The organism is Salinarimonas chemoclinalis, from assembly GCF_041514305.1.
Taxonomy (GTDB): Bacteria; Pseudomonadota; Alphaproteobacteria; order Rhizobiales; family Beijerinckiaceae; genus Salinarimonas; species Salinarimonas chemoclinalis.
Genome location: NZ_JBGMWH010000020.1, coordinates 1 through 54,877, shown reverse-complemented (window position 1 = coordinate 54,877; position 54,877 = coordinate 1). Strand labels below are relative to the sequence as shown.

General features: G+C 73.7%; 53 protein-coding genes and 1 CRISPR repeat array (1 of these 54 cut by a window edge). Of the genes, 32 read left to right on the top strand and 21 right to left on the bottom strand.

The window, feature by feature from the left end; all coding sequences use genetic code 11:
• Together AB9M23_RS20175 and lspA are read right to left on the bottom strand one after the other, a co-directional pair.
• Window positions 1-551: the 5' portion of a hypothetical protein gene (locus AB9M23_RS20175; protein WP_372426411.1), read on the bottom strand. Its footprint begins 124 nt before the window's first position; the window shows 551 of its 675 coding nt (coding positions 1-551); the start codon lies at window positions 549-551; the stop codon falls past the left edge of the window.
• Between the two features lie 66 nt (window positions 552-617).
• Window positions 618-1,184, bottom strand: a complete 567-nt coding sequence (lspA, locus tag AB9M23_RS20170) for a signal peptidase II (protein WP_372426410.1) — start codon at window positions 1,182-1,184, stop codon at window positions 618-620.
• A gap of 196 nt (window positions 1,185-1,380) precedes the next feature.
• Here lspA and AB9M23_RS20165 point away from each other — a divergent pair, with 196 nt between their 5' ends.
• Window positions 1,381-3,318: an OmpA family protein gene (locus AB9M23_RS20165; protein ID WP_372426409.1), complete on the top strand. Its 1,938-nt coding sequence runs from the start codon at window positions 1,381-1,383 to the stop codon at window positions 3,316-3,318.
• Window positions 3,319-3,481: 163 nt separating this feature from the next.
• Window positions 3,482-4,324 (top strand): isocitrate lyase/PEP mutase family protein, encoded by an 843-nt coding sequence (locus AB9M23_RS20160; protein WP_372426407.1) that lies wholly within the window; start codon window positions 3,482-3,484, stop codon window positions 4,322-4,324.
• Here AB9M23_RS20160 and ftsH read toward each other — a convergent pair.
• Window positions 4,308-6,173: an ATP-dependent zinc metalloprotease FtsH gene (ftsH, locus tag AB9M23_RS20155; RefSeq protein WP_372426406.1), complete on the bottom strand. Its 1,866-nt coding sequence runs from the start codon at window positions 6,171-6,173 to the stop codon at window positions 4,308-4,310. The genes AB9M23_RS20160 and ftsH overlap by 17 nt on opposite strands.
• Window positions 6,174-6,311: 138 nt before the next feature.
• On the bottom strand, window positions 6,312-6,584 hold the full coding sequence (locus AB9M23_RS20150; protein WP_372426405.1) for a hypothetical protein: 273 nt from the start codon (window positions 6,582-6,584) through the stop codon (window positions 6,312-6,314).
• Between the two features lie 263 nt (window positions 6,585-6,847).
• On the opposite strand from AB9M23_RS20150, the gene AB9M23_RS20145 reads away from it, so the two are divergent.
• Both AB9M23_RS20145 and AB9M23_RS20140 read left to right on the top strand, forming a co-directional pair.
• Window positions 6,848-7,909, top strand: coding sequence for a sugar phosphate isomerase/epimerase family protein (locus tag AB9M23_RS20145; protein ID WP_372426404.1), 1,062 nt, complete (start codon window positions 6,848-6,850; stop codon window positions 7,907-7,909).
• 1 nt (window position 7,910) lies between these two features.
• Window positions 7,911-9,107: a Gfo/Idh/MocA family protein gene (locus tag AB9M23_RS20140; protein ID WP_372426403.1), complete on the top strand. Its 1,197-nt coding sequence runs from the start codon at window positions 7,911-7,913 to the stop codon at window positions 9,105-9,107.
• 46 nt (window positions 9,108-9,153) lie between these two features.
• Here the strand turns inward: AB9M23_RS20140 and AB9M23_RS20135 are convergent, their stop codons facing one another.
• Window positions 9,154-9,921 (bottom strand): glycerophosphodiester phosphodiesterase family protein, encoded by a 768-nt coding sequence (locus AB9M23_RS20135; RefSeq protein WP_372426401.1) that lies wholly within the window; start codon window positions 9,919-9,921, stop codon window positions 9,154-9,156.
• Complete coding sequence (locus tag AB9M23_RS20130) at window positions 9,918-10,397, bottom strand: RidA family protein (protein ID WP_372426400.1); 480 nt, start codon at window positions 10,395-10,397, stop codon at window positions 9,918-9,920. Before AB9M23_RS20130 ends, AB9M23_RS20135 begins: the two co-directional genes overlap by 4 nt.
• 183 nt (window positions 10,398-10,580) lie before the next feature.
• Between AB9M23_RS20130 and AB9M23_RS20125 the strand changes: the two genes are divergently transcribed.
• Entirely contained in the window at window positions 10,581-11,474 is an 894-nt protein-coding gene (locus AB9M23_RS20125) for an EipB family protein (RefSeq protein WP_372426399.1), read from the top strand.
• Window positions 11,475-11,477: 3 nt separating this feature from the next.
• On the opposite strand, the gene AB9M23_RS20120 is transcribed toward AB9M23_RS20125, so the two are convergent.
• The 6 genes from AB9M23_RS20120 to AB9M23_RS20095 all read right to left on the bottom strand — a co-directional run bounded on the left by AB9M23_RS20120 (window position 11,478) and on the right by AB9M23_RS20095 (window position 19,871).
• Window positions 11,478-11,903, bottom strand: coding sequence for a VOC family protein (locus AB9M23_RS20120; protein WP_372426398.1), 426 nt, complete (start codon window positions 11,901-11,903; stop codon window positions 11,478-11,480).
• Window positions 11,900-13,057, bottom strand: coding sequence for an acyl-CoA dehydrogenase family protein (locus AB9M23_RS20115; RefSeq protein ID WP_372426396.1), 1,158 nt, complete (start codon window positions 13,055-13,057; stop codon window positions 11,900-11,902). The genes AB9M23_RS20120 and AB9M23_RS20115 overlap by 4 nt, the downstream gene beginning before the upstream one ends.
• An 84-nt stretch (window positions 13,058-13,141) precedes the next feature.
• Window positions 13,142-14,234: a CRISPR direct-repeat array (repeat unit 36 nt; unit sequence GCTGCGGTTTGCGGCCGTCTCTCGATCTGCTACCTT).
• Between the two features lie 51 nt (window positions 14,235-14,285).
• Window positions 14,286-14,642: a CRISPR-associated endonuclease Cas2 gene (gene cas2, locus AB9M23_RS20110; protein ID WP_372426395.1), complete on the bottom strand. Its 357-nt coding sequence runs from the start codon at window positions 14,640-14,642 to the stop codon at window positions 14,286-14,288.
• Window positions 14,639-15,616, bottom strand: a complete 978-nt coding sequence (cas1, locus tag AB9M23_RS20105) for a type II CRISPR-associated endonuclease Cas1 (protein ID WP_372426393.1) — start codon at window positions 15,614-15,616, stop codon at window positions 14,639-14,641. The genes cas2 and cas1 overlap by 4 nt, the downstream gene beginning before the upstream one ends.
• A gap of 10 nt (window positions 15,617-15,626) precedes the next feature.
• Window positions 15,627-18,716 carry a type II CRISPR RNA-guided endonuclease Cas9 gene (cas9, locus tag AB9M23_RS20100; protein ID WP_372426392.1) on the bottom strand — a complete coding sequence of 1,030 codons (3,090 nt, stop codon included), beginning with the start codon at window positions 18,714-18,716 and terminating at the stop codon, window positions 15,627-15,629.
• Between the two features lie 429 nt (window positions 18,717-19,145).
• Window positions 19,146-19,871 carry a DUF262 domain-containing protein gene (locus AB9M23_RS20095; RefSeq protein ID WP_372426391.1) on the bottom strand — a complete coding sequence of 242 codons (726 nt, stop codon included), beginning with the start codon at window positions 19,869-19,871 and terminating at the stop codon, window positions 19,146-19,148.
• A gap of 237 nt (window positions 19,872-20,108) precedes the next feature.
• Here AB9M23_RS20095 and AB9M23_RS20090 point away from each other — a divergent pair, with 237 nt between their 5' ends.
• From AB9M23_RS20090 to AB9M23_RS20065, 6 genes are all read left to right on the top strand, one after another.
• Window positions 20,109-21,059, top strand: a complete 951-nt coding sequence (locus AB9M23_RS20090; protein ID WP_372426390.1) for a DMT family transporter — start codon at window positions 20,109-20,111, stop codon at window positions 21,057-21,059.
• Window positions 21,060-21,144: 85 nt separating this feature from the next.
• A complete protein-coding gene (locus tag AB9M23_RS20085) occupies window positions 21,145-22,203 on the top strand; it encodes a LacI family DNA-binding transcriptional regulator (RefSeq protein ID WP_372426389.1) in 1,059 nt (352 codons plus the stop codon).
• 147 nt (window positions 22,204-22,350) lie between these two features.
• Complete coding sequence (locus tag AB9M23_RS20080) at window positions 22,351-23,643, top strand: ImuA family protein (RefSeq protein ID WP_372426388.1); 1,293 nt, start codon at window positions 22,351-22,353, stop codon at window positions 23,641-23,643.
• Window positions 23,644-23,668: 25 nt separating this feature from the next.
• Window positions 23,669-25,114, top strand: coding sequence for a Y-family DNA polymerase (locus AB9M23_RS20075; protein ID WP_372426387.1), 1,446 nt, complete (start codon window positions 23,669-23,671; stop codon window positions 25,112-25,114).
• 160 nt (window positions 25,115-25,274) lie between these two features.
• Window positions 25,275-28,748, top strand: coding sequence for an error-prone DNA polymerase (locus tag AB9M23_RS20070; RefSeq protein ID WP_372426386.1), 3,474 nt, complete (start codon window positions 25,275-25,277; stop codon window positions 28,746-28,748).
• Between the two features lie 127 nt (window positions 28,749-28,875).
• Window positions 28,876-29,664, top strand: coding sequence for a class II glutamine amidotransferase (locus AB9M23_RS20065; RefSeq protein ID WP_372426384.1), 789 nt, complete (start codon window positions 28,876-28,878; stop codon window positions 29,662-29,664).
• Window positions 29,665-29,698: 34 nt separating this feature from the next.
• On the opposite strand, the gene AB9M23_RS20060 is transcribed toward AB9M23_RS20065, so the two are convergent.
• Window positions 29,699-29,860 (bottom strand): hypothetical protein, encoded by a 162-nt coding sequence (locus tag AB9M23_RS20060; RefSeq protein WP_372426383.1) that lies wholly within the window; start codon window positions 29,858-29,860, stop codon window positions 29,699-29,701.
• 261 nt (window positions 29,861-30,121) lie between these two features.
• Here AB9M23_RS20060 and AB9M23_RS20055 point away from each other — a divergent pair, with 261 nt between their 5' ends.
• The 4 genes from AB9M23_RS20055 to AB9M23_RS20040 all read left to right on the top strand — a co-directional run bounded on the left by AB9M23_RS20055 (window position 30,122) and on the right by AB9M23_RS20040 (window position 33,628).
• Window positions 30,122-31,267, top strand: a complete 1,146-nt coding sequence (locus tag AB9M23_RS20055) for an aminotransferase (protein ID WP_372426382.1) — start codon at window positions 30,122-30,124, stop codon at window positions 31,265-31,267.
• Between the two features lie 163 nt (window positions 31,268-31,430).
• Window positions 31,431-31,772, top strand: a complete 342-nt coding sequence (locus AB9M23_RS20050) for a hypothetical protein (protein WP_372426381.1) — start codon at window positions 31,431-31,433, stop codon at window positions 31,770-31,772.
• The gene (locus AB9M23_RS20045; RefSeq protein WP_372426380.1) at window positions 31,762-32,400 is read left to right on the top strand and encodes a type II toxin-antitoxin system VapC family toxin; all 639 of its coding nucleotides are present in this window, start codon (window positions 31,762-31,764) and stop codon (window positions 32,398-32,400) included. The genes AB9M23_RS20050 and AB9M23_RS20045 overlap by 11 nt, the downstream gene beginning before the upstream one ends.
• Window positions 32,401-32,512: 112 nt before the next feature.
• Window positions 32,513-33,628, top strand: coding sequence for a polyamine ABC transporter substrate-binding protein (locus AB9M23_RS20040; protein WP_372426379.1), 1,116 nt, complete (start codon window positions 32,513-32,515; stop codon window positions 33,626-33,628).
• A gap of 33 nt (window positions 33,629-33,661) precedes the next feature.
• Here AB9M23_RS20040 and AB9M23_RS20035 read toward each other — a convergent pair whose 3' ends face one another.
• Window positions 33,662-34,708 (bottom strand): SDR family NAD(P)-dependent oxidoreductase, encoded by a 1,047-nt coding sequence (locus AB9M23_RS20035; protein WP_372426377.1) that lies wholly within the window; start codon window positions 34,706-34,708, stop codon window positions 33,662-33,664.
• A gap of 228 nt (window positions 34,709-34,936) precedes the next feature.
• Here AB9M23_RS20035 and AB9M23_RS20030 point away from each other — a divergent pair, with 228 nt between their 5' ends.
• Window positions 34,937-36,178 (top strand): MFS transporter, encoded by a 1,242-nt coding sequence (locus AB9M23_RS20030; protein ID WP_372426375.1) that lies wholly within the window; start codon window positions 34,937-34,939, stop codon window positions 36,176-36,178.
• Window positions 36,179-36,255: 77 nt separating this feature from the next.
• A complete protein-coding gene (locus tag AB9M23_RS20025) occupies window positions 36,256-36,609 on the top strand; it encodes a RidA family protein (RefSeq protein ID WP_372426373.1) in 354 nt (117 codons plus the stop codon).
• 16 nt (window positions 36,610-36,625) lie between these two features.
• Here AB9M23_RS20025 and AB9M23_RS20020 read toward each other — a convergent pair whose 3' ends face one another.
• From AB9M23_RS20020 to AB9M23_RS20000, 5 genes are all read right to left on the bottom strand, one after another.
• Entirely contained in the window at window positions 36,626-36,943 is a 318-nt protein-coding gene (locus tag AB9M23_RS20020) for an AzlD family protein (protein ID WP_372426371.1), read from the bottom strand.
• Window positions 36,940-37,665, bottom strand: a complete 726-nt coding sequence (locus AB9M23_RS20015) for an AzlC family ABC transporter permease (RefSeq protein WP_372426369.1) — start codon at window positions 37,663-37,665, stop codon at window positions 36,940-36,942. Before AB9M23_RS20015 ends, AB9M23_RS20020 begins: the two co-directional genes overlap by 4 nt.
• 78 nt (window positions 37,666-37,743) lie before the next feature.
• Window positions 37,744-38,616, bottom strand: coding sequence for a helix-turn-helix domain-containing protein (locus tag AB9M23_RS20010; protein ID WP_372426367.1), 873 nt, complete (start codon window positions 38,614-38,616; stop codon window positions 37,744-37,746).
• 58 nt (window positions 38,617-38,674) lie between these two features.
• On the bottom strand, window positions 38,675-39,037 hold the full coding sequence (locus AB9M23_RS20005) for a DUF427 domain-containing protein (protein WP_372426365.1): 363 nt from the start codon (window positions 39,035-39,037) through the stop codon (window positions 38,675-38,677).
• A gap of 115 nt (window positions 39,038-39,152) precedes the next feature.
• A complete protein-coding gene (locus AB9M23_RS20000; RefSeq protein ID WP_372426363.1) occupies window positions 39,153-40,049 on the bottom strand; it encodes a methyltransferase domain-containing protein in 897 nt (298 codons plus the stop codon).
• Window positions 40,050-40,312: 263 nt separating this feature from the next.
• On the opposite strand from AB9M23_RS20000, the gene AB9M23_RS19995 reads away from it, so the two are divergent.
• The 12 genes from AB9M23_RS19995 to AB9M23_RS19940 all read left to right on the top strand — a co-directional run bounded on the left by AB9M23_RS19995 (window position 40,313) and on the right by AB9M23_RS19940 (window position 49,885).
• Window positions 40,313-40,597 carry an acyl carrier protein gene (locus AB9M23_RS19995; RefSeq protein ID WP_029030163.1) on the top strand — a complete coding sequence of 95 codons (285 nt, stop codon included), beginning with the start codon at window positions 40,313-40,315 and terminating at the stop codon, window positions 40,595-40,597.
• Window positions 40,598-40,642: 45 nt separating this feature from the next.
• Window positions 40,643-41,104 carry a 3-hydroxyacyl-ACP dehydratase FabZ family protein gene (locus AB9M23_RS19990; RefSeq protein WP_372426362.1) on the top strand — a complete coding sequence of 154 codons (462 nt, stop codon included), beginning with the start codon at window positions 40,643-40,645 and terminating at the stop codon, window positions 41,102-41,104.
• On the top strand, window positions 41,101-42,243 hold the full coding sequence (locus AB9M23_RS19985) for a beta-ketoacyl-ACP synthase (RefSeq protein ID WP_372426361.1): 1,143 nt from the start codon (window positions 41,101-41,103) through the stop codon (window positions 42,241-42,243). The genes AB9M23_RS19990 and AB9M23_RS19985 overlap by 4 nt, the downstream gene beginning before the upstream one ends.
• A 31-nt stretch (window positions 42,244-42,274) precedes the next feature.
• Window positions 42,275-43,558 (top strand): beta-ketoacyl-ACP synthase, encoded by a 1,284-nt coding sequence (locus tag AB9M23_RS19980; protein ID WP_372426360.1) that lies wholly within the window; start codon window positions 42,275-42,277, stop codon window positions 43,556-43,558.
• Between the two features lie 5 nt (window positions 43,559-43,563).
• On the top strand, window positions 43,564-44,331 hold the full coding sequence (locus AB9M23_RS19975) for an SDR family NAD(P)-dependent oxidoreductase (protein ID WP_372426419.1): 768 nt from the start codon (window positions 43,564-43,566) through the stop codon (window positions 44,329-44,331).
• An 86-nt stretch (window positions 44,332-44,417) separates the two neighbouring features.
• On the top strand, window positions 44,418-45,560 hold the full coding sequence (locus AB9M23_RS19970) for an acyl-CoA dehydrogenase family protein (protein WP_372426359.1): 1,143 nt from the start codon (window positions 44,418-44,420) through the stop codon (window positions 45,558-45,560).
• Between the two features lie 164 nt (window positions 45,561-45,724).
• Window positions 45,725-45,958 carry a FitA-like ribbon-helix-helix domain-containing protein gene (locus AB9M23_RS19965; protein ID WP_372426358.1) on the top strand — a complete coding sequence of 78 codons (234 nt, stop codon included), beginning with the start codon at window positions 45,725-45,727 and terminating at the stop codon, window positions 45,956-45,958.
• Window positions 45,959-46,120: 162 nt separating this feature from the next.
• A complete protein-coding gene (locus AB9M23_RS19960; RefSeq protein WP_372426357.1) occupies window positions 46,121-46,447 on the top strand; it encodes a BrnT family toxin in 327 nt (108 codons plus the stop codon).
• Window positions 46,395-46,661 carry a CopG family antitoxin gene (locus AB9M23_RS19955; protein WP_372426355.1) on the top strand — a complete coding sequence of 89 codons (267 nt, stop codon included), beginning with the start codon at window positions 46,395-46,397 and terminating at the stop codon, window positions 46,659-46,661. The genes AB9M23_RS19960 and AB9M23_RS19955 overlap by 53 nt, the downstream gene beginning before the upstream one ends.
• Window positions 46,662-46,732: 71 nt before the next feature.
• A complete protein-coding gene (locus AB9M23_RS19950; protein WP_372426354.1) occupies window positions 46,733-47,383 on the top strand; it encodes a shikimate kinase in 651 nt (216 codons plus the stop codon).
• Window positions 47,380-48,552 carry a 3-dehydroquinate synthase gene (gene aroB, locus AB9M23_RS19945; RefSeq protein WP_372426352.1) on the top strand — a complete coding sequence of 391 codons (1,173 nt, stop codon included), beginning with the start codon at window positions 47,380-47,382 and terminating at the stop codon, window positions 48,550-48,552. Before AB9M23_RS19950 ends, aroB begins: the two co-directional genes overlap by 4 nt.
• Before the next feature lie 28 nt (window positions 48,553-48,580).
• On the top strand, window positions 48,581-49,885 hold the full coding sequence (locus AB9M23_RS19940) for an HlyC/CorC family transporter (RefSeq protein ID WP_372426351.1): 1,305 nt from the start codon (window positions 48,581-48,583) through the stop codon (window positions 49,883-49,885).
• Between the two features lie 6 nt (window positions 49,886-49,891).
• Here the strand turns inward: AB9M23_RS19940 and AB9M23_RS19935 are convergent, their stop codons facing one another.
• Together AB9M23_RS19935 and AB9M23_RS19930 are read right to left on the bottom strand one after the other, a co-directional pair.
• Entirely contained in the window at window positions 49,892-51,622 is a 1,731-nt protein-coding gene (locus AB9M23_RS19935; protein WP_372426350.1) for a heparinase II/III family protein, read from the bottom strand.
• Between the two features lie 85 nt (window positions 51,623-51,707).
• A complete protein-coding gene (locus AB9M23_RS19930) occupies window positions 51,708-52,796 on the bottom strand; it encodes an NAD(P)/FAD-dependent oxidoreductase (RefSeq protein ID WP_372426349.1) in 1,089 nt (362 codons plus the stop codon).
• 97 nt (window positions 52,797-52,893) lie between these two features.
• On the opposite strand from AB9M23_RS19930, the gene AB9M23_RS19925 reads away from it, so the two are divergent.
• The 3 genes from AB9M23_RS19925 to AB9M23_RS19915 all read left to right on the top strand — a co-directional run.
• The gene (locus AB9M23_RS19925; protein ID WP_372426348.1) at window positions 52,894-53,514 is read left to right on the top strand and encodes a LysM peptidoglycan-binding domain-containing protein; all 621 of its coding nucleotides are present in this window, start codon (window positions 52,894-52,896) and stop codon (window positions 53,512-53,514) included.
• Window positions 53,515-53,620: 106 nt separating this feature from the next.
• Entirely contained in the window at window positions 53,621-54,577 is a 957-nt protein-coding gene (gene tal, locus AB9M23_RS19920; protein WP_372426346.1) for a transaldolase, read from the top strand.
• A 93-nt stretch (window positions 54,578-54,670) separates the two neighbouring features.
• A partial coding sequence (locus AB9M23_RS19915; RefSeq protein WP_372426345.1) for a hypothetical protein occupies window positions 54,671-54,877 on the top strand: 207 nt, incomplete at its 3' end.

The window sequence follows — 54,877 nt, the reverse complement described above, 5'->3', positions numbered from 1 at the left end:
GGGTCCGTGAGGAAGCGGCGCTGCAGGCGCGTCTCCGGCGCGGCGGCACGGCGCTGCTCGTCGAGCTCGCGCAGCGTCTGCGGCGGGATCCAGGCCGGGTTGGCGTTGGCGCCGCCGAGCCCGCGCTCCGCCGGCGCCCATTCCGGCCGCGCCGGCCCGCCGAGCCCGGCACCGGGCACGCGCCCGGCACGCAACTCGTCGGGGGTCATCGTCCGGCCGATCCCCTCGAACGCGCCGGCGCGCTCCGGGGCGGGCGTGTTCGCCTCGATGGCGCGGGCGCGGGCGGCGGCGACGTCGGGATCGGTCGGCCATTGCGGGTTCGCCGCAGCGGCGGTGCCCGTGGCCGGCGGCGGCAGCGCCCCGAGATTCGGGGGGACGACGAGCGGCGCGCGCTCACGATACAGGATCTCGGGCCGCTCGGGGTCGGCGAGGCCGATCGCGCCGAACACCTGGCGGAAGAAGCCACCCTCCTGCGCCTGTGCGGCGGGTGCCGCGAGGAGCGTCAGGGCCGCGCCCGCGAAGGCGGCGCGCAGGACTGCGGAACGCGTCATCTCGTATCGACCTCTCGGCTCGCTGTCGTCGATCCGTCGGCGCCCGGCACCGACGTCACGCCTCCCTCACCCGCCATCGCGGCTTTCGTGTGGCGGCGTCCCCCGCCGCGCCGGCGCACGTCGCGCCCTGCGCGGCTCGAGGACGAAGGAGTCATAGAGGAGACCGACGACGCCCGCAACGATGGCCGCGTCGGCCACGTTGAACACGTACCACGAGAACGCCCCCAAGTGCAGGTGCACGAAGTCGAACACCGCGCCGTAGGCGATGCGGTCGACGACGTTGCCGAGCGCCCCGCCCACGACGAGGGCGAGGGAGGCCGCGAGCGCGCGCGCGCCGGTGCGCAGCATCCAGATCCCGAGCCCCGCCGCGGCGCCCAGCGAGCCCGCGACCAGGAGCCAGCGGCCGAGTTCGGTCTCCTGCTGGAGCAGGCCGTAGGAGATGCCGCGGTTCCACACCACGATCAGCTCCGCGAAGGGGGCGATCTCGAGCGGCGCGTGGACCCGCAGGTCGTGCACGAACAGGAAGAACAGCTTCGTCGCCTGGTCGGCGAGGAAGATCGCGAGCACGAGCGACAGGGCGAGACGGCGATGCGTCGGCGGCCTCGGGGCGGTCGGCGCGGCGGGTGCGGGCATCGGGGCGGGTCGATCTCGGTTCAGGGCGGGTTCAGGCGCGCGGGTCCACGAGGGGGGCGACGTTCCTCTCGTAGCACTCCCCGCGGCGCGGCGGAACAGCCGGGCGGGAACCCCGCGACCGCCGGACGCGTCTCAGCTGCGACGCTCCGGCCCGGCCGGCCGCACCAGACCTCAGACGACGGATCGGATGACAACCATGCCCCGCCTCCTCGCGCTTCTCGCCTCGACCGCGCTCCCCCTCGCGCTGGCGACGAGCCCGCACGCCGCCGAGCGCACGACCGCGCCGCCGGCCCTTCTCCAGGATCGGGTCCTCCTCGCCCAGGCGAGCGGACCCGCGGACGGGACGCCGCTGCTGCGCCGCCTGCCCGACGGCACGCTCGTCGAGGAGGAGGCGCCCGCCGACGACGCCCCCGCGCCGGACGGGGAAGCCGCACCGGCGGAGGCGCCGCCGGTCGCCGAGGAGCCTGCGCCGACGCAGGAGCCGGCTCCCGTCGAGGAGCCCGCGCCCGTGGAGGAGCCCGCGCCCGTGGAGGCGCCGGTGGAGGAGCCGCCGCCCGTCGAGGCGCCGGCTCCGGATGCACCCGTCGAGGAGCCGCCGCCGGCGGAGGCGCCGACCCCCGACGCGCCGACGATGGACGCACCCGCCGAGGAGCCGGCGACGCGAGACGAGGTCTCCGACGAGAGCGTCACCGGAGAACGCCCCACCGAAGAGCCCGCCGCCGAAGAACCCGCCGCCGAAGAACCCGCCGCCGAAGAACCCACCGCCGAAGAACCCACCGCCGAAGAGCCGGCGGTCGAAGAGCCCGCCGCCGAGGATCCCGCCGTCCGATCGCTCTCCGCGGACGAGCCCGTGGGGGAGCGCGCTCCGGCCGCGACGCCGGCCGGCGACGAGCCGCTGCCCGAGGCGCCCGCCACCGATGCCCCGGCGGCGCGGTCGCTGCCGGCCGAGGAGTCCGTCGCGCCCGTCGCGCCCGCGGCGCCCGCGACCGCGCCCACGACCGCGCCCACGACCGCCCCGTCCGCCCCGGCGCCCGCCGCCGCGCCACCGGCCGCCGCGACCGGCCCCGCCCCCGTCCTCCCGGCGGAGCCGACCGCCCCGAGCGCCGAGGGGCTGGGTGCGCTGTTCGGCATCCTGGAGCAGGGTGCCCGCGGCCTCTCCGACGTGCGCCGCCAGCGCGAGGAGCGCGTCATCGACGGGCGCACCGTCATCGTCGAGCCCGGGGCGCGCACCATCGTGCGGGAGGGCGACCGAATCATCATCTACAACGACGAGCGTGAGCGCCTCGACCGCTACTACGACGACGTGCGCGTGATCGAGCGCGGAGAGCGACGCATCCTGATCGCCGATCGCCCCGGCGGCTGGCAGGTGATCACCGAGACGGACCGTCGGGGCAACCTGCTGCGCCGCATCCGCCGCGCGCCCGACGGCACCGAGACCGTGCTCATCGACAATCGGCCCGACCGTTTCGCCGAGGACGTCGTCTGGCTGCGCGATGAGGAGTTGCGCGGCGAGCGCAGGCGGGCCCGCCTGCGCCCGGACCGGCAGCCGTTCCTAGAGGACGCGTGGTCGTTGGCCCTGCCGCCGCCGCGGGTCTCGATCCCGCAGGACGAGTACGTCGTCACGCTGGCGGAGGTCGACGCCGGGCTCGTCGGACCGCCGCCGCGGGTGATCGCCGCCTTCACGGCACCGCCGGTGGCGCCGCCGCCGCGGACCTACAGCCTGGACGAGGTGCGCTACAATTCCAACCTGCGCGACTACATGCGCCGGGTCGACCTCGACGTCGTCACCTTCGCCACCGGCGCGTGGCGCCTGTCGCAGGGCCAGGTGGCGGCGCTCGCGCCGGTGGCGCGGGCCATGCGCCAGGTGTTGGCCGAGGACATGAACGAGATCTTCCTCGTCGAGGGCCACACCGACGCCGTCGGGTCGCAGATAGACAACCTGTCGCTCTCCGACCGGCGCGCCGAGAGCGTCGCCTTCGTCCTCTCGGAAGCCTACGGCATCCCGCCCGAGAACCTGGTCACGCAGGGCTACGGCGAGGAATTCCTCAAGGTGCCGACCCAGAGCGCCGAGGAGCGCAACCGCCGCGTGGCGATCCGCCGGATCACCCCGCTGATCGAGCAGGCGGCGCGCTGACGCCAGGGGGGCCGTCGGAGGGCAGCAGAGGCCGCCGCCTCGGACCGAGGGCGCCGACGGTAGACCCGCCGCCCGGGGGAGCGCCGAACGACGGCGCTTCCCCGCGCACGCGAGACCTGCGATCCTATCGCGTGCACACCCACGCTCGCGAGAGGAAACGACCATGCCCCACGATCCCGGCCCGGAGTTCCGCGCCCTGCACCGCCCGGGCGACCCCTTCGTGCTCGCCAACGCCTGGGATCTCGGCTCCGCCCGGATGCTGGCGGCGCTCGGCGCGCAGGCGCTCGGCACCTCGTCGGCGGCCTACGCCTTCACGCTCGGGCGCCCGGACATGGGCCACGTCTCCCGCGACGAGATGCTCGCCCACGCGCAGGCGCTCGTCTCGGCGACGCCGCTGCCGGTCTCTGCGGACCTCGAGAACGGCTACGGCGACGCGCCGGAGGACGTGGCGCGGACCGTGCGGCTCGCCTGCGAGGCGGGGCTCGCCGGGCTGTCGATCGAGGACGTCGCGCCACCCGACGGTGCGGCCTACCCGTTCGCCCTCGCTGTGGAGCGCATCCGTGCCGGTGCGGCGGCGGCGCGGGCCTGCCCGCGCGACATCGTGCTGCTCGCCCGCGCGGACGGCGTGATGACCGGGGTCTACGATCTCGAGGAGGGAATCCGGCGCCTCCAGGCCTTCGCGGACGCGGGCGCGGACGGCGTCTACCTTCCGGCGCCAGCGTCCATGGACGACGTGGCGCGCATCTGCGCGAGCGTCGCCGTGCCGGTGAACGCGCTCGCGGCGGGCGGCTTCACGCGCCATTCCCGCGCCGACTTCGCCGCGGCGGGCGTGGCGCGGATCTCGCTCGGCTCGGCGCTGGCGCGTGCGACGCACCGGCTGATCGTGGACGCGGCCGAGGCGATGCTCGGGCCGGCGGGGGATTTCTCCCCGCTGTCGCGGAGCATCGCGGGCACGCAGGTCGACGCGCTCCTCGCGGCCGGCGCGCGCGTCAGCCCGGCTTCGTGATCGAGGGCAGGCCGCGGCGGGTGGCGCCGGCTTCCTCGCGCACCGGCTGCTTGCCCTGGACGAGGTCGCGGATCTCCTGTCCGGTCAGCGTCTCGTACTCGATCAGCGCCCGCGCCATGGTCTCGAGCTGGTCGCGCTTCTCGGTGAGGATGCGCCGCGCCTCGGAGAGGCCGTTCTCGACGAAGCGGCGCACCTCCGTGTCGATCTTGCGCGCGGTCGCCTCGGAGACGTGCTGCTGGCGCCCGACCTGCATGCCGAGGAAGACCTCGTCCTGGTTGTCGCCGTAGGAGACGGTGCCGAGCTCCTCGGAGAAGCCCCAGCGCGTCACCATCATCTTGGCGAGCCGCGTCGCCTGGTCGATGTCGGACTGCGCGCCGGACGTCACCTTGTCGCGGCCGAAGATCATCTCTTCGGCCACGCGCCCGCCCATCATGATGGCGAGGCGGGAGGTCATCTGCTCGAAGGACATCGACAGCTTGTCGTGCTCGGGCAGCTGCATGACCATGCCCAGCGCGCGCCCGCGCGGGATGATGGTCGCCTTGTGCACCGGGTCGGTCGCGGGCACGTTGAGGGCCACCACCGCGTGGCCGGCCTCGTGGTAGGCGGTGAGCTTCTTCTCGTCCTCGGTCATGACGAGGGTGCGGCGCTCCGCACCCATCATCACCTTGTCCTTGGCGTCCTCGAACTCCTGCATCGTGACGATGCGCTTGCCGCGCCGCGCGGCGAGCAGCGCCGCCTCGTTGACGAGGTTCATCAGGTCGGCGCCCGAGAAGCCCGGCGTGCCGCGCGCCACGGTCTTGATGTCGACGTCGGGGGCGAGCGGCACCTTGCGGCTGTGGACCAGCAGGATCTTCTCGCGGCCGTTGACGTCGGGCGCCGGCACCACGATCTGACGGTCGAAGCGGCCCGGGCGCAGCAGCGCCGGGTCGAGCACGTCCGGCCGGTTGGTGGCCGCGATGATGATCACGCCCTCGTTGGCCTCGAAGCCGTCCATCTCGACGAGCAGCTGGTTCAGGGTCTGCTCGCGCTCGTCGTTGCCGCCGCCGAGCCCGGCGCCGCGGTGACGGCCGACCGCGTCGATCTCGTCGATGAAGATGATGCACGGCGAGTTCTTCTTCGCCTGCTCGAACATGTCGCGCACGCGGCTCGCGCCGACGCCGACGAACATCTCGACGAAGTCCGAGCCCGAGATCGTGAAGAACGGCACGTTCGCCTCGCCGGCGACGGCGCGCGCGGTCAAGGTCTTGCCGGTGCCCGGCGAGCCGACGAGGAGCACGCCGCGGGGGATGCGGCCGCCCAGCCGCTGGAACTTCTGCGGGTCGCGCAGGAACTCGACGATCTCCTGGAGATCCTCCTTGGCCTCGTCGATGCCGGCGACGTCGTCGAACGTCACCTTGCCGTGCGCCTCCGTGAGGAGCTTGGCCTTCGACTTGCCGACCGAGGTGAGCCCCCCCGCCCCGCCGCCGCCGCGCATGCGCCGCAGCAGGAAGAAGAACAGGAAGACGAGGAGCAGGATCGGCAGGAGCGCGCCGATCAGCGAACCCGCACCCTCGCTCGGCGGCGGCTCGGCGACGATCTCGACGCCGTTCTCGCGCAGCGTGCCGACGATGTCGGCGCCCTCCGGCACGAAGGACTCGAGCTGGCGGCCCGAGAGGGTCACCGCGTACACCTCCTGCCCGCGGATGCGCACGGACGTCACCTCGCCGGTCTCCACGGCGGAGACGAATTCCGAGTAGGAGACGTCCGCGGCGTGGGACCGCGAGGGCGCGAGCGCGAACGCGGCCGCGACGAGCGCGGCGGCGACGAGGGCGACGACGATGCGTCCGCCGGGGATCTTCGATCTGTTCATGCTGCCTTCGTATCCGGGCGCGCCGCCCGGGGAAAGGCGGCATCCAAGTCGTTCCTCGTCGTCCCGCACGTGGTGCCCCGTCGCCCGAGCGTCAAGTCGCGCGTCCCGCGACCAAGACGCACCCGCGCCGGCGGGCTCTCACCGCGGGCCGCGCCCGCGCCGCCGCTGGGCGTACCAGACGACGACGACCGCGAGGACCACGACGATGACGACCCACCACCAGGATTCCAGGCCGCCGATCGCCGGACCCGGCTCCGCGATGCCCGGGTCGTCGGGAGTCACGGTCTGGGCGACGGCGACGGCGGCGCCGGTCATGATCGTGACGAAGGCGACGAGCGCCCGCAACATCCGGGTCTGCACGGAGCGCGCGTCCCCAGCAGCGGCGATCGCGCGGTTGTCTGCGTCTCGCATCGGACAATCCTCCACACGTACCCCTCGGAGGGCGACCCCCCTTGGGCGCACAGCCATCGACGTCGCGCCGAATGCGACGCCGTCCGAGCCCAACGCGGCACGAGGCGATTTCGATGCACCGTCCGCGCGGATCGGTGCCCCGACCCCGACCCGCGCCGCGGCGTTCGTCTTCCGGCTCGGCCCGTGCGAGACTGCGCCCCGGTGCAGGGGCCGCGACCCGGCGGGCCCGAAGCCGGTCCGAGAAGACGCCAGGGAGGACGACGATGAAGACGATGAAGGGACCCGGCCTGTTCCTCGCCCAGTTCGCGGGCGACGAGGCGCCGTTCGATTCGCTCGACGCGATCTGCCGCTGGGCGGCGTCGCTGGGGTACAGGGGGGTGCAGATCCCCACCTTCGACGCCCGCCTGTTCGACCTCGAGAAGGCGGCGACGTCGGACGCCTACGTCGACGAGGTGAAGGGCGTCGTCGCCGCCCACGGGCTCGCGATCACCGAGCTGTCGACCCATCTGCAGGGCCAACTCGTCGCAGTGCATCCGGCCTACACGGACGCCTTCGACGGCTTCGCGCCCCCCGCGGTGCGCGGCAACCCGGCGGCCCGCACGGAATGGGCGGTTCGCCAGATGACGCTCGCGGCCGAAGCCTCGCGCCGGCTCGGGCTCTTGGCGTCGGTCAGCTTCTCGGGCGCGCTCGCCTGGCCCTGGGTCTATCCGTGGCCGCAGCGTCCCGCGGGCCTGATCGAGACCGCCTTCGAGGAGCTGGCGCGGCGCTGGCGGCCGATCCTCGACGCCTACGAGGACGCGGGCTGCGACGTCTGCTTCGAGCTCCACCCCGGCGAGGACCTGCACGACGGCACGAGCTTCGAGCGCTTCCTCGAGGCGGTGGGCGGGCACGCCCGCGCCTGCATCAACTACGACCCGAGCCACTTCCTGCTGCAGGGGCTCGACTACGTCGCCTTCATCGACATCTACCACGAGCGCATCAAGGCCTTCCACGCCAAGGACGCCGAACTCAACCCGACGGGCCGCCAGGGCGTCTACGGCGGCTACGCCGGCTGGGTCGAGCGCGCCGGCCGCTTCCGCTCGCTGGGCGACGGGCAGATCGACTTCGGGCAGATCTTCTCCAAGCTCGCGCAATACGACTACGACAGCTGGGCCGTGCTCGAGTGGGAATGCGCCCTCAAGCATCCGGAGGACGGCGCGCGGGAGGGGGCGCAGTTCATCGAGGCGCACATCATCCGCGTCACCGAGAAGGCCTTCGACGACTTCGCCGCTGGCGGCAGCGACGAGGCCGCGAACCGCCGCATGCTCGGGCTCGGGGAGGCGTGAGATGGCGATCGAAGCTTCCGGCCAGGACGGCTCCTCCGGCACCCGCTCCCGCCGCCTGCGGCTCGGCATGGTCGGCGGCGGGCGCGGCGCCTTCATCGGCGCGGTGCACCGCATCGCCGCGCGCCTCGACGACCGCTGGACGCTCGTCGCCGGCGCCCTCTCCGCGTCTCCCGAGAGGGCCCGCGCCTCGGGCGCCGACCTGCTACTCGACCCGGATCGCGTCTACGACGACGCGGCCGCGATGGCGACGGCGGAGGGCGCACGCGAGGACCGCATCGACGCGGTCGCCATCGTGACGCCGAACCACGCGCATTACGAGCCGGCGAAGCGTTTCCTCGAAGCCGGCTTCCACGTCATCTGCGACAAGCCGCTGACGACGGGGCTCGAGGAGGCGCGGGAGCTGGCGCGGCTCGCCGGGGACAAGGGCGTGATCTTCGCGGTCACGCACAACTACACCGGCTATCCGCTGATCCGCGAGGCGCGCGCGCTGGTGCGTGCGGGCGCGCTCGGCGCGATCCGCGTCGTGCAGGTGGAGTACGCGCAGGACTGGCTCGCCACCCGCATCGAGGAGGAGGGTCAGAAGCAGGCCGCGTGGCGCACCGACCCGGCGAAGTCCGGTCCCGCGGGCTCGGTCGGCGACATCGGCTCGCACGCCTTCAACCTCGCGGAATTCGTCGCGGGCGTGAGGGTGGAGCGGCTCTGCGCCGACCTCACCGCCTTCGCGCCGGGGCGCCGCCTCGACGACAACGCCCACATGCTGCTGCGCTTCGCGGGCGGCGCGCGGGGCGCGCTGTGGTGCTCGCAGGTGGCGGTGGGCGAGGAGAACGCGCTCACGCTGCGCGTCTACGGCGAGACGGGCGCGCTCGCCTGGGCGCAGGAGAACCCCAACGTCCTCGTGCACACACCGCTCGGCGAGCCGCCGCGGCTGATCCGCCGCAACGGCGCCGGCGCGAGCGCCGTTTCCCAGCGGGTGAGCCGCACGCCGTCGGGCCACCCGGAGGGCTATCTCGAGGGCTTCGCCAACCTCTATTCCGACATCGCCGACCAGATCGAGGCCCGCCTCGCCGGCGGGAGCGCCCCGGCGGAGGCCCTCGACGTGCCGACCGTCGACGATGGGGTGCGCGGGGTGGCGTTCATCGAGGCCGCCGTGCGCTCGGCGCGGGGGGACGCGGGGTGGGAGCCCATCGAGGCGGGCTGACGCAGGGCCAAACGCCGCGCCACATCACCGGCCCCGCGCCATCTCCTCAGGCCAGGAACCCCTCGAAGACCATCTGGTCGGCGTGCGCGGCGGCGGCGGCTCGCGCCGCCTCGTCGCGCACCGTCCAGGCGGTGACCGGGATGCCGAGGCGGCGCAGCAGGAAGGGCGGGCCGTTCAGCAGGTCGCCGACCTGCCAGGAGAGGAAGTGCGGCCTCGTCTCGTCGAAGTGGAGCAGGTTCGCGAGATGACGAACCAGCTCGGGCGGCATCCAGGCCCAGTCGGGATGCGTGAAGCGCGTCTCCGAGACGATGCCGCGCGGCGCGTGCGGCGCGAGCCGGCGTACCTCGGCGATCATCGCGGGGTCGAAGCTCTCCACCACCCAGGGCCCAGCGTAGCCCGCCAGCACCTCGAGCGTGCGCCCGGCGAGGCGCACGTCGCCGTCGAAGCGGCTCTTGATCTCCACGACGAGCGGCACGCGGCCCGCCACCAGGGCGAGGAACTCCGCGAGCGTCGGCGGACCCTCGCCGTCCGCGGCGCCGACGAGCGGCATCGCGGCGAGCGCCGCGGCGCGCGTGTCGTGGACGTTCCCCTCGCCTCCGACGAGGCGGGCGAGGTCGTGGTCGTGGAAGACCACCGCCTCGCCGTCGGCGGTGAGCTGGACGTCGAGCTCGATCGGGTAGCCGCGTTCGATCGCCGCGCGGGCGGCCGCGCGAGAGTTCTCGATCACGCCCGCGGCGCGGTCGTGCAGGCCGCGATGGGCGATGGGGCGCGCGACGAGCCAGCCCGGCGCGGCCTCGACGGAGCCGGCGCTCATGCGTGCGACCGGACCTCGAACATGCCCTCGACCTCGACCGCCGCGTCCATCGGCAACTCGGCCACGCCGATGGTGGAGCGGGCGTGGCGGCCGGCCTCGCCCATGGCCTCGACCATCATGTCGGAGGCGCCGTTCATCACCTGGGCGATGGCGGCGAAATCGGGCCTGGCGTTGATGAAGCCGCCGAGCCGCACGCAGCGCACGACCTCGTCGAGATCGCCGACCGCGGCCTTCAACTGGGCCAGCAGGTTGAGCGCGCACAGCCGCGCCGCCGCCTGCCCGGCCTCGAGCGACACCTCGCCGCCGAGCTTGCCCAGGTGCTCGGGCGCGATCTCGCCGCCGGGCCCGAGGCAGATCTGCCCGGACACGATGACGAGGTCGCCGGTGCGGACGTAGGGCACGTAGTTGGCGACGGGCGCGGCCGCCTGCGGCAGCGACAGGCCCTTCTCGGCGAGGCGGTCCTCGATCCGGCTCATGCGGCTCTCCTCGGCTGTTCGCGCGCGTCGTCGCGCGCTCGTGTGCGCGCCGATGTGTCACGATCCCGCGGGGGCGCGCAAGGGGGCCGGCGGGGCGTCCGGCACGACCGGCGCGCATTGCGCGCCGCGCCCGCGGCTTCTACACAGGGGGACGAGTTGCGGGGCTCCGCGAGAGGTCTGGGCATGCTAAGGATCGGTTGCGTCATCGGCGTATCGGTGGGCTTGTGTCTCGCGCCGCCGGCCACGGCGGCCGCCGCCGTCCCCCTCGCGCAGCACCGCGCCGTGTACGACCTCACGCTCGCGCCCGGCGCAGACGGCGTCGAGGCCGCGCGCGGGCGAATCGCCATCGAGTTCTTCGGCTCGCCCTGCGAGGGCTGGACGACCCGCGTGCGGCAGGTGACCGCGCTCGACCTCGGCGACGGCGGCACGCGCACGCTCGATTCGAACAGCGCCACCTTCGAGGAGCCCGACGGTGCGCTGCTTCGCTTCCGCTCCGAGACGCGGGCGAACGGCCGGACGCTGAGCGCGGTCGACGGATCGGCGCGCCGGGTCGACGGCGACACGCGCGTCGTCGTCGAGGCGCACGACCATGAGGCGAACGACCGGGAGGCGAACGACCGGGAGGCGCCGGAGCGGAATGCCCCCGGACCGGAGACGCCCGGACCGGAGACGCTCGTCGTGCCGGGCACGCCGCTGTTCCCGACGCAGCACATCGCCCGGCTGATCGGCGAGGCGGCGAGCGGCGCCGTGCTGTTCGCCGCCCCCGTCTTCGACGGCACGGGGGACGGCCGCACCGTCTACGATACCCTCGCCGTGATCGGGCCTCCGCTCGCCGCCGACGCGCCGGAGGGTGCCGAGGCGGGACCGGAGGCGGCGCTCGGCGACCTCGCGCGCTGGCCGGTGCGGCTCTCCTACTACGAGCCCGGACCCGGCGAGCGCGTGCCGGACTACACGATCGGCTTCACGCTCTTCGCCAACGGTGTCTCCAGCGACCTCCGCCTGGAGTTCGACGGCTTCACGCTGCGTGGCGAACTCTCGACGCTCGAACTCGTCGAGCCGCAGGACTGCCGGCTCTAGCTGTTACATCCCGTCGAAGTCCGGCGTGTGAACGACGTGGATCTTGTTGCCGTCCGGGTCGCGAAAATACGCGCCGTAATACGCCGGTCCGTAGTGCGGCCGCAGGCCGGGCGGGCCCTCGTCGGTGCCGCCGGCGTCCATCGCCGCCGCGTAGGCCGCGTCCACCGTGGCCGGGCTCCGGGCGACGAAGGACACCTGGACGCCGTTGCCGGCGCGCGCCGCGCGGCCGTCGTAGGGGGCCTGCGCCCAGAATTGCGGCCAGCTCGTCCCCGTCCGCGTCCAGCATGCGCCGGCGCGATCCGTGTCCGAGCCTTCCGGGTCGGTGTGGTAGCGGGCGAGGCCGAGGGGCGCGAGCACCGCGTCGTAGAAGGCGATCGCGCGCGGCACGTCGTCGGTGCCGACCATCACGTGGCTGAAGATGTCGGTCATGCCAGCTGCCTCAGGGTCTCGCGGGCGATGACGAGACGCTGGATCTCGCTCGTGCCCTCGTAGATGCGGGTGATGCGCGCGTCGCGCGCATGGCGCTCGACGGGATAGTCGCGGCAATAGCCGGCGCCGCCGTGGAGCTGGATCGCAGTGTCGGTGCAGCGATGGGCGGCCTCGGAGGCGAAGAGCTTGGCCATCGACGCCTCCTTGGCGAAGGGCTCGCCCCGGTCCTTCAGGTGCGCCGCCTGCAGGATCAGGAGCCGCGCCGCGGCGAGGTCGACCTCGCGGTCGGCGATCATCCATTGCGGGCCCTGCATGTCGGCGATGCGCTGGCCGAACTGGCTGCGCGCGACGCAGTAAGCCTTGGCGGCGTCCATCGCCGCGCGCGCGATGCCGAGCGACAGCGCCGCGACGCCGATGCGCCCGCCGGCGAGCTCGCCCACCGCGACGCGGAAGCCGTCGTTCTCGCGCCCCATCAGGGCGGAGCCCGGCACGCGGCAGCCCTCGAGATGCACGACGTTCGTCGGGGAGCCGTGCTGGCCCATCTTCTCCTCCGCCCGCCCGATCACGAGCCCGGGCGTGCCGGCCTCGACGAGGAAGCAGGAGATGCCCTTGCCCGGCCGCGCGTCCGGATCGGTCACGGCCCAGACGACGAAGACGCCGGCGTACTCGGCCGAGGTGATGTAGATCTTCTGCCCGTCGATCACCCAGTCGTCGCCGTCGCGGCGCGCGCGGGTGCGCATGGCGGAGGGGTCGGAGCCCGCCTGCGCCTCGGTGAGGCAGAAGGCGCCGGCCGGGTACGTGCCGTCGGCCAGCCGCGGCAGGTGCCGCGCCTTCTGCTCGGGCGACCCCACCGCCTGGATCACCGCGCCCACCATGTTGGTCACGGACGTCGAGACGGCCGTGGAGGCGCAGGCGTAGGCGAGTTCCTCGATGGCCAGCGCGAAGGCGACGGTCCCGGCTTCCGAGCCGCCGTACTCGGCCGACACGTCGAGCGCCGAGAAGCCGTTACGCGCCAGCAGCTCCAGGTTCTCGAGCAGCCGCGCGCGCCCCTGCCCGCGATCGAGCGCCTCGGCATTGGGCGCGAGCCGCTCCGCCGCGATCCGCCGCGCGGCATCGCGGATCATCTCTTCTTCGTCGGTGAGCGCGAAGTGCATGGGCGAGGTCTCCTCGGCGACGAACACGAGATTAGGCGAGGTGCGCGGCAGCGGCAACGCGGGGGGGGGGGGCGCCTGCCGCGTGCTGCGGTTTGCGGCCGTCTCTCGATCTGCTACCTTGAAGAGCGCCACGAAGGCGGGGCGAGCGGAGCTGCGGTTTGCGGCCGTCTCTCGATCTGCTACCTTAGTCGGTGGCGAAGTCCTGCACCACGCGCGCTGCGGTTTGCGGCCGTCTCTCGATCTGCTACCTTCGCGCTCGAGCGGCACCTGGAGGCCAAGTGGCTGCGGTTTGCGGCCGTCTCTCGATCTGCTACCTTGACCCCGACGACGAGCCCGAGCGGGAGACCGCTGCGGTTTGCGGCCGTCTCTCGATCTGCTACCTTAAAAGGCGAGATGGTTCGATCGCCTATCTAGCTGCGGTTTGCGGCCGTCTCTCGATCTGCTACCTTCGGCGGCCTGTGCATGGTGATGCGCCGCGTGCTGCGGTTTGCGGCCGTCTCTCGATCTGCTACCTTGGGGCTGTCGGAATTCGCCGCGACCTTCGCGCTGCGGTTTGCGGCCGTCTCTCGATCTGCTACCTTGGGCGAGCTCGGCACGACCTTCGTGGTTACGCTGCGGTTTGCGGCCGTCTCTCGATCTGCTACCTTGAGGGCCACGGGCGTCACCCGCCGCGCCTCGCTGCGGTTTGCGGCCGTCTCTCGATCTGCTACCTTCGGCGGCGCCGGCCATGTACAGGTCAACATGCTGCGGTTTGCGGCCGTCTCTCGATCTGCTACCTTCGCACGCACTACATCTACCCCCTGCCGCGTGCTGCGGTTTGCGGCCGTCTCTCGATCTGCTACCTTCCTCGCGGCACATCCCGACGTCGCGGCTCTGCTGCGGTTTGCGGCCGTCTCTCGATCTGCTACCTTCCGGAGCCGGGCGACCTGTACATGGCCGGCGGCTGCGGTTTGCGGCCGTCTCTCGATCTGCTACCTTAAAAGCTCTTGATCGGTGGCCATGGTTCAGTGCTGCGGTTTGCGGCCGTCTCTCGATCTGCTACCTTGAACGCCGACGCGCTCCGGTTCCGCAAAACGCTGCGGTTTGCGGCCGTCTCTCGATCTGCTACCTTATGAACGCCGAGATGGTCATGATCCTGCGAGCTGCGGTTTGCGGCCGTCTCTCGATCTGCTACCTTTGCCTCCCTGCCAAGTACCTCATCCCGCTCCGTTTTCCGCCGTCCCGATCGTCAGAAGAGTTCGATCTGGGCCGGCGGAGGCGGGGCGGGCTGTCGTTTTTTCCCGAGGAAGGTCTGGATTCGGGCGAACTGCTTGTCGGTGATGGTGAGGAAACGCACCTCCCCCTCCGGCGGCGTCAGCGCACCCATCCGGGTCACGTGCGTCGCGGCGTTCTCGATCGACGCGCAGTGCCGGATGTAGACCGAGTACTGCATCATGCTGAAGCCGTCCTTCAGGAGCGCCTTGCGGAAGCGCGCATAGGCCTTGCGCTGGGCCGCCGTGTCGGTCGGCAGGTCGAACATCGCGATCACCCACATGGTCCGCCACCCCCAGGGCCAGGCCCGATCCCGTTCCTTGCGCCCGCTCACGACGTGGGCTCCTCGGGCGCGGCCTCCTCGGGCGCGGCCTCCTCGGCGTCGTCCGACGCGAGGTCCTCCGCGGCGAGCGGCAGCCCCGTGGGCAGGTCGAGCCCACGCGTCCCCTCGCAGAGCGCGCGCCGCAGCGAGGCCGCGCTCGCGTGCAGCGCGAGGAGGAGCGGAAGGCGCCGGGCGCCCACCCGCACCGTCTCCTTCAGCACCGAGAGCAGCGTGGCCCGTGTCGCCCGGTCGTCGAGGGTGGGCGGGTCCGCCCCCTCGCCGAGCACCCGCCGCACGCGCCAGTCCACGAACGGCCGGTAGGGCTCTACCAGGTCGTCGGCGAGGCAGAACGGGTTCGAGCGACGCTTGTGGAACACGCCGAGCGAGGGGATCAGGCCCGTCGCCACGACGGCCCGCGCCGTCGCCGCGCGCACGACCGCGTAGCCGTAGTTGAGGAGCGCGTTCGCGCCCTCCGCCTCGCGGTCGCGGCGAAAGCCCGTGCCGAGGAGGCGCGGCCAGTAGCGCTGCGCCGCCTGGGCCTCCAGATTGTCCGGATCGCCGGAGCGGACGCGCCGCGCCATCTCGGCGAGCCCGGCGTCCTGGCCGGTGAAATGCGCCAGCACGATCCCCTGCTGGGCGATCTTGGCGCGGACCAGCGCCTGCCAGGCCCGCTTGCGGGCGGGCGCTCCCGCCTCCACCTGGGCGCGGTGGCGCTCGGTCTGGACGTGGTGCGCGTCGAGCGGCAGGAGCAGCCCGAGCGGGAGGTGGTCCCTCCCGCTCGCGACCACCGTCGCCCCGGCTTCCAGCAGGGCGACGAGCGCCGCATGGGTGTAGCTCGCCCGCGCGTCGTCGACGACGAGGACGCCGATGTCCTCGATGGGCACGCGCACGTCCGGCTCGCCGGGCCGGGCGATGACGAGCTGGTCGAGCGCGGTGGACAGCCGGGTGCCGGGCGTGGCGATCTCGAGGATGCGGGACAGGGTCATCGCCGCCTCCTCAATCCCGCGCCTTGCGCACGCGGCCGATCGGGTCGACGGAGACCTTGCGCACCCCGCTCGCGACGAGGGAGCCGACCGTGGGCCGCCAGACGCTGGCGCCGGTGGCGTCGCGATGGTCCAGCGTGACCACCACCCCGCTCGTCCACACGCTCGTCACGACCCGGTAGCCGGCATGCGGGCCGTCCGGGAACAGCAGCATGTCGCCGTTCGACAGGGACATGACGAACGCCGCGCCGTCCGCGCGAACGCGGCGGACGACGGGCTCGCGCCGGGCGAGCCGGCCGGCGGCGTCGAACAGGCTCACCACGTCGAAGACGACCCGCCCGTCGGCGTGCCGGAACACCGCCACGTGGTGGTTGAGGCCCTTCTCGGCGACGCCCGTCGCGACCGCCGCCATCAGCGCCTCCTGCCGCTCGACGAGAACGCGGACGCGCCTGATCTCCGGTCCGTCCTCGCCGAGCCGGGGGTAGGGCGGGACGGCCTTCCTCGGCACCCCGCCGCGCGCCTCGACGTGCGCGCGTACGGCCTCCTGAACGGCCGGGTCCCGTATGTCGGCGAGGCGGGCGGGGGTGAGGTCCTCGATGCGCTTTCGCGTGACGTAGCTCCGGTAGGTCGCGCCGCCACGGGTCTGCGCCGGCTCCTGCGTGCGCCCCAGCACCGTCTGCTCGTGCAGCGGCCCGGAGACCTTCTTGCGGACCCGGTGCGAGCAGACGATCGCGGCGACGGCGCGGGCGGCGTCGGCGCGGATCTCGGGCCAGGGCGGGGGCAGGTGCGGGCGCTCCGCACGCGGGTCCTCCTTCCGCTGCCAGTATTGCGCGAGCCGCTGCGTCGCGGCCTGCGAGGCGCAGGCCACGACGAGCGCGTCGATCGCGTGGTGGCGGTGGTCGGCGCGGGTCTTCCGGCCGTCCTCGCCGAGGATCGCGTCGAGCCCCCACAGGTGGCGAAGCTGCGCCGTCACCCGCCCGGTCACGGCCTCGACCCGCACCGGCGTCGACGGCCCGTGGTCCGGCCACAGGCGCTCGAGCTGGGCCAGCGCGGCGCGCGCCGCCCAGCCGGTGTCGTTGAGCTGGCGTGCCGCGAAATCCTCCGGCAGACTCTGCGCCAGGAAGCGCTTCACCTTGCCCCGCGGCATGCCGGGCTTGCCCTTCGCCGCCTCCATGCCGCCGACTTTGTGGCGGATCGCCTCCCATCGTTCGGGATCGTGGCCGAAGGCCTCGTAGGGGGTGCGCGGTCCCTTCTCGGCGTTGACGTCGCGTCGGCAGAGCGTCTTGTTGCGCATGCCGTCGTCGAAGGAACGCGAGCGCGGGACGATGTGCTCGACCTGGAAGAGGCCGTCGCGGAACAGGGCCTCGAAGCCGATTCGGTCGCCCGTGTAGGGGCATTGCTCGCCGCATTCCTGCCAGAGCAGCCATTTCTCGACGTCGTCGCGGGAGGGATCGGCGATGCCGTTCGCGATCAGCGCGGCCACCGCCTCCTTGCGACGACGCTCCTGCCGGCGCATGCCGTCCGCCCGCTCGTCCCGCTCGCGCTTCGAGAGCCCGATCTCGCGTGCGACCTCGATGCGGATGCGATCGGGCTTGCCGTGGGCGGCGAGGAGGTTGTTGACCACCTTGCGCAGCTCGTTGAGCGTCCGCGCCACGGTCGGGTTGCGCAGTTCCGCGAGATGCCGCGCCTCCGCCGGGTCCCTGGGGCTCGGCAGGCGCGCGAGCGCGCCCTCCGCCGGGCGATCGCGCCCGGGGAAGGTCGCATCGCGCCACGTCTCGTGCTCGGGAGACATCAGCAGCGCGCCCATCCGCACGCCCGCCTCGAGGTGCGGCAGCATCGCCTCCAGCGCCGCCGTCGAGAACGGCTCCCATCCGGCCGGCAGGACGAGGTCGGCGAGCGCGCGCGCCTCGTCCTGCGAGAGCCGGAAGTCGACGGCGAGGGCGTCCGCGAGGCGCGCGCGGTTCGCCCGGCGCACGCGCTCGGGCAGGACCACGATCCGCTGCGTCCCGATCGTGCGGGTATCGGCCGCGCGCAGCCGCTCGGGCAGCTCCGCTCGCAGGCGATCCGCGTCGTGCCGGTTCGCGAAGTCCTCGCCGAGGATGCGCACGAGATCCGCCTCGAGCCGATTGCCGAGGAGCGCCTTCTCGCCGCCGATCTCGAGGTTGAAGCGCAGGGAGCGCTCGCCCCCCTTCTCCCCGCGTGCCGCATAGAGCGGCTTCAGAGCCGCGCGGACCTTCGGCCAGGAGAGAGAGGGCGCCCGCGCGAGCGCCGCACGCACGGCGGCGCGCTCGTCCCCGTCGAGAGGGCGTGCGTTGCCGCCGACGATCTCGAGGTTGGCGAGCTTCTCCAGCATGCGGCGCTGCTGCGAGAGCCAGGCGCCGCGCGCACACAGCGGCGCATCCGGGACGAGCGGGCATCGTCCGAGGGTGGAGGTCCGCCAGAAGACGGGCTTCTGCGCGAGGATCGTCTCCTCGATCGCAGCGCGCGTCGCGGGATCGCGCAGGCCCGCATGGTGCGGCGCCTGGGCGTCGAGGAGACGGCCGAGCTCGTCGGCGACGACGGCGCGCGTCGCGTGCACGCCCCGGCGCCGCTCGGAAGGCGGCGTTCGTGCGAGCAGCGCGCCGAGCGTGCTCCCGCTCGCGGCGATCCGCGCCAGCGTCTCCTCGCGCGCGCTCGCCGCGGCGATCTCGTCGGCGGGCGGGGCGGCGGACCGTGCCTCGTCCGCGGTACCGTCGCGGCCCGAGAAATGCCTGCGCTGCGCGAGATGGTAGAGCGCCCGCCCCACCTCGTACGGCGCGAGCGGCTCCGTGAGGGCGCGCAATCGGAGCTCGTAGGGGTCGCGGGCCATCACCGCCGCCCGTTCGGGCGATCCCCAGGCCGGGAGGAGACCGATCGAGGCGAGCAGCGTGCCGAGCGCGCGCTTGCGTTCGCGCCGCCGGCGCAGGCGCCTGCGCATGGCGCGCGCGAGGCGCCGCGACTGGTTGAGCGGTGTGCCGTCCGGGTCCCGTGCTTCCGGGAAGATCCGCACACCCATCGCCTCGACGGATGGCGAGGGGCCGTCCGCGATCAGCGCGAAGCCGATCGACGTCGTTCCGAGGTCCAAGCCCCAAGTCACCTGCCCCCGAGTGACCTGCCCCCGAGTCACCTGCCCCCGAGTGACCTGCCCCCGAGTCACCTGCCCCCGCGTGATCTGCCCCCGCGTGATCTGCATGTTTCTTTCCTCCAGCCTTGCAATTCCCACTGGAGGAAGCTATCCTTTCCGACGTAGCAGATCGAGAGGCGGTCGCTTTCCGCAGGCAAATGGACCCCTCGCGCGGGCTCGGCATCCCAAGGTCCCTGCCGGTCGTCCCCGCCCTCGGGCGGGGACGTTCGTTTTCGGCGGCCCGTCGACCCTCGCGGGGTCGACTCGGAAACCGGTACGACACTTCATGATTGCCGCCAAAGGGGCCCCCTGTTCCGGGTCGGTCCAGGGGCGTCTCGTCGCGGCCGTAGCCGGTCGTGTCCTGGTGGTGGCGTCCTCGACGGGCTCGCGTCAGCGCGGGCGCGGCCGGGACGGCGGCAAGGCCCAGGCCATGGCGGCCTCGAACTCCTCGTCCGACATGGCGACGCCGGCGCGGGCGAGGTGGCGGAAGGCCTCGAGCGCCTCCTGCGGCGGCAGGTTGACGAGCTCGGTGACGTGGCAGCGGGCTTCCATGAGGGCACGCGTCGCCTGGTCGAACCAGTCCAGGTGCGCCTGCGGCACGACCCGACCGGGCGTCCGCAGCACGAGGGACCACAAGAGCGCGTTCTCGAACAGCGCGCGCACGGGCACGCGGTTGCCGGCCGCCGCCTCCGCTTCGGGAACGAAACGGATCGCGCGCGCTTCCGGGTCGCCGACCAGCGCCTTGCCCGATCGCCAGGTCGCGCGTTCCGCCGCGGTCATGTCGGAGGGTCCCGGCGCGTCGAACGGCGACATCGACCAGGCGAAGGTCGCGAGCCGGTTCTGCCCGTCGAGCAGGATCGAGAAGCGGCGGGCGTAGTGGGGCTGGATCGGGCCGATGCGCCCGCGCGAGGCGCCGGCGAGGTCGGTGCCCTCCGGCGGGCGCCAGATCAGGAACTGGCCCGTCGGCCAGCCGCGCAGGAGGCTCGCCCAGAAGCGTTCGACGTCGTCCTGTCCCCAGACGTAGGGACGGCGGAACGCGGCCGGTGCGAGGAAACCCTCGCTGGCGCGCCGCATGACCGTCTCGATCAGCTCGCCGTTCACCGTGACCCGCGCCATGACGTCCTCCCGACGCTCTCGACCGAGCGTGCCGATCGACGCCGACGAAGCGCCCGCTCGACGCGCAGCGCCGAGCTTACCGCAGATCACGGTCTCGCGCACGAGGGGCGTTCGGCTGCACGCTGCCCTCCCGGGCGACCGGCGCGCGCGGCGTCGGCTCCATGCGCCGCGCGCCTCCGCCGCATGCGCCCCGCGCCCCTGCCCATCGTCCGCGCGCGCCGCTAGTCTCGCGGCCGCATGACCTCTCCCGCGCCCTCTCCCGCGCCCTCCGGCGAGCCGCCGCAGACCGATCTCGACGCCCCGCTCGACGCCGCCGCCAGCCGCGAGCGGCTCGCGGCGATCGGGCTGATGTGCGCGGCGCTGATCTGCTTCTCCTGCCTGGACACGAGCGCCAAGTGGCTCGGCGAGGCGGGTCTGCCGACGCTGCAGGTCGTGTTCCTGCGCTACCTCGTCTCGATCGTGCTGATCTCGGCCTTCGTCAACGGGCTCACCACGCCCGGCGTGACGCGCTCGGCGCGGCCGGGGCTGCAGGTGCTGCGCTCGCTCTTCCTGATGGGCGGCACGCTGCTCAACTTCACGGCGCTGCGTTGGCTCCAGCTCGCCGAGACCATGGCGATCATGTTCTCGACGCCCTTCATCGTGGCGCTGATCGCCGGGCCGCTGCTCGGCGAGCGGGTCGGGCCGCGCCGGCTCGCGGCGATCGCGGTGGGATTCGTCGGCGTCCTCGTCGTGGTGCGCCCCGGGATCGAGGGCTTCCACCCGGCGGCGCTCCTCTCGATCGGGGCGGCGGTCTGCAACGCCCTCTACGGGGTGACGACGCGCATGCTCGCGGGCCACGACGGCTCGCGCACGACGCTCGTCTATTCCGGCCTCGTCGGTCTCGCCGTGACGGCGCCGATCGCGCCCTTCGTCTGGGAGGCGCCGCCCTCGGTCCTGTCCTGGCTGCTGCTCGCCGGGCTCGGCGCCTTCGGCGCGGTGGGCCACTGGCTGCTGATCCTCGCCCACGCCCGCGCGCCCGCGGCGGCGCTCTCGCCCTTCTTCTACACGCAGATCGTCTGGATGCTGGCGCTCGGCTGGCTCGTCTTCGGCGACCTGCCGGACGCCTGGACCCTCGTCGGCGCGGCGGTCGTCGTCGCCTCGGGTCTCTACCTCCTCGCGCGGGAGCGCGCGCGAACGCGGCGGAGCTAGTCCGGTTCCCCGCTAAGTAGCTTCCCCGATGGACCGCGCATTTCGTGCCGCTAACTTGGGTTAGCTCGGCGGGAGGCTGCACTGCATGGACTCATCATCGTCGGGGCCGGCCCGCGGAGCGCGCGGCCGCGTCACGCTGCAGATCATCGCGGACGTGCTCGACGTCTCGACCGCGACGGTGTCGCTCGCCCTGCGCAATGCCCCCGTGGTCGCGGAGGCGACGCGGCTGCGCGTGCAGCAGGCGGCGCGCGAGCTCGGCTACACCTACAATCGCGGCGCCGCGGCGCTGCGCACGGCACGCTCGGACATGCTCGCCGTCGCGCTCTCCGACGTGGCCCTGCCCGACCACGCCGCGATCCTCGGCGCGGTGGAGGACGCCGCGCGCGAGGCCGGGCGCACGATCCTGCTCGGCACCACGGCGGAGGACCTCGACCGCCAGGAGCGGGTGCTCGCCATGCTCGGCGAGTTCCGCCCCGACGGCCTGCTGATCGTCCCCGCCGGCGGCACCACGGCGTCGGCGCTCTACCAGCTCCTGGCGGCGGGCATCCCCGTCGTGCAGGTCTCGCGGGAGGTCGAGGGGCTCGCCTTCGACTACGTGGGCAGCGACGACACGATGGCCGCCTGCCTCGCCGTGGAGCACCTGCTCGCGCTCGGCCACCGGCGCATCGGCATGATCGGCGGGGCGGACGGGCTCTCCAGCCACCGCGCGCGCCGGCGCGCCTTCTGCGAGGCGCTCCAGCGCGCCGGCGTTCCGATCGACTGCGGCTGGCTGATCGACGGCTACGGCAGCCGCGAGACCGGGATCGACGGCGTCGGGCGCTTCCTGGCGCTGCCGAACGCGCCGACGGCGGTGGTGTGCGTCGACGATCTCACCGCGCTCGGCGCCATGACCGGGCTCGCCCGCGCCGATCGGCGCCCCGGCCGCGATTTATCTATCTTGGGTTGCGGAGACGCGCCGGAGGCCGCCGTCTCCGAGCCACGGCTGTCCACCGTGCGCGCCCATCACGGGGCGATCGGGCGGCGCGCGGCGGAGGTGTTGCTGAGCCGCATCGCCGACCCCGACGCCCCCCGCCAGCGCCACCTGATCCCGCCCGAGCTCGTGGTGCGCGACAGTTGCGCGCGGCTCGAGCGGGCGGCCGCCTGAGGGCGGCGCCCGGATCTCCCTGCGCCTCCGCCGCGCGCAACGTCCGATTCCGGCGCCGGTCCCGATCCGTCCGATTCCCCGCTTGACTCCCACCCGTCGCGATGGAATCCATGAGCGAACGGATTGAGAACAGACAGGGATCGAACCATGGCTCGTCACGAGCCTCGCGACGGCGCTCCGACGCCGGCGGACGGTACCGCCGTGCCCGGCGGAATGCCCGGCGGAATGCCCGGCGGGAAGCCGGGAGAGACGCCGGGAGAGACGCCGGGAGAGGCGTTCGGCGCGGGGGAGACCCCGGCCGAGCGGCTCGCCCGCGCGCGCGCCGCGCTCGCCGCCGCCCAGGCGGGCGAGCGTTCGGCGGGAGAGGGGGCGCCGGGAGAGGGGGCGCCGGGCGGGTTCGGCGAGGCCGCGCAAGCGGGATACGCGGGGGAAGGCTCGGCGGGCCGCGCCGCCCGGCCGCTGCGGACGCGGGCGTCGCCGAATCGGCTCTTCCGAACGGCATCCGAGGCTGCGGAGCCCGCGGCGACGGAGCCCTCCCCCCTCCGCCGGCGGCGACGCCCCCCGGCACCGCTCGGCGCGGGCGAGGGCGCGGGCGAGGGCGAGGGCGCGGGCGCGGGCGCGACCGCGCTCGACGTCGCGCTGGGCGGCGGGCTCGCGCGGGGCACGATCCACGAGATCCTCGCCGGTGAGGCCGGCGATCTCGGCGCGGCGCACGGCTTCGCCCTGGCCTGCGCCGCCCGGCTCGGGGCGTCGGCTCCCGCCGCGGTCCCCGGCTCCGCCGGCGCCCGGCTCGGCCCGCGCCCGCCCGGCCGCGTGCTCCTCGTCCAGGACGAGGAGGCCGCGCGGGAGGACGGCGCGCCCTACGGGCCGGGCCTCGCGCTCGCCGGGCTCGATCCCGCGCATCTCGTCCTGGTGCGCGCCCGTGACGCGCGCGAGGCCCTGTGGGCGACGGAGCAGGCCCTGCGCTGCCGGGCGCTGGGCGCGGTGCTGGCCGAGATCGCCCGCCTGCCGGGGCTCTACGACCTGACCGCCTCGCGCCGGCTGGTGCTCGCCGCCCGCGAGGGCGGCACGACCGGCCTCGTCGTGCAGGCCGCCTTCGGGGCGGGGGAGGGGCCGCGCGCCAGCGCCGCCGAGACCCGCTTCGTCGTCTGCGCCGCGCCGAGCCGCCCCGGGCTCGCCGGCACCCCCGGCGCGCCGGCCTGGCGCGTCCGGCTCGCCCGCCACCGCGGCGGGCGCGAAGGCCTCTATCATCTGGAGTGGAGCCATGACGACCGCGTCTTCCGGGACCTCCCGCGGGACCTCACTCGAGACACGCCCGGCGAAGCGCTACCTCGCCCTCGTCCTGCCGACGCTCGCGACGGACCGCGCCCGGCGGGACCGGCGCGTCCCGGCGGTGGGCGCGTCCTGCGTTTCGCCGGGGCGAGCCGATCGCGGGGCTGAGCCCGGCGAGATCCCACTCGCCGCGGTGGCGAAGGTCCGCGGGGCGCTGCGCCTCGCCGCCTGCGACCCCCGCGCCGCCGCGCTGGGGCTGCGTCCCGGCATGTCGCTGGCCGACGCCCGCGCGCTGCATCCCGCACTCGCGGTCGTGGACGCCGATCCCGAGGGGGACGCCGCGGCGCTGGCGCGACTCGCCGACTGGGGCCGGCGCTTCACGCCCCTCGTCGCGCCGATGCCGCCCGACGGCTTCGTGCTCGACGTGACGGGCTCGGCTCATCTCTTCGGCGGCGAGGCCGCGATGCGGGCGGACGCCGTCGCCCGCCTCGCCGCGCTCGGCTTTCGCGCCCGCGCCGCGATCGCCGGCACGCCGGAGGCGGCGGCGGCGCTGGCGCGGGCGGCGGACGGGGCGATCGTCCCCTCCGGCGAGGAGGCGCGCGCGCTCGCGCCGCTGCCCGTGCGCGCGCTCGGCGTCGCCGACGAGGTGGTCGAGGGACTCGCGCGGCTCGGGCTCTCCCGCATCGAGGACGTGGCGCTGCGCCCGCGCGCGCCCTTCGCCGCACGCTTCGGCACGGATCTCGTGAGCCGGCTCGACGCCGCTCTCGGCCGCACCCGCTCCGCCATCGGCGCGCGGCTCGAGGCGCCGCCCTACGTGGTCGAGCGGCGCTTCTTCGAGCCGATCCTGACGCCCGAGGACGTCTCGCGCACGCTGGCGCGCCTCGCCGAGGAGCTCGCCGGCATGCTCGAGCGCCGGGGCGAGGGGGCGCTCGCCCTCGAGCTGTCGCTGTTCCGGGTCGACGGGGCGGTGCGGCGGCTGCGGGTCGGCGCGAGCCGCCCCACCCGCGAGCCGGCGCGCATGGCGCTGCTGTTCCGGGAAAAGCTCGCCGGCGAGCGCGACGAGCTCGACATCGGCTGGGGCTTCGAGGTCGTTCGCCTCGCCGCGCTCTCGGCGCGCCGGCTCGACGAGGCCGCCCGCCGGCTCGACGGCTCGGTGGCGGGGGAGGACCTCGCCCGCCTCGTCGACGCGCTCGGCGCCCGGCTCGGGACCGAGCGCGTGCGCCGCATCGCGCCCTGCGACAGCCATTGGCCGGAGGCCGCCGCGACCCTCGTGCCGCCCTCGGAGCGCGGCGGGAGGCGCCGGGAGGACGACCATGCCGCCGACTGGCTCGCGCCCGTCCCCGGCGCCGCGCCGGATCGCCCGATCCGCCTGTTCGCCCGACCCGAGCCGATCGAGGCCGTCGCCACCGTGCCCGACGGCCCGCCCCTGCGCTTCCGCTGGCGGCGCGTCCTGCACGAGACCGCGGCCTACGAGGGCCCCGAGCGCATCGCCCCGGCCTGGTGGGACGGGGCGGGCCTCACCCGCGACTACTTCCGCACCGAGGACAGCGCGGGCCGCCGCTTCTGGATCTTCCGCGAGGGCCTCTGGGGTCGCGAGACCGCCGCGCCCCGCTGGTACGTGCACGGCCTGTTCGGATGAGCGGGCGGCCGACCAGCTCCCGCCCCATCGGGGCGGGGACGGCGAGCGGGAGCGAGCCAGGGGCGGGGTTGCGTCGCGCGACGCGTGGAGTCTCGGCCGCGTCGCGTGTGCCCCGCCACCGAGACGGCCAACCCGTGAGACCGTGAAGCGACCTTCCGCCATGACCGGCCTCCTCCCCCTCCGGATCCCCTACGCCGAACTCGCGGTGACGACGAACTTCTCCTTCCTGGAGGGGGGCTCGCATCCCGAGGAGATGGTCGCCCAGGCGGCGAGCCTCGGGCTGTCGGGCATCGGCATCGCCGACCGCAACTCGGTGGCCGGCGTCGTGCGCGCGCACGTGGCGCTGCGGGAATGGCGCGCGGAGAACGCCGCGGGCACGCGGGACCTGCGGCTCGCGGTCGGCGCGCGCCTCGCCTTCGCCGACGGCACGCCCGACATCCTCGCCTATCCGAGGGACCGCGCCGCCTGGGGCCGGCTCTGCCGGCTGCTCACCCTCGGCAAGAGCCGCGCGCCCAAGGGATCGTGCGTGCTGCACCGCGACGACCTCCTGGAGCGGGCCTGCGGCCTGCAGCTGATCGTGCTGCCGCGGCTCGAGCGGGCGGACGAGGATCTCGGCTTTCTTCCGAGCCTCGCGGAGGCCTCCGCCGGCGCCTGGCTCGCCGCCCGCGCCGGCTGGGGCCGCGCGCCGCGTGCCGCGCTGGCGCGCAGCCTCGCCCTCGCCGAGAGCCATGGCGTCCCCGCGATCGCGGTGGGGGACGTGCTCTACCACGTGCCCGAGCGACGCGCGCTCCAGGACGTGCTCACCTGCATCCGCCACGGCACCACCCTCGACGCCGCCGGCCGCCGCCTCGCGGCCAACGCCGAGCGCCACCTCGAGCCCTCCCACGAGATGGCGCGGCTGTTCCGCGAGGCGCCCGGCGCGATCCCCGAGACGATCCGCTTCCTCGACGGCCTCGCCTTCTCGCTGGACGACCTGCGCTACGAATACCCGGAGGAGGGCCGCGAGGGCTTCCCCGATCCCCAGGCGGCGCTCGCGCACCACGCCTGGGAGGGCGCGCGCCGGCGCTACGGCGACGTGATCCCGGACACGGTCGCCGCCGCCATCCGCCACGAGCTCGCGCTCATCGCCGAACTCGCCTACGCCCCCTACTTCCTCACCGTCCACGACATCGTGCGCTTCGCCCGCTCCCGCGGCATCCTCGCCCAGGGGCGCGGCTCGGCGGCCAATTCCACGGTCTGCTTCTGTCTGGGCATCACCGAGGTCGATCCGACCAAGCACGATCTCCTGTTCGAGCGCTTCGTCTCCAACGAGCGCAAGGAGCCCCCCGACATCGACGTCGACTTCGAGCACGAGCGGCGCGAGGAGGTGATGCAGTATGTCTACGAGCGCTACGGCCGCGAGCGGGCCGGGCTCGCGGCGAGCGTCATCACCTACCGCGCCCGCTCCGCCGTGCGCGAGGTCGGCAAGGTCTTCGGCCTGTCGGAGGACGCCGTCGCCGCGCTCTCGGGATCGATCTGGGGCTGGTCGAAGGCGGCCGTGGAGGAGAAGGAAGTCGAGCGGCTGGGCATGGACCCGCGCGAGACCCGCCTCGCGCGGGTGCTGGCGCTGGCGCAGGAGCTCTCCGGCTTCCCGCGCCACCTCTCGCAGCATACCGGCGGCTTCGTCATCACCCGCTCGCGGCTCGACGAGGTCACCCCCGTCGCCCCCGCCGCGATGGAGGACCGCACCACGGTCGAGTGGGACAAGGACGATCTCGAGGCGCTGGGCATGCTCAAGATCGACCTGCTCGCGCTCGGCATGCTCTCGTGCCTGCGCCGCGCCTTCGACCTCATCGGCGAGCATTACGGCGAGCGGCTCACGCTCGCCACGATCCCCGCCGAGGACCCGCGGGTCTACGCCATGATCCAGCGCGCGGACACGCTCGGCGTCTTCCAGATCGAGAGCCGCGCGCAGATGTCGATGCTGCCGCGCCTCAAGCCCGCGTGCTTCTACGACCTCGTGATCGAGGTGGCGATCGTGCGCCCCGGGCCGATCCAGGGGGACATGGTCCACCCGTATCTGCGCCGGCGCGAGGGCCGCGAGCGGGTCTCCTACCCCGCCCCCGCCCCCGAGCACGGCCCGAAGGACGAGCTCGAGCGGGTCCTCGGCAAGACGCTGGGCGTGCCGCTCTTCCAGGAGCAGGCGATGAGGATCGCCATCGTCGCCGCGCGCTTCACCCCCTCCGAGGCCGACCGGCTGCGCCGGGCCATGGCGACCTTCCGGCGGGTGGGCACGATCGGCACCTTCGCCGCCAAGATGGTCGAGGGCATGGTGGCGCGCGGCTACGAGCGCGGCTTCGCCGAGCATTGCTTCAAGCAGATCGAGGGCTTCGGCGAGTACGGCTTCCCGGAGAGCCACGCGGCCTCCTTCGCGCTCCTCGTCTACGCCTCCTGCTGGGTCAAGGCGCGCTATCCGGACGTGTTCGCGGCGGCGCTGCTGAACGCCCAGCCGATGGGCTTCTACGCGCCGGCGCAGATCGTGCGCGACGCCCGCGAGCACGGCGTCGCGGTGCGCCCGCCCGACGTCAACGCCTCCGACTGGGACTGTACGCTCGAGCCCGGCTCCCGCGCCGCCGAGGGACTGCACCCCGCCCACGCCTCGATGCGTGGGGACATCCGCGCGACGCACGCGCTCAGGCTCGGCCTGCGCACGATCAAGGGCGCGAGCGAGGCCGACATGCGCCGCCTCGCGGCGCGGCGCGGCGCGGGCTACGATTCCGTGCGCGACCTGTGGCTGAGGACGGAGCTGTCGCCGGCGGCGCTGGAGCGCCTCGCCGAGGCGGACGCCTTCGCCTCGCTGGGGCTGTCGCGCCGCGACGCGCTGTGGGCGGTCAAGGCGCTGCGGCGCTCCGGCGACAAGGACGACCTGCCGCTGTTTCGCGCCGCGACCATGGCCGAGCGCGAGCCCGACGCCGCCCTCCCCCCGATGCCTCCGGGGCAGGAGGTGGTGTGCGACTACCGCTCCCTCACACTATCGCTGAAGGCCCACCCGGTCTCCTTCCTGCGCGCGGAGCTGGCCCGGCGCGGCGCGATGCGCCACGCCGACCTCGCCGGCGCCCGCGACGGGGCGCGGGTCGCGGTGTCGGGCCTCGTCCTCATCCGCCAGCGCCCGGGCTCGGCCAAGGGCGTCATCTTCATGACGCTCGAGGACGAGACCGGCATCGCCAACCTGATCGTCTGGCCCGGGACCTTCGAGGCCTTCCGTCCGGTGGTCGTCGGGGCGCGGCTGGTGGGCGTGCGCGGGCGGCTGCAGCGGGCGAACGGCGTCGTCCACGTCGTCGCCGACCGGCTGGAGGACTGGTCGGGGCTCCTCGCCCGGCTCGGCGCGCAGGCGCTGCCCGAGGCCCTCGCCCGCGCCGACGAGGTCAAGGGCGGCTCCGCCCCCGATCCGCGGGAGAAGGAGACGAAGCGCGAGCGCGAGGCGCGCTTCCGGGCGCTGGTGCGGGAGGAGCCGGCGCTCGCGCAGGACGTCGCCCGCCACGAGGCCGAGCGGGCCGTGCGCGGCCGAGGGCCCGATGCGGAGCGTCGTGCCGGGCTCGGCATCGGGCGCGGTGCGGTCGCCGCGGTCATGCCCAAGGGGCGGAACTTCCGGTGAGGGGCGCGACCGATTCCCGTCGCGCCATGCTGACGCCGCGTTCACGACCTCCTAACGTGGGGCGCGTCATCATCCGCACGCCGCCGATCCCGCCCGATTCGGCGCCCTCTCGGGAGTCCCACCGGCCATGTGCCGCTTCCTCGCCTACCGGGGCGAACCGGTCTTCGTCTCCGATCTCGTCTGCGCCCCCGCGCACTCGCTGGTGCACCAGTCCCTGCACGCCGAGGAGGCGAAGACCGAGACGAACGGGGACGGCTTCGGCATCGGCTGGTACGGCGAGCGGCCCGAGCCCGGCCTCTACCGCGAGATCCGCCCGGCCTGGTCGGACGAGAACCTGGCGAGCCTCTCCGAGCAGGTGCGCTCGCGGCTGTTCTTCGCCCACGTGCGCGCCTCCACCGGCACGGCGACGACGCGGGCGAACTGCCACCCGTTCAAGCAGGGCCGGCACCTGTTCATGCACAACGGGCAGATCGGCGGCTATTCGCGCATCCGCCGCAGGCTCGACGCGCTCATCCCCGACGGGCTCTACGACGCGCGCCAGGGCAACACCGACTCGGAGGCGATCTTCCTGATGGCGCTGGCCGACGGCCTCGCCGAGGACCCGATCGGCGCCATGGCGCGTACGCTCGCCACGGTGCGGGCGATGGTGCGGGCGGCCTCCATCGACGAGCCCGTGCGCTTCACGGCGGCCTTCACCGACGGGGAGAACCTCGTCGCCTATCGCTGGGCCTGCGACGACCGCCCGCCCTCGCTCTACTGGCGCGAGAGCGCGACGGGGCTGCTCGTCGTCTCCGAGCCGATCGACGCCGAGCGGGAGGGCTGGCGGGAGATGCCGCGGGGCTGCACGCTGCTCGCGCGGCCCGGCCGCCCCGTCGAGATCGCCTGCCTCAACGCGGCCATGGCCCGGGCCGCCTGACGCCGCCCCGTGCCCGGGCGCTCTCGGACCGATCTCAGATCATCGACAGCGCCAGCATCGCCACGCCGCCCACGAGCCCGGCGCAGGCGAGCGCGGCGGCGACGAGCGAGGCCCGCGCGCTCGCGCGGTAGCCGAACGCCGCGTCCGCACCCCGCCGCGCCCCCGCGACCACCGTCCCGCCCGTGTCCCGTGCCATGATGGGTCCCCGTCCAGCGCCCGCGGCCACCTCGGCCGGCGGGCTCGATCACGGGAACGAGAAGGCGCCGGGCGCGCTGAACGGCCGGTAAAGCCGATCGGTCGCATTCGACCTATCGTGAACGCGGCGTTAGCGCGGGCCGCTCGCCCGCCCGGCCGCCGGGTCGGGGACGTCCCCTCGAACCGGGGCCGCTCCCCGCTTCGTCGGCGCGCCCGCCCGTGCTACAGGGCCGCGTTCGCCGCCCTCCGGAGCCGCCCCGCCATGAAGCCGCTCAACGCCGTCTACGCCGGCCTGCCGACCACGATCTTCGAGGAGATGTCCCGGCGCGCCCGCGAGACCGGGGCGGTGAACCTCGGCCAGGGCTTCCCGGACGATCCCGGCCCGGCCGACGTGCGCGAGGCGGCGGCGAAGGCGGTGATCGAGGGCTGGAACCAGTATCCGCCGATGCTCGGGCTGCCGGAGCTGCGCGGGGCGATCGCCGCGCACTACGCGCGCTGGCAGGGGCTCGACCTCGATCCCCAGCGAGAGGTGATGGTGACCTCCGGCGCCACCGAGGCGCTCGCCGGCGCGCTGATGGCGCTCGTCGAGCCCGGCGACGAGGTCGTCCTGTTCGCGCCGATGTACGACGCCTACCTGCCGCTCGTGCGCCGCGCCGGCGGCGTGCCGCGCGTCGTGACGCTCGCGCCCCCGCGCTTCGGCCTCGACGAGGGAGCGCTGCGCGACGCGATCTCGCCGCGCACCAAGGCCGCGCTGTTCTGCAACCCGTTGAACCCCACCGCGACGATCTTCTCCGACGCGGACCGCGCGCTCCTCGCGCGCGTGTGCGTCGAGAACGACCTCGTCGCGATCTGCGACGAGGTCTGGGAGCACGTGGTCTTCGACGGCGCGCGCCATCGGCCGCTGATCGCCGAGCCGGGCATGCGCGAGCGGACGGTGAAGATCGGCTCGGCGGGCAAGATCTTCAACCTCACCGGCTGGAAGGTCGGCTTCGTCTGCGCCGCGCCGGCGTTGCTCGGCGCGCTCGCCAAGGCCCACCAGTTCCTCACCTTCACCACCCCGCCCAACCTCCAGTCCGCCGTCGCCTACGGGCTCGCCAAGGAGGACGCCTGGTTCGAGGCCATGCGCGCCGACCTGCAGCGCTCCCGCGACCGCTTCTGCGCGGGCCTCGCCGACCTCGGCTTCGCCGTGATCCCCGCCGCGGGCACCTACTTCGTCACCGTGGACCTCGCCGGCCGCGACGAGGACGATGTCGCCTTCTGCCGGCGGCTGGTCACGGACCACGGCGTCGCCGCCATCCCGGTCTCGGCCTTCTACCCGGGCGGCGAGGTGACCAACGTGGTGCGCTTCTGCTTCGCGAAGCGCGACGCGACGCTGGACGCGGCGCTCGCGCGGATGCGGGGGGTTTGAGGGATCGAGCCCGCGAAGCGGCTTCGATCCCGTCCCCTCCGTTCGGGGCGTCGCGATCGTCGCCCGAGCGCCGACGAGAGCCGTCCGCGCGCCCGCGCCGATCGCGCTTGCGGATCCCGCGACTGTCGGACATGATGCCCGGAACGTCGGACAGGAGGGGATCGTGGCGAGGCCCGAGCCGAAGCGACACACGGAGGTGGAGCGAGCGCGCGCCGTGCGCGGCCAGAGCCGTCGACGATCCCTCGACCCGATGGTGGCCGAGCGTGTGGAGCAGGCCTTGGCGCGCTTGAGAGACGATGGGCGCCTGGCCGGGGAGCGTGGGCGCAGGCTCAGCGTGCGGGTCGATCCGGGGCTCGTCGCCGCGGCTGCCGAGCGTATCGGCACGGAGAACCCCACCGACATCATCGAGAGCGCGCTGGCCCTCCTGGCGTCTCCCGACCCCTTCGTGCATTGGCTCCTGACGACAGGGGACCGTCTGCCCGAGGACTTCGAGCTTGCGATCTGATACGGCGCGGTCGATCGCGGAACGTCACGACCCCGCTCGCCGCACACGGTCGCTCGCCTATCGCGAGCGCGGCGTCCTACCCTTCGACGCGGCCGACGTCCCGCAGCTGCCGCTGCTGCTCGACACGACCGTCTACGTCGATCGGCTCCAGGGGCGATTGCCACCCGAGCTCGCACCGCTGCTGACGCTTCGTGCCATTCGGCACAGCTCCGTCGCCTGCGCCGAGCTCACGATCACGCTCGGCATGCTGGATCCCGCGCATTCCGGAACGCCGCAGGTCGCCTCCGCCATCGCGAACGTCCTGAGCACCATCGACATGAGCCGCACGGTGGAACCGTCCGCGGAGGCGTTCATCGAGGCCGGCATGCTGGCGGGCATCCTGGCGCGGACGCAGGGGCTGGCGCGGCCGAAGAAGAGCCTGAGCCCGGCCGAGCGATGCTGCCAGGAAGGGCGGCGACGCGCAGTCCTGAACGACGCCTTGATCTACATGTCGGCGATCGAGAGCGAGTCGCTGCTCCTGAGCCGAAACACGCGGGATCTCGATCTGCTCCAGCAACTGAAGCCGTCCTGGAACCTGCTGCTCTACGACGCCGTCGGCGCCCGGCCCCGAACCAGCCCGGGTCGCTAGACCCTGGACAGACCCTTGCACCCCACCCCCCTCTCGCCTACGTTTCGCACGCGTCGGCGCCGCCGCGCGCATCCCCTCCACCGCACATGCAAACATCGGGAGACCGCACGCGATGGGTCGCATCCTCCCCACCCGCCGGGCGCTTCGCGCGCTCGCGTCCGTGTCCGCGCTGGCGCTCGTGGCGAGCGTGGCGCATGCGCAGGAGCGCGTCGTCAACGTCTACAATTGGTCGGACTACGTCGACCCGCAGGTGCTCGCCGACTTCACCGCCGAGACCGGCATCCGCGTCGTCTACGACACCTACGACAACAACGAGATCGTCGAGACCAAGCTGCTCGCCGGCCGCTCGGGCTACGACATCGTGGTGCCGTCGGGCCCGTTCACGCAGCGCCTGATCCGGGCCGGCGTGTTCGCCCCCCTCGACAAGGGCGCGATCCCCAACCTCGAGCACGCCTGGCCGCAGATCGCCGACCGGCTCGCGGTGTACGATCCCGGCAACGCGCATGCCGTGAACTACATGTGGGGCACGACCGGGATCGGCATCGACGTCGACGCGGTGCGCGAGCGGCTCGGGCCGGACGCGAACCTCGAGACCTGGGATCTCGTCTTCGATCCCGAGGTGGCCTCCAAGCTGAGGGATTGCGGCATCCACGTGCTCGACGCGCCCGAGGACCTGTTCCCGACCGCACTCAACTATCTCGGCCTCGATCCGGACTCGAAGGACGAGGGCGACCTCCAGCAGGGCGCCGATCTCCTCGCCGCGATGGCGCAGAACGTGCGGAAGTTCCACTCTTCGGAATACATCAACGCGCTCGCCAACGGCGACATCTGCGTGGCGGTCGGCTACTCGGGCGACGTGCTCCAGGCCAAGGCGCGCGCCGAGGAGGCCGGCAACGGCGTCGAGATCGCCTACGTCGTGCCGGAGGAGGGCGCGCTGCTCTGGTTCGACTCCTTCTCGATCCCCGCGGACGCGCCCAACATCGAGGAGGCGCACGCCTTCATCGACTACATGATGCGCCCCGAGGTCGCCGCGCGGAACGTGAACTACGTCGCCTACGCGTCGGGCAACCTCGCCGCGAAGGAGTTCATCGATCCGGAGGTGCTGGGCGACCCGGGCATCTACCCGAGCGATTCGACGATCGAGAACCTGTTCATCAACACCGCCTACGACCCGCGCTCCCAGCGCTTCGTGACGCGCGCCTGGACGCGGGTGAAGACGGGGCGCTGAGGCGCCGAGCGAGCGCCGCCCCGCCGAACGCCGTCAGTGCCGGGTGATCGGCGGGCGGACCCGTCGCGCCGGACGAGTGGCCGCCCGTTCCGCGCGCAGCGGGCGGGCGGCCCGCCAAGCCTCCCGGCGTCGGTCGGCGGGCGAGGCGCCCTCGGCCTCGAGAGCGCCGGTCTCGTCGGCGCTGGTCGCCCGGGCGAGGGCCCAGGCGAGGCCGGCGACGATCAGCCCGGTGCCGAGCGCGATCGCCGCGGCGGCGCCGGGATGCAGCTGCGCCTCGAGCGCGAGGCGCGTCGCCCGCCGGGGCGCCGCCCGCGCCATGCGCCGGGCGAGCCCCGGCGCGACCGCGCCGAGCGCATCCGCGGCATGGCCGCCGGCCCCGACGACGAGCATCCGCCGCGGGTGCTCGGCCGCGAACAGCGCCGCGCGGGCGACGAGCGCGGGGTCGTAGGCCGGCAGGGTGTCCTCCACCAGATCCTCCGGCCCGCCATCCGGCGGCGCGTCGACCGCGCTCGGGCGCACCAGCGTCATCGAGATCGGCGCACGCTCCGCCGCGAGCTCGCGCCGCAGGCCCACGACGAAGGCCGCGATCGCCCCGCGGGCGGCGGCGTAGGGCGCCTGCATCGCGAGGGCGCGCTCGGCGACGCCGCCGCCGACCACGACGATGGCGCCGCCGCGCCGGCGCAGGTGGCGCGCCGCCTCGATCGCGCCGGTGGCGGCGCTCCAGTAGATCCCGTCGAAGATGCGACGCTGCTCCCCCGAGCCGGTCGCGAGCGCCGCGCCCGCCAGCGCCGTCGGCACGGTCGCGACCCAGGTGTCGAAGCCGCCCCAGGTGGCCTGCGCGACCTGGACGACCCGGCGCGCCTCCTCCGGCTCGGCGACGTCGGCCTCGACCGTGACGACCCGCGCGCCCGCGGCGGCGAGGGCGTTCGCGACCCGCGTCAGCGCCCCGCCGTCGCGGCCCACGAGGACGAGGCGCGCGCCGCGCGCGGCCGCCCCGCGGGCGACGGCGCGGCCCACGCCGCCGGCGGCGCCGGTGACGACGACGGTCTGATGCGCGAGCGGCTTCAGGCGTGGGATCATCGGGGGCTCCTCGGATCTGCGAGCGGATGGCGGTCCGTGCGGACGCGCGGGGAACGGGCGCGGGCGAGCGCCGGTTCCCCGCCGGCGCGGCGGTGCGCGAGACGGACCAGGCATCACGATGCGTGATGGGGGCCATGCAGCCAATTCGCTTCCCCCGCGTGAGCGAGCCGCTAAGCTGCATGCGAGCCTCACACCCGCCGCACGCGCCCTCGACGGAGCCCGGACCCGATGCCCTCCCCCGCCGTTGCGCCGCGCGCCTCGCGCGTCGCCCCCGAGATCGTCGTCGCCGCGGGCTGCCTGATCGCGCTCGTCACCTTCGGCCCGCGCGCCTCGGCGGGCCTGTTCCAGGTGCCGATGACGACCGAGTTCGGCTGGGGGCGCGACACGTTCGGCCTCGCCATCGCCATCCAGAACCTCGTCTGGGGGATCGGCCAGCCCCTCGCCGGCGCGGTCGCGGACCGCTTCGGCACGGTGCGGGTGCTGATCGTCGGCGCGCTGCTCTACGCCGTCGGCCTCGTCGTCATGGCCCTCGCCTCGACGCCGATGATGCTGCACCTGGGCGCGGGCGTGCTGATCGGCATCGGGCTCGCCGGCGCGTCGTTCAACCTCGTGCTCGGCGCCTTCGGCAAGCTCCTGCCGGAGGAATGGCGGCCGATGGCCTTCGGCATGGGCGTGGCCGCCGGGTCCTTCGGCCAGTTCCTGTTCCCGCCGATCGGCAACGCGCTGATCGAGGCGGTCGGCTGGCAGGACGCGTTGCTGTGGTTCTCGGCGATCATGCTCGTGGTGCTTCCGCTCTCGGTGATGCTCGCGACCCGCGGCACCGGCGGCGCGTCGGCGAAGGCCGACGCGGGGCCGAGCCAGTCGATCGCACAGGCGCTGGCGGAGGCCTTCCGGCACCGCTCCTACGTGCTCCTCGTCACCGGCTTCTTCACCTGCGGCTTCCAGCTCGCCTTCATCACCGCCCACCTCCCGGCGTACCTGAAGGACGCGGGCCTCTCGGCGGCGGTCGGCGGCTGGACGCTCGCGGTGATCGGGCTCGCCAACGCGGTGGGCTCGCTCGGCGCGGGCTGGCTCTCCACGCGCATGCCCAAGCGCCATCTGCTGGCCTGGATCTATCTCGGACGGGCGATCGCCATCGCCGCCTTCGTGCTGGTGCCGGCCTCCCCCGCCTCGGCCATCGTCTTCGGCATCACCATCGGGCTCCTGTGGCTCTCCACCGTGCCGCCGACCTCGGCGCTGGTGATGGTGATGTTCGGCACGCGCTACATGGCGATGCTCTACGGCTTCGCCTTCTTCTCCCACCAGCTCGGCGGCTTCTTCGGCGTGCTGCTCGGCGGCGTGCTCTACGAGGCGACCGGCGGCTACGCCATCGTCTGGTGGTTCTCGGTGGCGCTCGGCATCGCGTCGGCGCTGATCAACCTGCCGATCGTCGAGAAGCCGGTCGCCCGCCTCGCCGCCCAGCCGGGGTGACGGGCGGCGCTCCGCGGGCCCTTGCTCCCGGCGCGGCGCTCGGCCATGAGAGGCCTCCCACACGAGAGGACCTCCCCATGACCGAGATCACCCGCATCAAGCCCGGCCCGCGCATGTCCATGGCCGTCGTCCACGGCGACACCGTCTACACCGCGGGCCAGGTGGCCAAGGAGACCGCCGGCGGCTCGGTGGCCGAGCAGACCCGGGAGATCCTGGGGATGATCGACGCGCTCCTGGCCGAGGCCGGCACGGACAAGACGAAGCTCCTCTCGGCCTCGATCTGGCTGACCGACATGGCCGGCTTCGCCGAGATGAACGGCGTGTGGGACGCCTGGGTCGCGCCGGGCTGCGCGCCCGCCCGCGCCACCGTCGAGGCGAAGCTCGCCGCGGAGCAGTACAAGGTCGAGATCGCCGTGATCGCCGCGCGCTGAGCCACGGCGGCGGCCGTCAGGCGCCGGCGAGCGCGCGCAGAGCCACGACCGCGCCGACCCCCACCGCGACGCAGGCGATCAGCGGGAGCCGGATCGCCGCGAGCGCCACGAGCACGCCGGCGATCGCCTCGGGCCAGCCCGACAGCAGCACCGCCGGCGCGATCACCGCCGTGAGCACCGCGGGCGGGATCGCGTCGAAGGCCGCCTTCGCCCGCCCCCGCAACGCGAGGCGCCCGGCGAGGGCGAGGCCGGCGACGCGGGTCGCGTAGGTCACGCCCGCCATGCCGACGATGGTGGCCAGCGCCGCGGGATCGACGGCGAGCGCATCTCTCATCGCGTCCTCCCCTCGTCCATCGGCCCCGGCCGCCAGGCGAGCGCCGCCGCCACGATGCCGGCGATCGCTCCCGCGGGAACGTGCCAGGGCGGGCCGACGGCGAAGGCCGCGCCCGCCGCCGCGGCTGCGCTGGCGCCCACCGCGATCCCCGTCGCCGGCCCCTTCCAGAGCGCGGCGACGAGGGCGATGAACAGCGCCGGGAAGGCGAAATCCGCCCCGAAGCGGGCGGGATCGCCGAGCCGCGCGCCGAGCGCTGCGCCCGCCGTGATCGTCGCCATCCAGGTGGTGAAGAACACGGCCACCATGGCGAACCAGTAGGTCGGCGTCAGCCGCGCCGCCGCCGCCCGTCGCTCCCCGAGCGCCCAGAGCTCGTCGGCCAGGAAGTGGAATCCGACGAGCCGCTGCCACGGCGCGAAGGCCTCCGTGCGCGGCGCGAGCGAGGCGCTCATCAGGACGTGGCGCGCGTTGATCAGGAGCGTCGAGAACAGGATCGCGGCGATCGGCACGGGGTCGGCCCACAGCTCGATCGCGGCGAACTGCGAGCCTCCGGCGAAGACGAGGGCGGACATCAGCGCCGTCTCCGCCGATGAGAGCCCGCTCGCGGTGGCGAGCGCGCCGAACAGCACGCCGATCGGCAGGAGCGCGAGCGTCGGCGCCGCAATGTCGGCGAGCGCCGCGCGGATCTCGTCGGAGCGGGTCGAAGCGGGAGCGGATGGGTGCACGGAAGGGCCTCGGGGCGCGCGATCGTCGACGCCGAGATCGCCCGATCCGCCCCGCACGGTCTTGCACGAAAGTGCGTTTCAGGCCGCGGCCCGCGCGGCGTAGGCGCCGGGCGTGATGCCCATGCGCGCCTTGAAGGCGCGGTTGAGGTGGCTCTGGTCGTAGAAGCCGACCTCGACGGCGACGGCGGCGGGCGGCTCGCCGGCGACGAGGAGCCGGCAAGCGGCGCGGAAGCGCCGGTCGACCTGGTAGGCGTGGGGGGTGAGCCCCGTCTCCCGCCCGAAGGCGCGGATCAGGTGCGTGCGCGACAACCCGGCCTCGCGTGCCAGCATTTCGAGGCCGAGGTCCTCGGCGAAGTGCGCGTCGATCGCCTCGCGCACGCGGGCGACCGCGCGGCTCTCGCGCGTCGCCGCCGGCGCGCCGCGGAGGTCGCCGTGGCGGGAGACGAGCCGCGCCAGGAAGCCGAGGAGCCGCTCGTCGGTCTCGAGCGTCCCGGCGCCGCTGCCGGCGCCGAGCGCGTCGTGCAGCGCCGCGAGCTCGGCGACGAGGCCGGGGTCGTCGACGACGGAGGGTGCGAACCAGGGCGCGCGCGGGACCGGCCGCCCGAGGAGATCCTCCGCCACCTCCCGCATCAGCGCCGGCGAGGGATAGAGCGTGCGGTAGACGAAGTGGCCGCCGTAGGGCTCGCCGTCGTGCGCCTCGTCGGGGGAGACGAGGCACAATGAGCCGGCGAAGGCGTAGTTCTGCGTGCCCCGCCGCCAGAACGTCTCGCAGCCCTCGACGATGGCGGCGATGGCGTAGGTCTCGTGCGTGTGGCGGGCGTAGGCGTGCCGGCGGAAGCGCGCGGCGAGGCAGTCGAGATCGGCGTAGCGCGGCACGCGCCAGAACCGCGCGACGTCGCCGGCGGCGGCGAGCGCGGGATCGAGGGACGTGAGCGGTGACGCGGCGCACATGGCACGAAGCTAGCGCGCCCCGCCGCCCGCCGTCTTGGACGAAAGCGCCCTCGAACCCTCAGCTCAGCTCCTCGATCGCGTCCATCTTCGCGCGGTCGAAGGCGATGTGGCCGGCGATGGGCGCGACGGCGGGGAATGGGGTCTCGTACGCCCAGGCGGCGTCCCTCGTCTCCTTGCCGTGGCCGGAGACGCCGAAATAGGTCGCCTCGCCCTTGTAGGGGCAATGCGTGCGCCTCGGCGACGGCGAGAGCAGGTCCATCGCCACGTCCGCGCGCGGCACGTAGAAGACCGGCGGATAGACGCTCTCCTCCAGCCGCAGCGCGGCGTCCGTCTCCGCGACGATGGCGCCGCCGAGCACGACGCGCACGCGCTTGCCGTGCGGCGCGATGCCGATCGGATGGTCGGGGCCGGGCTCCTTCATCGGGGTCTCCTCTTTCGGCCCGCGGCCGGGCTCGCTCCTTCGGGATCGGGGGAGAGACTACCCGCGCCGCGCGGTGCACGCACCTGGGGAAAACCCGCCCGGCGGCACCGCGCCCTCACCCGGGCCCCGCCTTCTCGCCGGCCGAAATCTCGCGCGTGCCGAGCGCGTCCGCGAGCCGCACCGCGGCGGATCCCGGCCGCAGCGGCTTCTGCTGGCTCTCGTGGGGCGCCCAGCCCGTCAGCCAGACGAGCTCGAAGGTCGCGCGCACCCGCCCGTCGGGATCGGCGTAGCGCGCAGCATAGATCTCGGCGAGGCGCCCGAGCGTGGCGCGGGTCAGCGGCGCGCGGCGGCGCTCCGCGAGGACGTTGGTCAGCCCCATGGCACGCAGGTCGCGCATCAGCGCGAAGACGTGGTCGTAGCGCACCACGAGCGGATCGGCGTCGACGACCGGCAGCGCGAAGCCGGCGCGCTGGAGCAGCGACCCGAGGTCGCGCACGTCGGCGAAGGGCGCGACGCGCGGCGAGACGCCGCCGATCGTCTCGGCCTCCGCCGCGGCGAAGCTCTGCCGCAGCTCGTGGAGCGTCGCGCCGCCGAGCAGGCAGGCGACGAGCAGCCCGTCGGGCGCGAGCGCGCGGCGCGCCTGGATCAGCGCGCCGGGAAGATCGTTGACGCCCTGCAGCGAGAGCGCGGAGGCGACGAGGTTCACCGACGCGGGCGCGAGCGGCAGCGCCTCCTCGTCGGCGACGACGGCGCCCGGCTCGGGGAGCGGCGCGAGGCGCAGCACGCGCTCGGTCCCGGGACGCCGGGCGAGCATCCGCGCGACGTGCGGCGCGGGCGTGCCGAGGTCGACGCACACGGGAAACTCACGCAGCACGGCCGCGAGCCGGTCTTCCAGGTCCTCCGCCGCCCGCGCGACGAGGAAGTCGGCATCGAGATCGGCACGGCCGCCCGCCGCCCGCGCGCGGGCGAGACGGATGCGGGCGAGCCCGCGATCGAACACGACGTCGCTCATCGCCTCCTCCTCCAGACCCCGCACATAGCGATCGCGCACGTCCGCGAAAAGCCGGGGCGCATCGCCGCGGGAGGCGGGCGTCGCGGCGGCGGCATGCTCGACCGGCCTTCCGTGTTGCCGGGCGCGCACCATGCGTGTATGGGAGGCGCTTCGAGGAGCCCCTCGCGCGCGAGGACGGCCGCCGCGCGCGTGCGCGCAGACCCACGCACGACACGAAACGGACGCTCCGTTCCGGGAGCGTCGCCAGGAGCAGAAGCGTCGCGATGTCCACCACCTTCGACAAAGTCGCCGACATCATCGCCGATACGGCCGACATCCCGCGCGAGGAGATCACGCCGGAGAGCCACGCCATCGACGATCTGGGCATCGATTCGCTCGCCTTCCTCGACATCGCCTTCGCCATCGACAAGGCCTTCGGCATCAAGCTGCCGCTGGAGCAGTGGACGCAGGAAGTCAACGAGGGCAAGGCGCCGGCCGAGGAGTACTTCGTCATGAAGAACCTCGTCGCGCGCATCGACGAGCTCGTCGCGGCCAAGGGCGCGGCCTGATCGCTGCGCGCCCGGCGGCGCGCCCCACCAGGGATCGGCGAGCGCATGCGGCTCGAATATTTCGAGATGATCGACGGGGTCGTGTCGCTCGACCGGGAGGCGAAGCGCATCGTCGCGCGCTCGGTCGTGCCCCGCGAGAGCCCGGTCTTCGAGGGCCACTTCCCCGGCCACCCGCTCGTCCCCGGCGTGCTCCTCACCGAGACGATGGCGCAGGCCTCGGGCTACCTCGTGCTCGCGCTGATGGGCTACACGCACATGCCGTTCCTGATGGCGGTCGACAAGGCACGCTTCCGCACCTTCGTCGAGCCCGACGCCGTCCTCGACATCGAGGCCGCGCTCGTCCACGAGGGCTCCGGCTACGTCGGCACGAAGGCGAGGATCGCCGTCGGCGGCAAGCCGATCTGCGACGCCGAGCTGCGCTTCCGGATCATGCCCTTCCCGCCCGGCCTCGACGACCAGATGCGCGCCCAGGCCGCCCGCATCGGCCTGACGGAGGTCTCGGCATGAGCGGCGGACCGAACGAGCGCGACGTCGTCGTCACGGGCATCGGCCTCGTCTCCTGCGTGGGCGAGGGCGTGGAGGCGCATCTCGCGGCGCTGGCCGGCCTCACCGAGCCGGGACCCTGGGAGACCGAGCGCTTCGCGCCCTACCCGGTGCGCCCGGGCCCGGCGCTCGACCTCTCGACGCAGATCCCCAAGAAGTCCGACCAGCGCCAGATGGAGCCCTGGCAGAGGCTCGGCGTCTACGCCGCCGGCGCGGCGCTCGATTCGGCCGGCATCAAGGACGACGCGGAGCTGAAGGCGCGCACCCACGTCATCGTCGCCGCCGGCGGCGGCGAGCGCGACTACGACGTCGACGGCCAGGTGCTGACCGCCATGCGCACGCACGCGGCGCCCGACGTGCTGCTCAACGAGCGGCTGATGTCGGACGTGCGCCCGACGCTGTTCCTCGCCCAGCTGTCGAACCTGCTCGCCGGCAACATCGCCATCGTGCACGGCGTCACCGGCGCCTCGCGCACCTTCATGGGCGAGGAGCAGGCGGGCGTCGACGCGATCCGCATCGCCCACGCCCGCATCGCGTCGGGGCAGAACGACGTGTTCCTGGTGGGCGGCTCGTTCAACGCCGAGCGCGCGGATTCCATCCTCGCCTACGCGATGGGCAGGCTCGCCTATTCCGGCGCGCCCGCCGCCGTGGCGGACCGGACGGCGCCGGGCTTCGTGCTCGGCTCCGGCGGCGCCTTCCTCGTGCTCGAGGCGCGGGCGCATGCGCGGGCGCGCGGCGCGCGGGTCTTCGCCGAGATCGCGGCGGTGGGCTCGGCGCGCACCGGGCGCGGCGCGGGCGCGCTCGCCGAGACGCTCGGGCGGCTCTTCGACGAGACCGGCACGGGCGCCGACGCCCGCATCGTCTCCGGCGCACTCGGTCTTCCGTCCCGCGACGCCGAGGAGCGGAGCGTGCTCGCGGCGCGCGCGCCCGGCGCGGCGCCGATCGTCACGCAGGATCTCGTCGGCCACCTGATGGAGGCCCACGCCCCGGCGGGCGTCGCGCTCGCCGCCGGCCTGATCGCCACAGGCGAGGCCCGCGAGGCCGCCGTCACCAGCATCGGCCACCAGCGCGGCGCCGGCCTCGTCCGGCTGCGCGCGGGTTGAGCCGGATTCGAACGACCCCGAGGGACGAGCCATGGCCGAGCCGCGCTTCACGGACCGTTTCGGGCGACCCCTCGTCGCCGTCACCGGCATGGGGGTGATCACCTCGCTCGGCGAGGGCAAGGCCGCGAACTGGGCCGCGCTCACCGCCGGGCGCTCCGGCATCCACCGCATCACGCGCTTCCCCGTCGAGGGGCTGCGCACCACCATCGCCGGCACGGTCGACTTCGAGGGGGCGGAGGACTTCTGCGCCCCCAAGCTCTCCGAGCGCCTCGCCACCACCGCCGCGACGGAGGCCGTGGAGCAGTCGGGCCTTCCCCGGGGCGACTTCCCGGGCGCGCTCTTCGTCGCCGTGCCCCCCGTCGAGATCGAGTGGCCGCAGCGCCGTGCGCTCGCGGAGGCGTCCGGGCAGGCGGGGGACGTGACCTACGCCGACCTCCTGAAGGCCACCGAGACCGGCGCCTTCGCGGATTGGCACGACCTCTTCCTGTTCGGCACCGTGGCCGATCATCTGGCCGAGCGCTTCGGCACCCGGGGCTCGCCGATCTCGCTCTCGACGGCGTGCTCGTCGGGTGCGACCGCGATCCAGCTCGGCGTCGAGGCGATCCGCCGCGGCGAGGCACCCGCGGCGCTCTGCATCGGCACCGACGGTTCGGTCCACGCCGAGGCGCTGATCCGATTCTCGCTGCTCTCGGCGCTGTCGACGCAGAACGCCGTCCCCGAGGAGGCGGCCAGGCCCTTCTCGAAGAACCGCGACGGCTTCGTCATGGGCGAGGGCGCCGCCGCCCTCGTGCTCGAGAGCGCGGAGCACGCGCACGCACGCGGGGCGGAGATCCTGGGATATGTCATCGGCGCGGGCGAGAAGGGCGACGGCTTCCACCGCACCCGCTCCTCGCCGGACGGCGCACCCATCGTCGCCGCCATCGCCGCGGCGCTGGAGGACGCGGGCATCGGCCCCGAGGCGATCGACTACGTCAACGCCCACGGCACCGGCACGCCCGAGAACGACAAGATGGAGGCGATGGGCCTCATGGCCGTGATCGGCGAGCGGATGAGATCGGTGCCGATCTCGTCCAACAAGTCGATGATCGGCCACACGCTCACGGCGGCCGGCGCGGTGGAGGCGGTGGTCTCGCTGATGACGATCCGCGAGGGCGTGATCCCGCCCACCATCAACTACCGCGTCCCCGACCCGGCGATCCCGCTCGACGTGGTGCCGAACGTCGCGCGGGAGGCGAAGGTGGGCTGCGTCCTGTCGAACTCGTTCGGCTTCGGCGGCCAGAACACCTGCCTCGTCCTCTCGGCCGATCCCGCGTGACCCGAATGGAGCCCGCCATGACCGACCGGACCCGCATCCTCGTCACCGGCGGCGCCAAGGGCGTCGGCGCGGCGATCGTGCGCGCCATGGCGGCGCAGGGGCACGACGTCGTCTTCACCTACCGCTCCTCGGCCGATGAGGCGCGCGCGCTCGCCGAGGACGTCGCTGCGGCCAATCCCGGTGCCACGATCGAGCCGCGCCCCCTCGACCTCGCCGACAAGGAGGCGGTCGAGGCCTTCTGCGAGACCGTCGAGGGCGAGAGCTGGCTCGGCTTCGTCCACAATGCCGGCCAGAGCTACGACGCACTCGCCGCCATGATGGCGCAGGACAAGGCGGAAGCGGCGATGCAGGTGAACTTCTTCGCCTTCGCGCGGCTGTGCAAGGCGCTCGTGCGCCCCATGCTGCGCGCCCGCGCCGGCCGCATCGTCGCCATCGGCTCGGTGGCGGCGACCCAGGCGAACGCCGGCAACGCCGCCTATGCAGCCACCAAGGGCGCGCTCGCGGCCTATGCCCGCACGCTCGCCATGGAGACCGCCAAGCGCGGCGTGACGGTGAACGTCATCGCGCCGGGCTTCGTCGACACCGAGATGCTCGCGCCCTACGCGCCCTACCGCGAGAGCATGGAGAAGCAGATCCCCGCCGGGCGCTTCTGCCGGCCCGAGGAGGTGGCCGGGCTCGCCGCCTTCCTGATGACCCCGCCGGCGGCCTACGTCACCGGCGCGACGATCCCGATCGACGGCGGCCTCTCGGCCATGCTCGGCATCCACCGCTGACGCGGGCGCACGGCGGCCGCCGGCTGGAGCGCGGGCGCGCGAGCTGATAGCCTCCGCCGCCCCGAACGCGTCATCGAGGCCCGGTCATGACCCCCTTCGCCCTCTCCGAGGACCACGTCGCCATCCGCGACATGGCCCGCGCCTTCGCCGCCGAGAAGCTGGCGCCGCACGCCGTGCGCTGGGACGAGGAGAAGCACTTCCCCGTCGACGTCATGCGCGAGGCGGCCGAGCTCGGCATGGGGGGCGTGTACATCGCCGAGGACGTCGGCGGGTCGGGGCTCGGGCGGCTCGAGGCGGCCTTGATCTTCGAGGCGCTGGCCACAGGCTGCCCGACCGTGTCCGCCTACGTCTCCATCCACAACATGGCCGCCTGGATGATCGACCGCTACGGCTCGGACGCCCAGCGCCGGCGCTGGCTGCCCGGGCTCGTGATGATGGAGAGCCTCGCGAGCTACTGCCTCACCGAGCCCGGCGCCGGCTCGGACGCCGCCGCGCTGAAGACCCGCGCGCGGCGCGAGGGGGATTACTACGTGGTGGACGGCGTGAAGCAGTTCATCTCCGGCGCCGGCGTGTCGGACCTCTACGTCACGATGGTTCGGACGGGTGACGAGGGTCCCGGCGGCATCTCGACGCTCGTGATCGAGAAGGACACGCCCGGCCTCTCCTTCGGCGCCAACGAGCGCAAGATGGGCTGGAACGCCCAGCCGACGCGCCAGGTGATCCTGGAGGGCGCCCGCGTGCCCGTCGAGAACCGGCTCTCGGACGAGGGGATGGGCTTCAAGATCGCGATGGCCGGCCTCGACGGCGGACGGCTCAACATCGGCGCCTGCTCGCTCGGCGGCGCGGACGCGGCGCTGGAGAAGTCGCTCGCCTACGCCCGCGAGCGCCGCGCCTTCGGCAAGGCTCTCACGGACTTCCAGGCGCTGCAGTTCAAGCTCGCCGACATGGCGACCGAGCTCGAGGCCGCCCGCAGCTTCCTCTGGCGCGCCGCCGCCGCCCTCGACGCGGGCGCGCCCGACGCGGCCAAGCTCTGCGCCATGGCCAAGCGCGTCGCCACGGACCGCGGCTTCGAGATCGCCAACGAGGCGCTGCAGATCCACGGCGGCTACGGCTACCTCGCCGACTACGGCATCGAGAAGATCGTGCGGGACCTGCGGGTGCACCAGATCCTCGAGGGGACGAACGAGATCATGCGGGTGATCGTGGCGCGGGGGCTTGTGGGGCGGTGAGCATGCAGACGAACGACAAGAGTAAGCCCCGCGCGCTCGATTCCCGAGGGGAGAGGATCGGATCCCGAAGAACGGATTTCCCGTCCTGCGAAGCTCCAGACGTCGACCATTGACGATAATTGCAACTCAAGCTACATCGGCATGGCACCGAACGGGGAAGGCGCATGGCCAAGCTGGAGATCGAGAACATCGATGACGAGGTGCTGCGACGGCTCGAGCAGCGGGCGGGGGCAGAGGGGAAGCCGCTCGGCACGCTCGTCCGCGACATGCTCGCCGCCGCTGCGCCGCCGCGCCTCTCCATGGAGGAGAAGCTGGAGAGCATCCGCGAGATGCACCGCCGCCATGGCCCGTTTCCGAATCTGCCACCTCCGGAAGACGTGATCCGCGAGGCTCGATAGGAGCGATGATTGTTCTCGACGCGAGCGTGGGCGAAGTGCACCAGAACCGAGAGGGGACCAGCGAAACCGTTTCGCTGCTCCTGCCGCAGGAGCAGACCCGGCCGTGAGCGGGCCGGTCGAATCATGCCACATTGCCGTTTCCCTCTGGTGCGGCGTATCGTGATGGCTGTTCGGATCGACGGCATCGAGGGGGATGCGGGAAACTGGCCGAAATGCGGTAAGCACGGCGTCTCGCGCGACGAGATCGAGCATGTGCTCACGAACATCGAGTTTCGAATACCCGATCCATTCCCGCGAGAGGTACGTTATCGTACCGCGGGACGGACGCCGAACGGCCGTCACGTGTTCCTCGTGTTTACGTATCGCCAGCTCGGCGATCGGCTGCTTGTCCGTGCGGTGAGTGCACGTTACATGCACGAGAAGGAGGTGAAGGCCTATGAACGCGCCAAGAAAGCCCTGGCCCTCCCTCCCGAGCGACGAGGCGGCTGAGCGGTTCGTCGCCGAGGCGGACCTGAGCGAGTACGACTGGAGCCGGATGGAGCCCGTATTGCACGAGCTCTCTCCGCGCGATCCGACGATCGAACTGCCGCTGCCTCGTCCTCAGCTGGAACGGCTGCGCGTCGAAGCCGCCAAGCGTGGCGTCCCGACGGAAGTCTTCTTGCGTGAGCTGCTCGCACGCGCTCTGGCCACGCTGGAGCCATAGTAGCGATCGCGACCCCGCCCCCTCCCGTCCGCCATCATGACAGCCGCCCCCCGCAGTGCTATCCAATCCCCATGGCTGCGCGGCGTGACCAGGACGAGGGGGAAGCGGCGGGGGGCGGGCCGGCTCCCGGGGCCGTGCCCGTGGCCGTCGGCGGCGCGCGCGAGGCGCGCGTGCGTGCGGCGCTCGCGGGGCGGCCGCTCGTGCTCGTCGGGCTGATGGGCGCCGGCAAGAGCACGGTCGGGCGCCGGCTCGCCGTGCGGCTCGGCCTCCCCTTCCGCGACGCGGACACGGAGATCGAGGAAGCCGCCGGCATGTCGATCCCCGACATCTTCGAGATCTACGGCGAGGCGCATTTCCGCGATGGCGAGCGGCGCGTGATCGATCGCCTGCTGCGCGAGGGCGCCATCGTGCTCGCCACCGGCGGCGGTGCGTTCATGGACGACGCGACGCGGCGCGCGGTGGCCGAGAGCGGCGTCTCCGTCTGGCTCAGGGCCGACCTCGAAACGCTCATGCGCCGCGTGCGCAAGCGGTCCACCCGCCCGCTCCTGCAGAACCCCGATCCGGAGGGCACGATGCGCGCCTTGATGGAGCGGCGCTATCCGGTCTACGCCATGGCGGACGTCGTGGTGGAGAGCCACGACGGCGCCCACGAGGACGTGGTCGAGGCCGTCGTGACGGCGCTCGAGGCGCACCTCGCGATACATCCGGGAGACGCGCCGTGAGCGCAACCATCGCACCACCCGCCGACGCCCATGCCTCCGGCCCCGCCCGCGAGACCGTCCGCGTCGCGCTCGGAGAGCGCTCCTACGACATCCTCATCGGCCGCGGCGTGTCCGCCGAGGCGGGCGCGCGCGCCGCGGCGCTCGGCGCGCGCGCCGTCGCCCTCGTCACCGACGACACCGTCGCCGACCTCCACGGGGAGGGGGTGCGCGCGCGGCTGGAGGAGGCCGGGCTGCGCTGCGAGACGATCACCGTGCCCGCGGGCGAGGGCTCGAAGGGCTACGCCACGCTGGCGCGGGTCTGCGACGCGATCCTCGCCTCGCGGATCGAGCGCGGCGACCTCGTCCTGGCGCTCGGCGGCGGCGTGGTGGGCGACCTCGCGGGCTTCGCCGCCGCGATCGTGCGGCGGGGCGTGCGCTTCGTGCAGGTGCCGACGACGCTGCTGGCCCAGGTCGATTCCTCGGTCGGCGGCAAGACCGGCATCAACTCCGCCCACGGCAAGAACCTCGTCGGCGCCTTCCACCAGCCGAGCCTCGTCCTCGCCGACACGGCGCTGCTCGACACGCTGCCCGCGCGCGAGCTGCGGGCGGGCTACGCGGAGGTGGTGAAGTACGGCCTCATCGACGACGCCGCCTTCTTCGCCTGGTGCGAGGCGAACGGGCCCGCCGTCCTCGCCGGCGGGCCGGAGCGCGAGCGCGCCGTCGCCCATTCCTGCCGCTCCAAGGCGGCGATCGTCGCCCGCGACGAGCGCGAGGAGGGGGACCGGGCGCTGCTCAACCTCGGCCACACGTTCGGGCACGCGCTGGAGCGGCTCGCGCGCTACGACCCCGCGATCCTCGTCCACGGCGAGGCGGTGGCCGCGGGGCTGGCGCTCGCCTTCCGATTCTCGGCGTATCTCGGCCTGTGCGCGCCCGCCGACGCCGAGCGGGTCGCGCGCCATCTCGCCGCGAGCGGCCTGCCGACCACGTTCGGAGCGTTCGCTGGCCTCGCGCCCGACCCCGAGCGCCTGCTCGACGCGATGGCGCAGGACAAGAAGGTCGTCGCCGGGCAGCTGACCTTCATCCTGGCGCGCGGCATCGGCGCGAGCTTCGTCGCGAAGGGCGTCGACGTCGCGGCGGTCCGCACCTTCCTCGCCCGTGAATGCGCGGGCGAGGCACCCGCGCCGGTCTGAGCGCGCGGGCCATCTCACGAGGAGAAACATGGACGGCTCGATCTGGGTCTCGATCCTGGCGGTACTCGCCTGCTTCGTCTTCTCGGGCTTCTTCTCCGGATCGGAGACGGCGCTCACCGCATCCTCGCGCGCGCGCATGCACGCTTTGGAGAAGGGCGGCGACAAGCGCGCCACGCTCGTCAACCGCCTGCTCACCGCCCGCGAGCGGCTCATCGGCGGCATCCTCATCGGCAACAACGTCGTCAACACGCTGGCCGCCTCGCTGACGACGGGCATCCTCCTGTCGATCTTCGGCGAGGTCGGCATCGTCTACGCCACGATCGTGGTGTCGGTGTTCGTGATCGTGTTCTCGGAGATCCTGCCGAAGACCGTGGCGATCAACTATCCCGACAAGGTCGCGCTGATCGTGGCCAAGCCGATCTCCTGGATCGTCGCGCTGTTCGGGCCGATCACGCTCGCCATCGAGGCCTTCATCCGGGGCCTGGTGAGCCTGTTCGGGCTCAAGCTCGGCGAGGACACGAACGTGCTCTCCGCCACCGAGGAGCTGCGCGGCCAGGTCGACCTCCTGCACAAGGAGGGCGGCGTCGCCAAGGCCGAGCGCGACATGCTCGGCGGCCTGCTCGACCTGCGCGAGCTGGCGGTCGAGGACGTCATGGTCCACCGCACGCGCATGCGCATGATCGACGCGGACCTGCCGCCGGACGCCATCGTGCGCGAGGTGCTGACCTCGCCCCACACGCGCCTGCCGCTCTGGCGCGGGCGCCACGAGAACATCGTCGGCATCCTGCACGCCAAGGACCTCCTGCGCGCGCTGGACGCGGTGGGCGGCGAGGCGGTGCGCCTCGACATCGACGCGATCGCGCTCGAGCCCTGGTTCGTGCCCGACCGCACGTCGCTGCGCGACCAGCTGCGGGCCTTCCTCACGAAGAAGACCCACTTCGCCCTCGTCGTCGACGAGTACGGCGAGGTGCAGGGGCTCGTGACGCTGGAGGACATCATCGAGGAGATCGTCGGCGACATCAAGGACGAGCACGACATCGCGGTCTCGGGCGTGCGGGTGCAGGTCGACGGGTCGGTCAACGTCGACGGCTCGGTGTCGATCCGCGACCTCAACCGGGTGATGGACTGGGCCCTGCCCGACGAGGAGGCCACCACCATCGCCGGCCTCGTCATCCACGAGGCGCAGCTCATCCCCGAGACCGGCCAGGCCTTCACCTTCCACGGCTTCCGCTTCCAGGTGCTGCGCAAGACGCGCAACCGCATCACGCTGCTGCGGATCAGCCCGCTCGACCTGCTCAAGCCCCGCCGCGGCACGGCGACCGCCGCGGAGTGAGCGGTCTCACGCGCGGGTGAGCCGCTCGAAGCGCCAGGCGAGGGCGGCGACCGTGCCGGTGTCGAAGGCGACGACGATCTGGCAGGACTTGCGGGCGCCGTCGGTGGCCGAGAGGTAGAGGCTCTCCTCGAGCCGCGCCTCGAGCCGCGCGCCCTCGGCGCCCTCGGCCGCGTCCGTCTCCAGCACGAACTGCCAGGTCTCGCCGTTCGAGAGCCCGAGCAGCACGACCCGCCCGCCCTGGGTGCGGCGCGCGCGCACGCTCGGGTGAAGATGGAAACGCAGCGCCGCCGGCGCGCCGGACACGCCCCCGCTCGTGGGGACGAGCCGATCCCGGCCCGCGAGCCCGTCTCCCGCCGGCGAGAGCGCGAGCCGGCGCTCGTGCACGAGGTCGAAGGCGGCGGCCCAGCCGTCGTGGCGGGCCTCGAGCACGAGCGGCTCGGGCCGCTTTGCCTGGACCTCGCCGGCGCCGGCGACGAGGAGCGTGCCGAAGCGCCGTTCCAGGAAGGCCGCGGGCAGCCGCCCGAGGCCCCGCGCGTCGCGCGTGAAGCGCCCGCAGGACGCCCGGTCGAGGGTGATCGTCGAATGCGCCGCCGTGTCCCGTGCCGCCCGCGCCAGCGGATCGGCGTGCTCGCGCGGGGCGCCGAGGTTGACGACGAGCCGCGCCTCGCCCGAGGTCAGCTCGAAGGAGAGACAGCCCGCCGCCGCCTCGTGCGCCGCGAAGGGCAGCGGCGGCGCGCCGACGTCGGCGACGAGCACCAGCGCGCCCGCCTGCAGCCGCTCGTAGCCGGAGATCAGCCCCCGCTGCAGCGGGCTCGCGCGGCCCTCGTCGTAGAACAGGAGTGTCGTCAGGTGGTCGACCGGCGTCGAGCCGGTACCGTTGAAATGGCTCAGCGTCCCGTCGCCGTGGCGCAGGAGCCGCAGCATCGGCGGCATCCGGTCGATCGCGCGGATCAGCGCCTCGGGCGGGTCGACGCCGCGCGCGAGATAGACCTGCTTGAGCGGCAGGAGATCGAGCAGCAGATCGAGCACGGTGCGCGGATTGCGCCCGACATGGCCGCCGTCGGCGAGGACCTGCCGGTCGAGTTCGCGGGCGAGCACCTTGGTCGCGCCGCGCCCGAGCGTCTCGCAGCCCTCGCAGCACAGGCCGGCATAGGCGAGCGCGATCGCCGCCTGGAGCCGCACGATGGGACGCGGCGCCGCCCGGGCGGCGCGGGCGCAGATGGCGAGATCGCGGGCGAGGCCGCGCAGGAAGCGCTGGTAGAAGGCGTGGTCTGCGCCCTCCACGATCAGCGGCGACTGGCACAGGAACGAGATCGCCCGCCGCGCCGCCACCGACGGCTTGCGCAGCGCCGGCCCGTGCGCCTCGCGCAGGTACTCGTCGACGAGCGCGCGGGCGTTGGCGCGGGCGAGCGCGGTGTCCGCGGCGCGCAGGTGCCTGAGCCAGGAGAAGCCGTGCAGGATGTCGGCCCAGCCCTCGGAGGGCGGCTCCAGCGCGAAGGGCGAGCGCCCGCCGGTCGCCAGCGTGCGCCCGCCGAAGACGAAGTAGCCGGCGTAGATGTCGTCGGCGATCGTGGCGTCGCAGGTGCGCATGTCCGGCGGCACGATCACCAGGCGCCTGGGCGTGCGCGCGCGCAGGCCGCCGAGCCCCAGCAGGCTCGCGGTCTCGGCGCGCAACGTGCGCCCGGCTTCGCGCAGGGCGAGCCCAGTCAGTCGCCAGCGATCGGGCGCGTCGGTCACCTCTTCCCCCGTTCGAGGGTGCTCTCGTCGAGGGAACGCGCTCAGGGTTAATGCGGCGTTACCGGAACGGCGCGAACCGCACGCTTCAGCCCGACGCGAGCCGCTCGGCCACCGCCTCGCCGAGCGACAGCGCGGAGGTGAGTCCGGGGCTCTCGATGCCGAAGAGCGCCACGTGACGTGGCAGGCCGTGGGCGGCCGCGTCCGCGATCACGAAGTCCGCCGCCGGCTCGCCGGGCCCCGATAGCTTGGGGCGGATGCCGCAATAGTCGGCGGTCAACGCCCCGTCGGGGAGCGCGGGCCAGTAGCGCCGGATCGCGGCGTAGAAGCCCTGCGCCCGCGCCGGGTCGACGTCGTAGTCCTCCGCCTCGATCCACTCGACGTCCGGGCCGAAGCGCATGCGCCCGGCGAGATCGAGGGTCAGGTGCACGCCGAGCCCGCCGTCGACCGGCGCCGGATAGATCAGCCGCGAGAAGGCGGGGCGCCCCGAGCAGGCGAAGTAGGTGCCCTTGGCGAGGCGAAGCGGCGGGATCGCCGCCTCGGGGAAGCCCTCCGTGGCCCGCGCGATCGCCTGCGCGCCGAGCGCGGCGGCGTTGACGACGGCGTCGAAGCCGTGCGTCTCGCCCGCCACGGTCACATGCCAGGCGCCGTCCCCGAACGCGAGCCGCTCGATCGGGGTCACCAGCGCGAGCGCGCCGCCGTGGTCCTCGATCTCGCCCTGGAGGGCGAGCATCAGCGCGTGGCTGTCGACGATTCCGGTCTGCGGCGAGTGGAGCGCCGCCGTGCAGGCGAGCGCCGGCTCCATCGCGCGGGCTTCCGCGCCGGAGATCAGCGCGAGTTCCTCGACGTCGTTGGCCTCGCCCTGCGCGCGGATCGCCTCGAGCTTCGCGATCTCCGCCTCGCTCGTCGCCACGACGAGCTTGCCGAGCCGGCGGGCCGGCACGTTGCGCTCGGCGCAGTAGGCGTACAGCATCCGCCGGCCTGCGACGCAATGGCGTGCCTTGAGCGAGCCGGTGGGATAGTACAAGCCGGCGTGGACGACCTCGCTGTTGCGCGAGGAGATGCCGCCGCCGATGCCGGCCGTGCGCTCGGCGACGACGACCGCGTGGCCGCGGCGGGAAAGGGAGCGGGCGATGGCCAGGCCGACGACGCCGGCGCCGATGACGAGGATGTCCATGGGGCTCCTTTCGATGTCGCATCTTCAAGCGCAGCCGTCCGCGCCGCGCAAGCGCGCGGATGCCGGAACGGGGCGCGCGCATGCGCCGTTTGCGTCCATGGCCGGCGTTCATCACCGCATCACCGCCGCACGCGCGCTCGCGCCCCTCGCGCTCGTGCTCTGCATCTGGCTCGCGCCGGCGTCGGCCCGGCAGGCGGGCGGGGGCTGTGGCGCGGAGCGCGTCGTCGTCGTGGGCGACACGCTCACCAACGTCGCCCAGCGCTGCGGCGTGACACCCGAGGCACTGCTCGCGGCGAACCCCGGGATCCGCGACCCTGACATCCTGCCGCTGGGCTCGACGCTGGTGATCCCGGGCGGTGAGGCCGCGACCGGAGAGACCGGCGAGGGGGCCGCGCGGGCGCACTCCGGTCCCGCCGGCGAGATCGGCGGCGTCGCGCCCCTGCGCATCCTGCCCGTCGCCGGGCCGCTCGACGCGCGCGTGCGCCTCTTCGCCCGTGGGCTCCCGCCCGGCGCGCCGGCCCTGATCGGCGCCGGCTCGCGGCCCGACGCGCCGCTCTTCGTCACGCGCGCGCAGATCGACGCGACGGGCGTCCTCTCCCACGTCCTCGCGCTCCCCGCGTGGACCGCGGGGGAGATCGTCCACGTCGTCGTCGAGACGCCGATCGGCGGCCCCTGGCTGCGGGCCGAGCCCTGGCGGGCACCGGAGGTGCGCCCCTGAGGGCTCGCCCCGCGCCGCGGGGGCGTTGCGCGCGCCGGGGCCGAGGCGCTACAAGCGCGCGAGCGATCCAGAACCCGCCCCAGACGGCGCGACCCGGAGTGAGATCATGACCTCGAAGCTCGCGCGGCTGCGCGACATGACGGTGGTCGTCGCCGACACCGGCGACATCGAGGCGGTGCGCCGTCTCGCCCCGCAGGACTGCACGACGAACCCGACCCTCCTGTTCAAGGCGGTGAAGGACCCGGCCTACGCCCACATCGTGGAGGAGGCGCTCGGCTGGGGCCGGGCGCAGGGCGGACCCCGCGCGGCGTTGGTGGCCGCCGTGTGCGACCGGCTCGCGGTCTCCTTCGGCACGGAACTCGCCGGCATCGTCCCGGGCCGCGTCTCGACCGAGGTCGACGCGGACCTCTCCTTCGACACGCGGGCGAGCGTCGAGAAGGCGCGCGCGCTGATCGCGGACTACGCGGCGCGCGGCGTTCCCCGCGAGAAGGTGCTGATCAAGCTCGCCGCCACCTGGGAGGGTATCCGCGCGGCCGAGATCCTCCAGGGAGAGGGGATCGACTGCAACCTCACGCTCGTGTTCTCTCTCGTCCAGGCGGCGGCCTGCGCGGATGCGGGCGTGTTCCTGATCTCGCCCTTCGTCGGACGCATCCTCGACTGGCACGTGAAGGCCGGCGGCGGGCCCTACGACGCCGAGACGGACCCGGGCGTGCTGTCGGTGCGGCGGATCTACGCCTACTACAAGGCGCACGGCATCGGCACGGTGGTGATGGGCGCCTCCTTCCGCAACGCCGGCGAGATCGAGGCGCTCGCCGGCTGCGACCGGCTCACCATCTCGCCCGCCCTGCTCGAGGCGCTCGCCGCCGACGAGGGCGACCTTCCGCGCAGGCTCTCTCCCGACACCGTCGCGGGCGCGCCCGCCCGCATGAGCCTCGACGAGCGCGCATTCCGCCTCGCGCTCGTCGAGGACGCGATGGCCACCGAGAAGCTCGCGGAAGGAATCCGCGGCTTCGTCGCCGACGTGCGATCGCTGCGCGCCCTGGTGGACGGCGCGCTCGGCTGACTCCAGGACGGCCGCCCGCGCCCGGTCTGGTTCTCGAAGGTCGGCGGGTACCCCGGGGCGCCGGCCCGCATCGCCGGATGATCGTCGATCGGGATGGTCCGACGCGACACCGTCTTCGAGCGGTCCGACCTGGACGAGATCATGATCCGCACCGCAGGTGCGGACACCTCGAACAGCGTGCCCACCCTCGGCGCGCAACCGGGGGCGCGAAACCGGGGGTGCGAAACCGGGGCTGTGAAACCGGGGCCGAAAACGAAGAAGGCGGCCCGAGGCCGCCTGTCTGAATGCCTTGCCGAGCAA

Excerpts from the sequence above, each read along its gene's own strand:
- lspA (WP_372426410.1), bottom strand. The coding sequence starts at position 1,184 with ATGCCCGCACCCGCCGCGCCGACCGCCCCGAGGCCGCCGACGCATCGC.
- AB9M23_RS20165 (WP_372426409.1), top strand. The coding sequence starts at position 1,381 with ATGCCCCGCCTCCTCGCGCTTCTCGCCTCGACCGCGCTCCCCCTCGCG.
- AB9M23_RS20160 (WP_372426407.1), top strand. The coding sequence starts at position 3,482 with ATGCCCCACGATCCCGGCCCGGAGTTCCGCGCCCTGCACCGCCCGGGC.
- ftsH (WP_372426406.1), bottom strand. The coding sequence starts at position 6,173 with ATGAACAGATCGAAGATCCCCGGCGGACGCATCGTCGTCGCCCTCGTC.
- AB9M23_RS20150 (WP_372426405.1), bottom strand. The coding sequence starts at position 6,584 with ATGCGAGACGCAGACAACCGCGCGATCGCCGCTGCTGGGGACGCGCGC.
- AB9M23_RS20145 (WP_372426404.1), top strand. The coding sequence starts at position 6,848 with ATGAAGACGATGAAGGGACCCGGCCTGTTCCTCGCCCAGTTCGCGGGC.
- AB9M23_RS20140 (WP_372426403.1), top strand. The coding sequence starts at position 7,911 with ATGGCGATCGAAGCTTCCGGCCAGGACGGCTCCTCCGGCACCCGCTCC.
- AB9M23_RS20135 (WP_372426401.1), bottom strand. The coding sequence starts at position 9,921 with ATGAGCGCCGGCTCCGTCGAGGCCGCGCCGGGCTGGCTCGTCGCGCGC.
- AB9M23_RS20130 (WP_372426400.1), bottom strand. The coding sequence starts at position 10,397 with ATGAGCCGGATCGAGGACCGCCTCGCCGAGAAGGGCCTGTCGCTGCCG.
- AB9M23_RS20125 (WP_372426399.1), top strand. The coding sequence starts at position 10,581 with ATGCTAAGGATCGGTTGCGTCATCGGCGTATCGGTGGGCTTGTGTCTC.
- AB9M23_RS20120 (WP_372426398.1), bottom strand. The coding sequence starts at position 11,903 with ATGACCGACATCTTCAGCCACGTGATGGTCGGCACCGACGACGTGCCG.
- AB9M23_RS20115 (WP_372426396.1), bottom strand. The coding sequence starts at position 13,057 with ATGCACTTCGCGCTCACCGACGAAGAAGAGATGATCCGCGATGCCGCG.
- cas1 (WP_372426393.1), bottom strand. The coding sequence starts at position 15,616 with ATGACCCTGTCCCGCATCCTCGAGATCGCCACGCCCGGCACCCGGCTG.
- AB9M23_RS20095 (WP_372426391.1), bottom strand. The coding sequence starts at position 19,871 with ATGGCGCGGGTCACGGTGAACGGCGAGCTGATCGAGACGGTCATGCGG.
- AB9M23_RS20090 (WP_372426390.1), top strand. The coding sequence starts at position 20,109 with ATGACCTCTCCCGCGCCCTCTCCCGCGCCCTCCGGCGAGCCGCCGCAG.
- AB9M23_RS20085 (WP_372426389.1), top strand. The coding sequence starts at position 21,145 with ATGGACTCATCATCGTCGGGGCCGGCCCGCGGAGCGCGCGGCCGCGTC.
- AB9M23_RS20080 (WP_372426388.1), top strand. The coding sequence starts at position 22,351 with ATGGCTCGTCACGAGCCTCGCGACGGCGCTCCGACGCCGGCGGACGGT.
- AB9M23_RS20070 (WP_372426386.1), top strand. The coding sequence starts at position 25,275 with ATGACCGGCCTCCTCCCCCTCCGGATCCCCTACGCCGAACTCGCGGTG.
- AB9M23_RS20065 (WP_372426384.1), top strand. The coding sequence starts at position 28,876 with ATGTGCCGCTTCCTCGCCTACCGGGGCGAACCGGTCTTCGTCTCCGAT.
- AB9M23_RS20060 (WP_372426383.1), bottom strand. The coding sequence starts at position 29,860 with ATGGCACGGGACACGGGCGGGACGGTGGTCGCGGGGGCGCGGCGGGGT.
- AB9M23_RS20055 (WP_372426382.1), top strand. The coding sequence starts at position 30,122 with ATGAAGCCGCTCAACGCCGTCTACGCCGGCCTGCCGACCACGATCTTC.
- AB9M23_RS20040 (WP_372426379.1), top strand. The coding sequence starts at position 32,513 with ATGGGTCGCATCCTCCCCACCCGCCGGGCGCTTCGCGCGCTCGCGTCC.
- AB9M23_RS20035 (WP_372426377.1), bottom strand. The coding sequence starts at position 34,708 with ATGATCCCACGCCTGAAGCCGCTCGCGCATCAGACCGTCGTCGTCACC.
- AB9M23_RS20030 (WP_372426375.1), top strand. The coding sequence starts at position 34,937 with ATGCCCTCCCCCGCCGTTGCGCCGCGCGCCTCGCGCGTCGCCCCCGAG.
- AB9M23_RS20025 (WP_372426373.1), top strand. The coding sequence starts at position 36,256 with ATGACCGAGATCACCCGCATCAAGCCCGGCCCGCGCATGTCCATGGCC.
- AB9M23_RS20020 (WP_372426371.1), bottom strand. The coding sequence starts at position 36,943 with ATGAGAGATGCGCTCGCCGTCGATCCCGCGGCGCTGGCCACCATCGTC.
- AB9M23_RS20010 (WP_372426367.1), bottom strand. The coding sequence starts at position 38,616 with ATGTGCGCCGCGTCACCGCTCACGTCCCTCGATCCCGCGCTCGCCGCC.
- AB9M23_RS20005 (WP_372426365.1), bottom strand. The coding sequence starts at position 39,037 with ATGAAGGAGCCCGGCCCCGACCATCCGATCGGCATCGCGCCGCACGGC.
- AB9M23_RS20000 (WP_372426363.1), bottom strand. The coding sequence starts at position 40,049 with ATGAGCGACGTCGTGTTCGATCGCGGGCTCGCCCGCATCCGTCTCGCC.
- AB9M23_RS19995 (WP_029030163.1), top strand. The coding sequence starts at position 40,313 with ATGTCCACCACCTTCGACAAAGTCGCCGACATCATCGCCGATACGGCC.
- AB9M23_RS19990 (WP_372426362.1), top strand. The coding sequence starts at position 40,643 with ATGCGGCTCGAATATTTCGAGATGATCGACGGGGTCGTGTCGCTCGAC.
- AB9M23_RS19985 (WP_372426361.1), top strand. The coding sequence starts at position 41,101 with ATGAGCGGCGGACCGAACGAGCGCGACGTCGTCGTCACGGGCATCGGC.
- AB9M23_RS19980 (WP_372426360.1), top strand. The coding sequence starts at position 42,275 with ATGGCCGAGCCGCGCTTCACGGACCGTTTCGGGCGACCCCTCGTCGCC.
- AB9M23_RS19975 (WP_372426419.1), top strand. The coding sequence starts at position 43,564 with ATGGAGCCCGCCATGACCGACCGGACCCGCATCCTCGTCACCGGCGGC.
- AB9M23_RS19970 (WP_372426359.1), top strand. The coding sequence starts at position 44,418 with ATGACCCCCTTCGCCCTCTCCGAGGACCACGTCGCCATCCGCGACATG.
- AB9M23_RS19965 (WP_372426358.1), top strand. The coding sequence starts at position 45,725 with ATGGCCAAGCTGGAGATCGAGAACATCGATGACGAGGTGCTGCGACGG.
- AB9M23_RS19960 (WP_372426357.1), top strand. The coding sequence starts at position 46,121 with ATGGCTGTTCGGATCGACGGCATCGAGGGGGATGCGGGAAACTGGCCG.
- AB9M23_RS19955 (WP_372426355.1), top strand. The coding sequence starts at position 46,395 with ATGAACGCGCCAAGAAAGCCCTGGCCCTCCCTCCCGAGCGACGAGGCG.
- AB9M23_RS19950 (WP_372426354.1), top strand. The coding sequence starts at position 46,733 with ATGGCTGCGCGGCGTGACCAGGACGAGGGGGAAGCGGCGGGGGGCGGG.
- AB9M23_RS19940 (WP_372426351.1), top strand. The coding sequence starts at position 48,581 with ATGGACGGCTCGATCTGGGTCTCGATCCTGGCGGTACTCGCCTGCTTC.
- AB9M23_RS19930 (WP_372426349.1), bottom strand. The coding sequence starts at position 52,796 with ATGGACATCCTCGTCATCGGCGCCGGCGTCGTCGGCCTGGCCATCGCC.
- AB9M23_RS19925 (WP_372426348.1), top strand. The coding sequence starts at position 52,894 with ATGGCCGGCGTTCATCACCGCATCACCGCCGCACGCGCGCTCGCGCCC.
- tal (WP_372426346.1), top strand. The coding sequence starts at position 53,621 with ATGACCTCGAAGCTCGCGCGGCTGCGCGACATGACGGTGGTCGTCGCC.